Annotated in this window: 50 protein-coding genes and 3 pseudogenes; 18 read left to right on the top strand and 35 right to left on the bottom strand. The window is 66.6% G+C overall.

The window, feature by feature from the left end; genetic code table 11:
- The 5 genes and pseudogenes from ACFE7D_RS04530 to ACFE7D_RS04510 form a co-directional block, all read right to left on the bottom strand.
- Positions 1-224: pseudogene (locus ACFE7D_RS04530) on the bottom strand (peptidase S41); the annotation flags it as partial.
- A 118-nt stretch (positions 225-342) separates the two neighbouring features.
- Positions 343-1,497 carry a murein hydrolase activator EnvC family protein gene (locus ACFE7D_RS04525; protein WP_375394236.1) on the bottom strand — a complete coding sequence of 385 codons (1,155 nt, stop codon included), beginning with the start codon at positions 1,495-1,497 and terminating at the stop codon, positions 343-345.
- A gap of 3 nt (positions 1,498-1,500) precedes the next feature.
- On the bottom strand, positions 1,501-1,923 hold the full coding sequence (locus ACFE7D_RS04520; RefSeq protein ID WP_375394238.1) for a 23S rRNA (pseudouridine(1915)-N(3))-methyltransferase RlmH: 423 nt from the start codon (positions 1,921-1,923) through the stop codon (positions 1,501-1,503).
- Positions 1,923-2,339, bottom strand: a complete 417-nt coding sequence (gene rsfS / locus ACFE7D_RS04515) for a ribosome silencing factor (protein ID WP_375394235.1) — start codon at positions 2,337-2,339, stop codon at positions 1,923-1,925. The genes ACFE7D_RS04520 and rsfS overlap by 1 nt, the downstream gene beginning before the upstream one ends.
- Positions 2,336-2,947: a nicotinate-nucleotide adenylyltransferase gene (locus tag ACFE7D_RS04510; protein ID WP_375394234.1), complete on the bottom strand. Its 612-nt coding sequence runs from the start codon at positions 2,945-2,947 to the stop codon at positions 2,336-2,338. The genes rsfS and ACFE7D_RS04510 overlap by 4 nt, the downstream gene beginning before the upstream one ends.
- 106 nt (positions 2,948-3,053) lie before the next feature.
- On the opposite strand from ACFE7D_RS04510, the gene ACFE7D_RS04505 reads away from it, so the two are divergent.
- Entirely contained in the window at positions 3,054-3,347 is a 294-nt protein-coding gene (locus tag ACFE7D_RS04505) for a hypothetical protein (protein WP_375394233.1), read from the top strand.
- A 16-nt stretch (positions 3,348-3,363) separates the two neighbouring features.
- Here the strand turns inward: ACFE7D_RS04505 and ACFE7D_RS04500 are convergent, their stop codons facing one another.
- From ACFE7D_RS04500 to ACFE7D_RS04420, 17 genes and pseudogenes are all read right to left on the bottom strand, one after another.
- Positions 3,364-4,647 (bottom strand): glutamate-5-semialdehyde dehydrogenase, encoded by a 1,284-nt coding sequence (locus ACFE7D_RS04500; RefSeq protein ID WP_375394232.1) that lies wholly within the window; start codon positions 4,645-4,647, stop codon positions 3,364-3,366.
- A 93-nt stretch (positions 4,648-4,740) separates the two neighbouring features.
- On the bottom strand, positions 4,741-5,121 hold the full coding sequence (locus tag ACFE7D_RS04495; protein ID WP_375394231.1) for a hypothetical protein: 381 nt from the start codon (positions 5,119-5,121) through the stop codon (positions 4,741-4,743).
- 79 nt (positions 5,122-5,200) lie between these two features.
- Positions 5,201-7,165, bottom strand: a complete 1,965-nt coding sequence (gene ftsH / locus ACFE7D_RS04490) for an ATP-dependent zinc metalloprotease FtsH (RefSeq protein WP_375394230.1) — start codon at positions 7,163-7,165, stop codon at positions 5,201-5,203.
- 80 nt (positions 7,166-7,245) lie between these two features.
- On the bottom strand, positions 7,246-8,220 hold the full coding sequence (tilS, locus tag ACFE7D_RS04485; protein ID WP_375394229.1) for a tRNA lysidine(34) synthetase TilS: 975 nt from the start codon (positions 8,218-8,220) through the stop codon (positions 7,246-7,248).
- Positions 8,211-9,191 (bottom strand): tol-pal system YbgF family protein, encoded by a 981-nt coding sequence (locus tag ACFE7D_RS04480; protein ID WP_375394228.1) that lies wholly within the window; start codon positions 9,189-9,191, stop codon positions 8,211-8,213. The genes tilS and ACFE7D_RS04480 overlap by 10 nt, the downstream gene beginning before the upstream one ends.
- Positions 9,192-9,282: 91 nt before the next feature.
- Positions 9,283-10,242, bottom strand: coding sequence for a helix-turn-helix domain-containing protein (locus ACFE7D_RS04475; RefSeq protein WP_375394227.1), 960 nt, complete (start codon positions 10,240-10,242; stop codon positions 9,283-9,285).
- A 98-nt stretch (positions 10,243-10,340) separates the two neighbouring features.
- Positions 10,341-12,614, bottom strand: a complete 2,274-nt coding sequence (gene ptsP, locus ACFE7D_RS04470) for a phosphoenolpyruvate--protein phosphotransferase (protein WP_375394226.1) — start codon at positions 12,612-12,614, stop codon at positions 10,341-10,343.
- Positions 12,615-12,689: 75 nt separating this feature from the next.
- Positions 12,690-13,712 carry a Holliday junction branch migration DNA helicase RuvB gene (gene ruvB / locus ACFE7D_RS04465; protein ID WP_375394225.1) on the bottom strand — a complete coding sequence of 341 codons (1,023 nt, stop codon included), beginning with the start codon at positions 13,710-13,712 and terminating at the stop codon, positions 12,690-12,692.
- On the bottom strand, positions 13,709-13,999 hold the full coding sequence (locus tag ACFE7D_RS04460; protein WP_375394224.1) for a type II toxin-antitoxin system RelE/ParE family toxin: 291 nt from the start codon (positions 13,997-13,999) through the stop codon (positions 13,709-13,711). The genes ruvB and ACFE7D_RS04460 overlap by 4 nt, the downstream gene beginning before the upstream one ends.
- Positions 13,986-14,243 carry a type II toxin-antitoxin system ParD family antitoxin gene (locus ACFE7D_RS04455; RefSeq protein WP_375394223.1) on the bottom strand — a complete coding sequence of 86 codons (258 nt, stop codon included), beginning with the start codon at positions 14,241-14,243 and terminating at the stop codon, positions 13,986-13,988. Before ACFE7D_RS04455 ends, ACFE7D_RS04460 begins: the two co-directional genes overlap by 14 nt.
- A gap of 47 nt (positions 14,244-14,290) precedes the next feature.
- Positions 14,291-14,887 carry a Holliday junction branch migration protein RuvA gene (gene ruvA / locus ACFE7D_RS04450; RefSeq protein WP_375394222.1) on the bottom strand — a complete coding sequence of 199 codons (597 nt, stop codon included), beginning with the start codon at positions 14,885-14,887 and terminating at the stop codon, positions 14,291-14,293.
- 155 nt (positions 14,888-15,042) lie between these two features.
- Positions 15,043-15,531 (bottom strand): crossover junction endodeoxyribonuclease RuvC, encoded by a 489-nt coding sequence (ruvC, locus tag ACFE7D_RS04445; RefSeq protein ID WP_375394221.1) that lies wholly within the window; start codon positions 15,529-15,531, stop codon positions 15,043-15,045.
- Positions 15,528-15,929 (bottom strand): endonuclease domain-containing protein, encoded by a 402-nt coding sequence (locus tag ACFE7D_RS04440; protein WP_375394220.1) that lies wholly within the window; start codon positions 15,927-15,929, stop codon positions 15,528-15,530. Before ACFE7D_RS04440 ends, ruvC begins: the two co-directional genes overlap by 4 nt.
- A 47-nt stretch (positions 15,930-15,976) precedes the next feature.
- Entirely contained in the window at positions 15,977-16,720 is a 744-nt protein-coding gene (locus tag ACFE7D_RS04435) for a YebC/PmpR family DNA-binding transcriptional regulator (protein WP_375394219.1), read from the bottom strand.
- A 55-nt stretch (positions 16,721-16,775) separates the two neighbouring features.
- Positions 16,776-17,303: pseudogene (locus tag ACFE7D_RS04430) on the bottom strand (DUF1003 domain-containing protein).
- Positions 17,304-17,473: 170 nt separating this feature from the next.
- Positions 17,474-17,716, bottom strand: coding sequence for a DUF2312 domain-containing protein (locus ACFE7D_RS04425; RefSeq protein ID WP_217430748.1), 243 nt, complete (start codon positions 17,714-17,716; stop codon positions 17,474-17,476).
- A 118-nt stretch (positions 17,717-17,834) separates the two neighbouring features.
- The gene (locus ACFE7D_RS04420) at positions 17,835-18,125 is read right to left on the bottom strand and encodes a DUF1244 domain-containing protein (RefSeq protein ID WP_375394218.1); all 291 of its coding nucleotides are present in this window, start codon (positions 18,123-18,125) and stop codon (positions 17,835-17,837) included.
- Between the two features lie 49 nt (positions 18,126-18,174).
- Here ACFE7D_RS04420 and pyk point away from each other — a divergent pair, with 49 nt between their 5' ends.
- The gene (gene pyk, locus ACFE7D_RS04415) at positions 18,175-19,653 is read left to right on the top strand and encodes a pyruvate kinase (RefSeq protein WP_375394217.1); all 1,479 of its coding nucleotides are present in this window, start codon (positions 18,175-18,177) and stop codon (positions 19,651-19,653) included.
- Between the two features lie 20 nt (positions 19,654-19,673).
- Here the strand turns inward: pyk and ACFE7D_RS04410 are convergent, their stop codons facing one another.
- Both ACFE7D_RS04410 and ykgO read right to left on the bottom strand, forming a co-directional pair.
- Entirely contained in the window at positions 19,674-20,285 is a 612-nt protein-coding gene (locus ACFE7D_RS04410; protein WP_375394216.1) for an HAD family hydrolase, read from the bottom strand.
- A gap of 70 nt (positions 20,286-20,355) precedes the next feature.
- Positions 20,356-20,481: a type B 50S ribosomal protein L36 gene (gene ykgO, locus ACFE7D_RS04405; protein ID WP_003046794.1), complete on the bottom strand. Its 126-nt coding sequence runs from the start codon at positions 20,479-20,481 to the stop codon at positions 20,356-20,358.
- 173 nt (positions 20,482-20,654) lie between these two features.
- Here ykgO and ACFE7D_RS04400 point away from each other — a divergent pair, with 173 nt between their 5' ends.
- The 5 genes and pseudogenes from ACFE7D_RS04400 to ACFE7D_RS04380 all read left to right on the top strand — a co-directional run bounded on the left by ACFE7D_RS04400 (position 20,655) and on the right by ACFE7D_RS04380 (position 24,038).
- The gene (locus ACFE7D_RS04400; protein ID WP_375394215.1) at positions 20,655-21,266 is read left to right on the top strand and encodes a DUF4136 domain-containing protein; all 612 of its coding nucleotides are present in this window, start codon (positions 20,655-20,657) and stop codon (positions 21,264-21,266) included.
- On the top strand, positions 21,263-22,372 hold the full coding sequence (locus ACFE7D_RS04395; protein WP_375394214.1) for a M14-type cytosolic carboxypeptidase: 1,110 nt from the start codon (positions 21,263-21,265) through the stop codon (positions 22,370-22,372). The genes ACFE7D_RS04400 and ACFE7D_RS04395 overlap by 4 nt, the downstream gene beginning before the upstream one ends.
- Positions 22,373-22,548: 176 nt before the next feature.
- Complete coding sequence (locus ACFE7D_RS04390) at positions 22,549-22,923, top strand: GNAT family N-acetyltransferase (protein ID WP_375394237.1); 375 nt, start codon at positions 22,549-22,551, stop codon at positions 22,921-22,923.
- Positions 22,839-23,525, top strand: a complete 687-nt coding sequence (gene gpmA / locus ACFE7D_RS04385; RefSeq protein ID WP_375394213.1) for a 2,3-diphosphoglycerate-dependent phosphoglycerate mutase — start codon at positions 22,839-22,841, stop codon at positions 23,523-23,525. The genes ACFE7D_RS04390 and gpmA overlap by 85 nt, the downstream gene beginning before the upstream one ends.
- Before the next feature lie 40 nt (positions 23,526-23,565).
- Positions 23,566-24,038, top strand: a pseudogene (locus ACFE7D_RS04380) (DUF3224 domain-containing protein).
- 35 nt (positions 24,039-24,073) lie between these two features.
- Here ACFE7D_RS04380 and ACFE7D_RS04375 read toward each other — a convergent pair.
- Complete coding sequence (locus ACFE7D_RS04375) at positions 24,074-25,426, bottom strand: FAD/NAD(P)-binding protein (protein WP_375394212.1); 1,353 nt, start codon at positions 25,424-25,426, stop codon at positions 24,074-24,076.
- An 81-nt stretch (positions 25,427-25,507) separates the two neighbouring features.
- On the opposite strand from ACFE7D_RS04375, the gene purE reads away from it, so the two are divergent.
- Both purE and ACFE7D_RS04365 read left to right on the top strand, forming a co-directional pair.
- Complete coding sequence (gene purE, locus ACFE7D_RS04370; RefSeq protein WP_375394211.1) at positions 25,508-26,005, top strand: 5-(carboxyamino)imidazole ribonucleotide mutase; 498 nt, start codon at positions 25,508-25,510, stop codon at positions 26,003-26,005.
- A 1-nt stretch (position 26,006) separates the two neighbouring features.
- The gene (locus ACFE7D_RS04365; RefSeq protein ID WP_375394210.1) at positions 26,007-27,074 is read left to right on the top strand and encodes a 5-(carboxyamino)imidazole ribonucleotide synthase; all 1,068 of its coding nucleotides are present in this window, start codon (positions 26,007-26,009) and stop codon (positions 27,072-27,074) included.
- Positions 27,075-27,448: 374 nt separating this feature from the next.
- Here ACFE7D_RS04365 and ACFE7D_RS04360 read toward each other — a convergent pair whose 3' ends face one another.
- Entirely contained in the window at positions 27,449-27,976 is a 528-nt protein-coding gene (locus ACFE7D_RS04360) for a hypothetical protein (protein ID WP_375394209.1), read from the bottom strand.
- A 120-nt stretch (positions 27,977-28,096) separates the two neighbouring features.
- Here ACFE7D_RS04360 and ACFE7D_RS04355 point away from each other — a divergent pair, with 120 nt between their 5' ends.
- Positions 28,097-28,468, top strand: coding sequence for a PRC-barrel domain-containing protein (locus ACFE7D_RS04355; RefSeq protein ID WP_375394208.1), 372 nt, complete (start codon positions 28,097-28,099; stop codon positions 28,466-28,468).
- Here ACFE7D_RS04355 and ACFE7D_RS04350 read toward each other — a convergent pair.
- The 4 genes from ACFE7D_RS04350 to uvrB form a co-directional block, all read right to left on the bottom strand.
- A complete protein-coding gene (locus ACFE7D_RS04350) occupies positions 28,465-28,785 on the bottom strand; it encodes a HigA family addiction module antitoxin (RefSeq protein ID WP_375394207.1) in 321 nt (106 codons plus the stop codon). The genes ACFE7D_RS04355 and ACFE7D_RS04350 overlap by 4 nt on opposite strands.
- Positions 28,754-29,041, bottom strand: a complete 288-nt coding sequence (locus tag ACFE7D_RS04345; protein ID WP_375394206.1) for a type II toxin-antitoxin system RelE/ParE family toxin — start codon at positions 29,039-29,041, stop codon at positions 28,754-28,756. The genes ACFE7D_RS04350 and ACFE7D_RS04345 overlap by 32 nt, the downstream gene beginning before the upstream one ends.
- Entirely contained in the window at positions 29,038-29,472 is a 435-nt protein-coding gene (locus tag ACFE7D_RS04340) for a hypothetical protein (RefSeq protein ID WP_375394205.1), read from the bottom strand. Before ACFE7D_RS04340 ends, ACFE7D_RS04345 begins: the two co-directional genes overlap by 4 nt.
- 110 nt (positions 29,473-29,582) lie before the next feature.
- A complete protein-coding gene (gene uvrB, locus ACFE7D_RS04335; protein ID WP_375394204.1) occupies positions 29,583-31,778 on the bottom strand; it encodes an excinuclease ABC subunit UvrB in 2,196 nt (731 codons plus the stop codon).
- Between the two features lie 85 nt (positions 31,779-31,863).
- Between uvrB and ACFE7D_RS04330 the strand changes: the two genes are divergently transcribed.
- The 3 genes from ACFE7D_RS04330 (at position 31,864) to ACFE7D_RS04320 (ending at position 33,773) form a co-directional block, all read left to right on the top strand.
- On the top strand, positions 31,864-32,169 hold the full coding sequence (locus ACFE7D_RS04330; protein ID WP_375394203.1) for a hypothetical protein: 306 nt from the start codon (positions 31,864-31,866) through the stop codon (positions 32,167-32,169).
- 75 nt (positions 32,170-32,244) lie between these two features.
- On the top strand, positions 32,245-32,634 hold the full coding sequence (locus tag ACFE7D_RS04325; protein ID WP_375394202.1) for a hypothetical protein: 390 nt from the start codon (positions 32,245-32,247) through the stop codon (positions 32,632-32,634).
- Positions 32,631-33,773: a glutathionylspermidine synthase family protein gene (locus ACFE7D_RS04320; RefSeq protein WP_375394201.1), complete on the top strand. Its 1,143-nt coding sequence runs from the start codon at positions 32,631-32,633 to the stop codon at positions 33,771-33,773. The genes ACFE7D_RS04325 and ACFE7D_RS04320 overlap by 4 nt, the downstream gene beginning before the upstream one ends.
- A gap of 36 nt (positions 33,774-33,809) precedes the next feature.
- Here ACFE7D_RS04320 and ACFE7D_RS04315 read toward each other — a convergent pair whose 3' ends face one another.
- The gene (locus tag ACFE7D_RS04315; protein ID WP_375394200.1) at positions 33,810-34,751 is read right to left on the bottom strand and encodes a Gfo/Idh/MocA family protein; all 942 of its coding nucleotides are present in this window, start codon (positions 34,749-34,751) and stop codon (positions 33,810-33,812) included.
- 19 nt (positions 34,752-34,770) lie between these two features.
- Positions 34,771-35,595, bottom strand: a complete 825-nt coding sequence (locus ACFE7D_RS04310) for a VOC family protein (RefSeq protein WP_375394199.1) — start codon at positions 35,593-35,595, stop codon at positions 34,771-34,773.
- Between the two features lie 77 nt (positions 35,596-35,672).
- Here ACFE7D_RS04310 and ACFE7D_RS04305 point away from each other — a divergent pair, with 77 nt between their 5' ends.
- A complete protein-coding gene (locus ACFE7D_RS04305) occupies positions 35,673-36,839 on the top strand; it encodes an MFS transporter (protein WP_375394198.1) in 1,167 nt (388 codons plus the stop codon).
- Here ACFE7D_RS04305 and ACFE7D_RS04300 read toward each other — a convergent pair.
- A complete protein-coding gene (locus ACFE7D_RS04300; protein ID WP_375394197.1) occupies positions 36,815-38,380 on the bottom strand; it encodes a GMC oxidoreductase in 1,566 nt (521 codons plus the stop codon). The genes ACFE7D_RS04305 and ACFE7D_RS04300 overlap by 25 nt on opposite strands.
- A 77-nt stretch (positions 38,381-38,457) precedes the next feature.
- Between ACFE7D_RS04300 and ACFE7D_RS04295 the strand changes: the two genes are divergently transcribed.
- The gene (locus ACFE7D_RS04295; RefSeq protein WP_375394196.1) at positions 38,458-38,922 is read left to right on the top strand and encodes a DoxX family protein; all 465 of its coding nucleotides are present in this window, start codon (positions 38,458-38,460) and stop codon (positions 38,920-38,922) included.
- A gap of 8 nt (positions 38,923-38,930) precedes the next feature.
- On the opposite strand, the gene ACFE7D_RS04290 is transcribed toward ACFE7D_RS04295, so the two are convergent.
- Entirely contained in the window at positions 38,931-39,152 is a 222-nt protein-coding gene (locus tag ACFE7D_RS04290; RefSeq protein ID WP_375394195.1) for a winged helix-turn-helix transcriptional regulator, read from the bottom strand.
- 214 nt (positions 39,153-39,366) lie between these two features.
- Here ACFE7D_RS04290 and ACFE7D_RS04285 point away from each other — a divergent pair, with 214 nt between their 5' ends.
- Entirely contained in the window at positions 39,367-39,708 is a 342-nt protein-coding gene (locus ACFE7D_RS04285; protein WP_375394194.1) for a hypothetical protein, read from the top strand.
- An 88-nt stretch (positions 39,709-39,796) separates the two neighbouring features.
- Here the strand turns inward: ACFE7D_RS04285 and ACFE7D_RS04280 are convergent, their stop codons facing one another.
- Entirely contained in the window at positions 39,797-40,930 is a 1,134-nt protein-coding gene (locus tag ACFE7D_RS04280) for a M42 family metallopeptidase (RefSeq protein WP_375394193.1), read from the bottom strand.
- A gap of 239 nt (positions 40,931-41,169) precedes the next feature.
- Between ACFE7D_RS04280 and ACFE7D_RS04275 the strand changes: the two genes are divergently transcribed.
- Together ACFE7D_RS04275 and ACFE7D_RS04270 are read left to right on the top strand one after the other, a co-directional pair.
- Complete coding sequence (locus ACFE7D_RS04275; protein ID WP_375394192.1) at positions 41,170-41,790, top strand: OmpA family protein; 621 nt, start codon at positions 41,170-41,172, stop codon at positions 41,788-41,790.
- A gap of 22 nt (positions 41,791-41,812) precedes the next feature.
- On the top strand, positions 41,813-42,286 hold the full coding sequence (locus ACFE7D_RS04270) for a hypothetical protein (RefSeq protein WP_375394191.1): 474 nt from the start codon (positions 41,813-41,815) through the stop codon (positions 42,284-42,286).
- Positions 42,287-42,754: the final 468 nt, after the last annotated feature.

The following is a 42,754-nucleotide window of genomic DNA, read 5'->3' as shown; positions in this document are numbered from 1 at the left end:
GAATGCGGATCGAGCGCCGCCAGCATTCCCTGGATCGCGCCCTTGATCAACGTCTTGTCATCGACCTTGTCGACATAATCCGCCTTCACCCGGTTGAAGACGTCGATGAACTGGTCGAACTCGCGGTACGTATCGGTATCCACCGCGGCCATCGCGGCGGTCGCAACCGGGAGGGCGGTCAGCGCGGCGACGATGGCGGTCGCGGTAAGCAGGGGACGAGGCATCTTCATTCCTGGAAAAACGGCCCGACGATCGGTCGATGCAAACCTTAGCCGCTTTAAGAGTGTCGAGCAAAGCACCGCGGCGCTGAACATTGCATGACCAGACGTTGGGAGCGGGGGTTCATCCGATCAGCGCGGCGATATCGACCGGGCGACCGCGACGGCGCAGTTCGACCGCGATCCGCGGCTCCTCGCCCGTCGCCGCGCGGCCGATCGGCGCGCCTACCGCGACCCGCATCCCGGGCGCGACATCGACGCTGCCGAGCCCGGTGACCAGGCTGGTCCAGCCATCGCCATGATCGATGATGACGATCGTCCCGTAATCACGGAAGCGCCGCGCATAGCGGATCGTCCCGGCCGCCGGTACGCGGACCATGGCCGCCGAAGCGACCGCAAAGGTCAGCCCGCGCGACCGCACGCCGTTGTTCGAGATCTCGGCCAGGCCCGTGACCAGCCGGCCCGCGACCGGCAGGCGATAGGCGTCGGTCACCGACGTCGTCGACGTCGCAGGCGTGCCCGGTCGCGGCCGGGGGCCGTCGAGCCGCATCAGCTGGGCAGCGGTCGCGACGGCGGTATCGCTTTCCTGCATCCGGTCGACCAGGTCGCGCGCCTGTTCGCCGAGCGCCAGCGCACGGTCCGATTCGCCGATCGCGGTCCGGCCGAGTGCGGTCGCGCGCTGGCGATGCTGCGCGCCCAATACCGCGAGCGCGGTGCGGTCGCGCTCCAGAGCTGCGCGGCTGTCCTGCGACGCCTGCGCCGCGAGCAGCGCACTCGCCTGCAATGCCCGCGTCGTCGCCACTTCCGTACGCATATCGGCGGTACGCGCCTGCACATTGGGCAGTGCCGTTCCCAGGACCGCACGGACGTGGATGAGGTCGTCGACCGATCCCGGTTGCGCGATCGCGACGACGGTCGGTCCACCGGCGAGCGATTCGAGTGCCGCCAGCAGCCGTGCGATCGGCATCTGCGCAACGCCAAGCCGCGCGCGCTGCGCCTCCAGCAGCCGATCGACCAAGGCCGCGCGCGCCTGCGCCGCCGCCAGCCCCGCCTCGGCGGCCCGCACACGCGCGCCGAGCACCGCCTCCTGCGCCCGCGCGCTATCCGCTGCGCTGCGTTCGCCGGATGCCGCCTGTTCGAGCTGCGTCGCCCGCGCCTGCGCGACGGCCGCCTGCTGCTTGGCGAGGATCAGGCGCCGGCGATCGTCACCGGCCGTCTGCTGCGCGCCGCTACCGGCCGCCAGCAACCCCGCCGCCACGATGATGATCCGCCCCCGCATCGGCTAACCCTCGCGGTGATAGGGATGATTGGCAAGGATGCTGGTCACGCGAAACAATTGCTCGGCCAGCATCGCGCGGGCGAGCAGATGCGGCCAGGTCGCGCGGCCGAACGACAGCAACAGGTCCGCATCCGCCCGGGCGGCGGCGTCGAACCCGTCCGCCGCGCCGATCTCGAACCGCGCCTCGCGAACACCCTCGTCGCGCCACCGTCCAAGCCGCTCCGCGAACGCGACCGAGCCGAGCATCTCGCCCTTCTCGTCGAGCAGCACGCGCTTCGTGGCCATTGCCAGCGGCGGCGCTTTACCCCCCTGGTCGGGCAATTCGGTCAGCTTCGTCGGCCACGCGATCCGCTTCATATAGCGATCGACCAACTCCGCCTCGGGCAAACGCCCGATCCGGCCGCGCGCGACGATATGCAGCTGGATCAGGCCTGGCCCATCTGCGGCGCAGGTGCCTGACCGATTGCCTGCGAGGCAGGCGGCGCGTCGCCGAACGACCACATCCGTTCCAGATTGTAGAAGCTGCGCACCTCGGGCCGGAACAGGTGGATGATGACGTCGCCCGCATCGATCAGCACCCAATCGGCGGTCGGCAGGCCCTCGATCCGGCAATGCCGACCGAACTCGCCCTTGATCCGCTCGGCCAGCTTCGCCGCCATCGATGCGACCTGGCGGGTCGAGCGGCCGCTCGCGATGACCATATGGTCCGCGATCGACGATTTGCCGGCCAGCGGGATCGAGATCGGCTCGACCGCCTGATCGTCGTCGAGACTGGCGAGGACGAGGTCGTGGATCGCCTGGCTTTCGGCGGAATCGGCGGGACGTAGGGTGGACGAGGTCAAGACAACTCCTGGGACGGCGGATCGACAAAGACGCTGATCCAGCCGGGATTGGCCGCACGGATTCGCGTCGCGGAGGTCGGGTCGGGGCGGAAGCGCAACAGCACGATCGCCGGCAATCTCCACGTCGTCCAGGTCTCAGCACTGTCTGCGGGCTGTCGAAACCGCCGCAACCAGGCCATCGCGGGGGCCGCGAGGACGCCGTCATCATACCCCGGACGCGCGATCACCGCAATCGGGATCGTCCGTGCGATCCGACGCCAGCCGCGCCAGCGGTGGAACTGCGCCAGATTGTCCGCGCCCATCAGCCATATGAACCGCCGCCTGGGGTAGCGACGTTTCAACGCGCGGATCGTGTCGAGCGTGTAGCGCGTGCCAAGCCGCGCCTCGATATCGGTCGCCCGGATCGGCGCGCGCCTGGCCATCGCCTTGGCCGATGCCAGGCGTGCTGCCAGCGGTGCCATACCCGCGGCAGGCTTCAGCGGATTGCCGGGCGACACCAGCCACCATGCCTCGTCTAGCGCCAACGCATCGATCGCGGCGAGCGTGATCCGACGGTGGCCGCAGTGCGCGGGGTTGAACGATCCGCCGAGCAGGCCGGTGCGGGTCAAGATTCGAGCTGCCAGTCCTCACGCTCGTGATAGACACGCGACATCGCGAAATCCGGACCCGTTTCCTGCGTTGACCACCCATCAATTCGCCGAAGATCACCAAGCGATGGCGCAGTCCACCGGACGTGCGTCATCGTGCGCGGTGTTTCGCGATCATTGCATCGAGTTCGGCCGTCACCTCGGCATGATCGATCAATTCGCCGCGATCTGCCGCATCTATTCCCACCTGGATGAAGGCGTCGAAATCAGCCTCGGTTCCTGCAACGCGCCGGATCGCTTCCGCTGCGAATTGCGCACCGGAGATGCCTCTCGAAAGCGCAGGACGATCGACCGGTGCCGATGTCCCGGCATCCAGCGAGGCGGTGATTTTGGCGGGCGCGTTCACGAGCGGAGTGTATAACCAAGCCGATACCGCATCAACCCCGAACCTGCCCCGTACCGCGCCCGACCCATTTATACGTCGTCAGCCCCTCCAGCGCAACCGGCCCGCGGGCGTGCAGTCGGCCCGTCGCGATGCCGATCTCCCCGCCCAGCCCGAACTCGCCGCCATCCGCGAACTGGGTCGAGGCGTTCCACAGCACGATCGCGGAATCGACCGCGGCCAGGAACCGATCCGCGACGATCGCGTCCGCCGCGACGATCGCATCGGTATGGTGCGATCCGTGGCGCGCGATATGGGCGATGGCCCCCTCGACACCGTCCACCACCGCGACCGAGGCGATCGCGTCGAGATATTCGGTGTCCCAATCCGCGTCGTCCGCCAGCGTGACTCCGGATACCTTGGCGCGAGCGGTCGCATCGCCCCGAACCGCGCATCCCGCCGCCAACAGGCGCTCGACCAGCGCCACCGTGTCAGGGTAATCGCGGTCGATCAGCAATGTCTCCATCGCGCCGCATACGCCGGTGCGCCGCATCTTCGCGTTCACCACGATCGCCTCCGCCATCGCCGGGTCGGCGGACGCATCGACATAGACATGGTTGATCCCGTCCAGATGCGCCAGCACCGGCACGCGCGCCTCGGCCTGGACGCGCGCGACCAGGCTCTTGCCGCCGCGCGGGATGACGAGGTCGATCGCACCCTCCGCCGTCAGCATCGCCCCGACCGCCGCACGGTCGGCGATCGGTACCAGTTGCACCGAATCCGCCGGGACGCCGACGCTGACCAACCCGCGAACGAATGCGGCGTGGATCGCACGGTTGCTCGCCAAAGCTTCGCTACCGCCGCGCAGGAGGACCGCATTGCCGGCCATCACGCACAGCGCCGCTGCATCCGCAGTGACGTTGGGGCGGCTTTCGTAGATGATGCCGATGACGCCGATCGGCACGCGCACCCGTTCAAGCCGCAAGCCGTTGGGCCGATCGCGCGAATCGATCACCTGGCCGACGGGATCGGCAAGCGCGGCTACGGCCTCGATCCCGTCGGCGGCGGCGGATAGCCGTGCAGGGTCGAGCCGCAGGCGGTCGAGCATCGCAACCGATAGTCCTTGTGCTTCCGCGCTCGCCATATCGTCGGCATTGGCCGCGCAGATTTCATCCGTCGCGATGCGGATCTCCGCGGCGGCACGGTGCAACGCGTCAGCCTTTCGCTCGCACGACGTCGCCGCCAGCGATCGGGCGGCAGTCCGCGCCCGGCCGGTCATTCCGGCGATCAGCATATCCGGCGTCGGGGCCGGCATCGTGGAGGGGTCGTCGCGTGCCATGGCGGACACGCCCTACCACGCCCCACCCTTTCAAGCCATCCGAACGCTTGCTATCCGGTCACAATGCGTCGGGTATCGTCGATAATCGGCGCGTCAATGGCAGGGATATGTCCTGGCCAGCACATGCGCATAGCCGTCCTTGAGCGGCAGGCGTTTTTCCGCAGGCGACAGCGCAGCCAGGCCGTCGAGCATTTCCATGATTCCGATCGACTGCCCCTCCGGAATACAGACGACCGGGGTCTTGCCGGCGACACGGCGGGCCTCGCCCTCGGCACGCAACTGATGCGTCGCGGTGGCCGCCTCGGCTTTCAGCACGGGATAGTCGGGCGACGTGAGCGCCATCAGCGGATTGGCACGAAGCGGCTCCGCCCTGGCGAGGAATGTCGCCACGCTCATCGCAGCCATCGCCGGTGTCGCGATCGCCATCGCAGCCGCAGCGGACAGGACAAGGACGATCGGAAATCTGGACGACATCGACGGCACTCCGAAAGGGGATGCCGCCGACTACCGTCCTGTCCCTGTCGCGCGGCTGAACCGGTCGCGGCGGGGCTGGTTATGCGCCCAGCGGGGTTGGCGAGCCGAACGGGCCGCTCGGGCGACGCGTCTTCGGGATCGACGTCCCGGCACGCGGCACCGACCGAGTTGGCCCTTGATCGACACGACCGATATCGTCGCCGGCGATCAGCTTCTTGATCTCGTCGCCCGACAGCGTCTCATATTCCAGCAACGCACCCGCCAGCAGATGGAGCTGATCGACATGATCGGTCAGCAACTGCTTGGCACGGTTCAGGCCACCTTCGACGATCGTCTTGATCTCATCATCGATCAGCTGCGCGGTCTGGTTCGACATACGGACAGGCTGCGACGACGAATAGCCAAGGAAGCTCTCGCCCTCGGGTTGCGCGTATTCCACAGGTCCAACCTTGTCCGACATGCCCCATTTGGTGACCATGTCGCGTGCGAGACCCGTCGCATATTGAATATCCGACGACGCGCCCGACGACACCTTGTCGTAGCCGAAGATCACTTCTTCCGCGACGCGACCACCCATCGCAACCGCCAGATTTGCGTACATCTTGTCGCGGTGATAGCTGTACGAATCGCGCTCCGGCAGCCGCATAACCATGCCCAGCGCCCGGCCGCGCGGGATGATTGTCGCCTTATGGATCGGATCCGACGCCAGTTCATGGATCGACACGATCGCGTGCCCCGCCTCATGATAGGCGGTCATGCGCTTCTCGTCGTCGGTCATGACCATCGAACGCCGTTCGGCGCCCATCATGACCTTGTCCTTGGCCTCTTCGAACTCCGCCATCGCGACCAGGCGCTTGCCCTTGCGTGCTGCGGTCAGCGCGGCCTCGTTGACCAGGTTGGCCAGGTCGGCGCCCGAGAAACCCGGCGTGCCGCGCGCGATGGTGCGTGAATCGACGTCGGGCGCCAGCGGCACCTTCTTCATATGCACTTCGAGGATCTTCACGCGGCCCTCGATATCCGGCCGCGGCACGACCACCTGGCGATCGAACCGGCCCGGCCGCAACAACGCAGGGTCGAGTACGTCGGGACGGTTGGTCGCGGCGATGATGATGATGCCTTCGTTCGCCTCGAAACCGTCCATCTCGACCAGCAACTGGTTCAGCGTCTGTTCGCGCTCGTCATTGCCATTGCCCAGGCCTGCGCCACGGTGACGGCCGACCGCATCGATTTCGTCGATGAACACGATGCACGGCGCGCTCTTCTTCGCCTGCTCGAACATGTCGCGTACCCGGCTCGCACCGACGCCGACGAACATCTCGACGAAATCCGAACCCGATATGGTGAAGAACGGCACACCCGCCTCACCGGCGATCGCGCGGGCGAGCAGCGTCTTGCCGGTACCTGGCGAGCCGACCAGCAACGCGCCCTTGGGGATCTTGCCACCGAGCCGCGCGAATTTGGTCGGGTCCTTCAGGAACTCGACGATCTCCTCGAGTTCCTCGCGCGCTTCGTCGATGCCGGCGACGTCTTCGAAGGTCACACGACCCTCCTTTTGCGTCAACATCTTCGCGCGGCTCTTGCCGAAGCCCATCGCGCCCGACCCGGAACCCTTCTGCATCTGGCGAAGCACGAAGAAGCCGACGCCGAACATCAGCAGGATCGGCAGCGACTGGTACAGCAGCACCATCCAGATCGATGTGCCTTCGTCTGCCCTGATGCTGAACGTGACGTTCTTCTTGCGAAGCGTCGGCACCAGCGCGCCGTCGCCCTGCGGCATCGCCTGCGTCTTGAACTTCTCGCCCGACGTCAGCGTACCGCTGATGACGTCGCGACTGATCGCCACGTCCTTCACGGTGCCTTCGTCGATCTTGTCGAGGAACGCCGAATAGGCGATCGCATTGCCGCTGCCCGCCGCGGTGTGCCCGCCGTCGAACAGCGTCACGAACATCGCAAGCGCGAGCAGCACGCCGACCCAGATCAGCAGGCTTTTCATCCAGGGATTGCCGCCATTGCCGCCATCGGGCTGCTTGTCGTTCTCGTTCATGCGCGCATGTACCTTTCGGTCTTCAAGATAAGCGCGCAGCGGTTAATGGCAATGGAACAAAGGATACCGCGTCCGCCAAATCAACCCGTTCGCCGCGCGGGGGCGAGACGGAACCGCCAATGCGGCCCACGCGCGCTCGCCAGGACACCGCCGCGTGTCGTCTGGCGACCATCGCTTAGCATCGCCAGCACGGATTCGACGTCCGCCGACTCGGGCCATTCGGGCGCGTCGATCCCCGCCGCGATCCGCACCGCGGCGACGGCGCGCCGGACGAGACGGCGACGCCATTCGCGGGGCAGGTCGTCGATGGCAAGCGTCACCTCGGTATCGCCCTGCGTCGCCCGTTCCCGCCACAGCCAGTCGGTCATCGTCCGCACGTCGCTGTCCGCCTCGGCCAATGCGCTTGCGGTGTGAGCGAGGCGCAGCGGGTCGAGCCATTCGTTCTCCTCGAGCAACCGGCGATAGCGAGTCCGGTCGTGGCGCGGATCGGCGTTCGCGGGATCGTCGACGAAGCGCAACCCGGCGCGGCGAACGACGCCGCGCAGTTCAGCGCGCCGCCAGTCGAGGAGCGGTCGAATGACCGGCATGCCCTCGATTACCACGCGCGACCGGATGCCCGCCATCCCCGAAAGCCCCGCCCCGCGGCCAGCGCGCATCAACAGTGTCTCCGCCTGGTCGTCGACATGATGCGCGGTGACGATGGCGGCAGCACCGACCGACCGCGCGTGACCGGCCAGCAGCACGTAACGGGCCTGGCGCGCGCGCGCCTGCAGGCTGGCGCCCCCGATCGATCCGGCGGGCCGAAGCGTCGCATGCGAAAGGCCGTGATCGGCGCAGATTGCCGCCACCATCGCCGCCTCCACCGCGGCATCCGCACGGAGTCCGTGATCGACGGTCGCGACCATGACGCCGGCGCGCATACCCATGGCAAGGGCCAGCATCGCCATGCTGTCCGACCCGCCCGACACCGCCAGCAGGACGGGGCCTTCGCCGCACAACCGCGTCAGATCGGCGGCGAAACGGCCGATTTCGGGCGCGTCCGGCGCTATTGGCACTTGGCGGCGGCGCGTCCCTTTGCGACATCCGCCTTCATGCCGGCCGATATCTTGCCGCCATAGACATCGGTCAGCTCGGAATAGACCTTGCACGCATCGGCCGGCTTATCGAGCTTCGTCAACGACTGGCCCAGATAGAGCAGGCTTTCCGGTGCCCGCTCGCCATCGGGCATCTTCTTGTAATTGTCGTAGAACGCCATCGACGCGAGGCTCGGCTTGCCCTCGTCGAGATAGGACCGGCCGAGCAGGTTCTGTGCATAGCTTGCGCGGCGGCTCCTGGGATAATCCGCCACGACCTTTTTCAGCTGGGTCTCGGCTTCCGGATACAGCTTCGCCTGCCAAAGCCGATAACCGTAGAGATAGGCGTCCTCGGTCGCATCGCCGGTCGCCGGCTTCTCCACCGCGGCGACCGCATCGGCATGCTCGGGATCGCGCGTGGCCTTGGCCGGTCCGCTGTCCCTGGCCGCGCCCGACCTGGTCGAGCCACCGGTATTGCCGCCGCCGCGCGTCGCTTTGGCAGGCGGCATGCGCGTCGGCAGCGCGTCGTCGCCGCCACCCGCCGTCGCCGCCGGCGCGCCCGTCGGTGCCCCGGTCGCCAGCGTCGCGAACCGTGCATCGGTCGTTCGCTTGTACGCATCGAACTGCTCCTGCATCAGGCGCAGTTTATACTGGTTCTGTTCGGCCTGGCCGGTGACGGTGGCCATCTGCTGTTCAAGCGAACCGACGCGCGCGGTCAGATCGGCCACCGGGCTCGACGCCGGCGTGCCGATCGACGGATCGCCGGTTGCGGACGGCGGGGCGATGTCCGGCTGCACGGTCTGGTTCGCACCGCCGGGAAACACCTTGCGCTGGACCGCGTGCATCTCGCTTTCGAGTTTGCCGACGCGCCCGTCCAGGCTGGCCTGCGCGGTCGCCGCCCCCGGCAGCAGCGTCGCCGAAGCGGCAAGGACCGCCAATGAATATCTACGCATAGGTCACACCCCCCGGTTTGGTCCCGATATCGCAACGCAGCGTCCCATATCGTCGAAGCGCCGCCGTGTCGTCGGTCATTGTCCGCGTTCCTCACGGCGCCGATATATTTCCCGTCGCGGCGGGCGGGTGCGCGGCGGAGTCGATGTTGGCCCGCTGCGTCTCGGTCAGCGGTGCCTTGTGCGACTTGCCCGCCTTGCCGTCGCGGTGCGTCTCACCCGAACGGTGCACCGACGACTGCGGCGTGGAGGACGCGTCCGGTGCCGGCGTCGTCGCCCCGCCGGCAAGACGCGCGGCGATCGCGGTACCGCCGACCTTCACGTCCTTGATCGCGCGCTCTCCCCTGCCAAGCGAGGGAACGGGCTTGCCGTCGAGCGTGACGGCCAGCTTGTCCGGGCGGCCGACATTGATCATCGGATCCTTCGCCGCCGCCGGCACCTTGAAGGCCTCCCCCGGCTTCATCGTGCCGAGGTACAGCGTCTTGTTGTCGGCATCGTAGACACGCATCCAGACATCGTCGCTGGCGGTCAGCACGACCTGGCCGCCGGTAGGTGCCGCCGGAACGGGCCTGGCGGCGGGCGCGGTCGGCGCGGCGGCGGGCGCGGACGCGACGCCATCGTCGCCACCGCCGCGAAAGATACTCGTACCGTACCAAAGACTGCCGAGGATCAGGATCGCCAGCGCCAGGCCCAGCCCGACGATCGCGATGCCGCGCGAGGGGACGCGCGCAGGATCGGGGGCTTCATAGGGAACATATTCGGGCACGCGGGGGCCGGCGCGATCGACCTCGACACGGACCGCCTGCGCGACCGCCACTTCGTCGGCCCCGACCGCTCGGGCATAGCCCTTGGCGAAACCCACAGCATAGGTCGGCGACGGCAGCGCGCTATAATCGCCTTGCTCGACGGCGACCAGGTGACGCAGCGGGATCCGCGTCTGCGCGGCGACATCCGCCAGCGACAAGCCCTTCCCCTCGCGCGCGCGGCGCAGCGAGGCGCCGACCGTCGCAAGCGGCTGTGCCGTTTCGGGCTGGCGAACTTCGCCGTCGTCCATTCGCGTCTCCGGTAGCGGCGCGTCCCGGCGGCACCGCACAGCTTGTCTTTCAGAGCGCCCCTGGCGTGTCAACGCGCCGCGGACCGCCCGTCGCCCAATCAGGCCAGTTCGACTCCGTTCGCGATCGCCCAAGCCGTCAGCGCGCCGCGCATGTCGCGCGGGGGATCGGCCAGCAGCGCCTTCAGATGGATCGACAAGGTGCCGCGATCGAGCGACCGGACCATCGCCTTCACCGGACCGATCGCCGCGGGCGTGATCGACAGTCGTTCGATACCCAAACCGATCAGCGCCATCGCCTCCAGCGGACGCCCGCCCATCTCGCCGCAGACCGCCAGATCGACGCCAGCATCGCGGCACGGCCCGACGACGCGCGCGAGGAATCGAAGGATGGTCGGCGACAGCCAGTCGTATCGATCCGCAAGCTTGGGATTGGCGCGGTCCGCGGCGAACAGGAACTGCGTCAGGTCGTTCGTCCCGACCGACAGGAACTGCAGCCTGGGAAGCAGGATGTCGAGTTGCTCCGCAAGCCCCGGCACTTCGAGCATCGCGCCGTAGCGGATCGCGGCCGGCGGTCGCTTGCCGCGCTTCGTCATCCATTCCCGCTGCGCCTCGAACAGCGCCTTTGCGGTGTCGAATTCCCATGGTTCGCTGACCATCGGGAACATCACGTTCAACGTCCGCCCCGCCGCCGCCTCGAGCAATGCGCGCGCCTGCGCTTTCATCAGCCCGCCGCGTTCCAGCGCGAGCCGAAGCGCGCGCCAGCCCATCGCCGGGTTCTCCTCGTCGGCGTCGCCCTCCTTCAGATAGGGCAGCGCCTTGTCGCCGCCGATATCGACGGTGCGGAATACCACGGGACGGTCCCCCGCCGCGTCCAGCACTTCCTTGTAAAGCCGCTGCTGGCGTTCGCGCTGGGGCAGGGTGGCGGACACCAGGAACTGGAATTCGGTGCGGAACAGCCCGATCCCGTCAGCACCCATGATGTCCAGCGCCGCGACATCGTCGCGCAGCCCCGCGTTGATCATCAAGGTCAGGCGATGCCCGTCCTTCGTCACCGGCGGCACGTCGCGAAGCGCCGCATAGGCCGCGCGCCGTTTCTGCCGGACCGCGAGACGCCCCTCGAACGACTCCTCCATCGCCGTGGAAGGGCGGACGAACACCGTACCCTCGGTCACGTCGAGCATCAGCAGGTCGCCCTCCGCGATCTCCCGGCGGATATCGCGCACCCGGCCGAGCACCGGCACGCCCATGGCGCGCGCGACGATGGTGACGTGCGCGGTCAGCGACCCCTCCTCCAGAATCACGCCCTTCAACCGGCGCTTGTCATATTCCAGCAGCTCGGCGGGACCCAGGTTGCGCGCGATCAGGATCGTGTCCTGGCGCAGCCCCAATTGAGCGGCGGTGCCCATCTGGCCCGACACGATCCGAAGCAGCCGGTTGGACAGATCCTCCAGATCGTGCATCCGGTCGGCGAGCAGGGGATCGTCGATCTGGCGCATCCGTTGCCGGGTGCGCTGCTGCACGCGCTCGATCGCGGCCTCCGCGGTCAGCCCGCTGTCGATCGCCTCATTGATCCGCCGCGTCCAGCCTTCATCATAGGCGAACATCTTGTAGGTCGCTATGACCTCGTCATGCTCGCCCGCCACGCCGAATTCGGCCTCGCGCGTGATCCGGTCGATCTGTTCGCGCATCTTGTCGAACGCGGCGTAGACGCGGCGGCGCTCGGCATCGGTGTCCTCGGCCACCGTATGTTCGATCGTGATCCGCGGCTGATGGAACACCGCGAAGCCGGCTCCCATGCCGTCGACGAGCTTCTGGCCCGACAGCCGCGCGGACGCGGTCGACTGCACCCGGTTATTGCCGGTACCGGCAACGTCGATCAGCCCGGCATTGGCGATCAGTTCGGACAACACCATCGCGACGGTCTGAAGCGCCTCGATCTCGACATCGGCATATTTGCGCGTCTCGAAATGCTGGACCGCCAGCACGCCGACCGAACGTTCGCGGCGGATGATCGGGACGCCGGCAAAGCTGTGATAGCGGTCCTCGCCGGTCTCGGGCTTGTAGGCGAAATCCGGGTGGCTCGCCGCCTCGTCGAGGTTCAGCACCTCGACCTCCGCCGCGATCATGCCGACCAGCCCTTCGCCGAGCGCCAGCTTGGTGACATGCACCGCCGCCTGGTCGAGCCCGCGCGTCGCATAGAGTTCGAGCACGCCCTCGCGCAGCAGATAGATCGAACAGACCTCGCTGTTCATAGCCTCCGCGACGATGCCGACCACGGCGTTCAGCTTCGCCTGCGGTGCGGTGCGCCCCGCCATCACGTCGTGAAGGCGGGTCAGGATCTCGCGAGCGGAGGCGGCGGCGGATACTGGCATGGTTAGCGGCTAACAGATCGACGGCTTGGGTGCCACGCAACAAAGCTATCACGGCCTGCCCGCGACCGGGACGGCCTACACATCGAACAGACCGTCCTGCGACCCCGGCGGCGGGTTCAGTCCCAGATGCCTCCACCCGCCGGCATTCAGGCAGCGTCCCCGCGCGGTGCGGGCGACGAGGCCGAGCTGGATGAGATAGGGCTCGATCACTTCCTCCACCGTATCGCGCGGTTCGCTCAGGCCCGCCGCGAGCGTTTCCACCCCGACCGGGCCGCCGCGATAGATGTCGGCGATCATCGTCAGATACCGCCGGTCCATCGCGTCGAGCCCCAGTCCGTCGACCTCCAGCCGGTTGAGCGCCGAATCCGCTGCCTTCGCATCGACCAGATCGTGCCCCGCGGCATGCGCGAAATCGCGCACCCGGCGCAGCAGCCGCCCGGCGATCCGCGGCGTGCCTCGCGCCCGCCGCGCGACCTCGCTTGCGCCGTCCGCCGAGATCGCCAGCCCGAGCAGCCCGGCGGCGCGGGTGACGACGCGGGTCAGTTCCTCGACGGTGTAGAATTGCAGCCTGACCGGGATGCCGAACCGGTCCCGGAGCGGCGTCGTCAGCAACCCTTGCCGCGTCGTCGCACCGACCAGCGTGAAGCGCGGCAGGTCGATCCGCACCGATCGTGCCGACGGCCCTTCGCCGATCATCAGGTCGAGCGCGCGGTCCTCCATCGCGGGATACAGCACTTCCTCGACCGCCGGCTGGAGCCGGTGGATCTCGTCGATGAACAGCACGTCGCCATCCTCGAGATTGGTGAGCAGCGCCGCGAGATCGCCCGACTTCGCGATGACCGGGCCCGAGGTGGCACGGAACCCCACCCCCATCTCGCGCGCCACGATCTGCGCGAGCGTCGTCTTGCCCAGCCCCGGCGGCCCGAAGAACAACACATGGTCCAGCGCCTCGCCACGCGCCCTTGCCGCCTGGATGAACACCCGCAGGTTCTCCCGCGCCGCGCGCTGCCCGATGAAATCGTCGAGCGATTTCGGGCGCAGCGCGGCGTCGATATCCTCGGATTGGCGCGCGGCGGTGAGGAGGCGGTCGTCGGTCATTGGTTCGCAGGCGATGATTGTGCGTGGTACAGAATGCGTACGATCACGATCAGTTCGTTCTCCACGCGGTACAGGATACGGTGTCTGCGGTAGACATACACGAGCGCGCCTGCGCCGATATCGTGCCGCACGGTGCCGGCAAATGGATGCGCGCGAAGAAGGTCGAACGCTTTGCCGAAACCCCGGAAATAGACATCGGCGACATCGGACCCGAATTCGCGGACGCTGTAGCGGCGGATCGCGGTCAAGTCGGCGCGAGCGGTCGCGCCGATCCTAAGCCGCAACATCCCGGGCAGGAATGTCGGCGATGATTTGTTCGAGGATATCCTCGGGCTCGGCGTCGACGATGCCCGACGCAACGCCTTCCTGCCACAAAGCACGAAGCCGGGGGAGATCTGCCTCATACGCGTCCTGATCCCGCCGGATGAGATCGCGCAGGAAATCGGCGGAGTCGGCATAACCCTCATCCGAAACACGCGCATCGACGTAGCGCTGTAGATCGACCGGCAGGGACAGGTTGAGCTGCGACATGTTCCCGATATAGGCCCCCCTCGCGGGTGCGTCCAGCGACCTCCGGCTCACTTCGCCGCCTTCCTGAGCGCCAGCCGCACCAGCGCGTCGAGCCCGACGCCGGCGCCGAGTTCCTCCTCAGCCGACGCCACCGCGGCGCTCGCCTCCGCAGGGCGGAAGCCCAGATTGAGCAGCGCGGACACCGCGTCCGCGCCCGCGCCGACCGGCGCGATCGATGCGCCGCCGCCGACCGGCAGCGCGATCCCGCCGATCTTGTCCTTCAGTTCGCGCACGATGCGTTCGGCGAGTTTCGGCCCGACGCCGTTCGCCCGCGCGACCATCGCCTTGTCCTGTGCCGCCACCGCACGCGACAGGTCGGCGGGATCGAACGCGGAGAGGATCGCCAGCGCCACGCGCGCGCCCACCCCCTGCACCCCCGTCAGCAGCCGGAACCAGTCGCGCTCGCCTGCATGGGAGAAGCCGACGAGGCGGATCGAATCCTGGGACACCAGCAGCTCGGTATGCAGCATCGCCGCCTCGCCGATCGCGCCGAGCGCGGACAAGGTTCGTGCCGACGCGCCGACCAGATAGCCGACGCCGCCGACATCGATCACCGCATGGTCGATCCCGGTCGCGGCGAGCCGGCCCTTCAAATGCGCGATCATGCCGCGACAAACCCGCGGAAGTGGACGAACCACACGCCAAGCCCGCGTCGGAATCGCGCCCCGCACGAAACCGCACGATCCATCGAGCGAGGGGCAGGATCGGGACGACGAGACATGCGTGGGACATAAACAGAACGCGCGGCGGTAGGAAAGCCCTATCCCGGAACCCGCCGCGCGCTCGCCAGATGATGCGCATGGCAGATCGCGACCGCCAGCGCATCCGCCGCATCCGGCCCGTCGATCTTCACGCCGGGCAACAGCCGCGCGACCATGGCATGGACCTGCGCCTTCTCCGCATTGCCGACGCCGACCACCGCCTTCTTGACCAGCCGCGCGGCATATTCGCCCGGCTCGATCCCCGCGCGCGCGACGCCGAGCAGGATGACGCCCCGCGCCTGCCCCAGCTTCAACGTCGATTGCGGGTTGGCATTAACGAAAACCTCCTCGACCGCGGCGGCGGAAGGGGCATGATCGGCGAGGATCGCCGCGAGCATGGTATCGAGATGCGCCAGCCGGCGCGGGAGCGGCGCGGCGCTGTCGGTCTTCATCCGGCCGTTGGCGACGTGGCTCAGCCGGTTGCCGTCCGCGCGCACGACCCCCCAGCCGCTGGTGCCGAGGCCGGGATCGAGGCCGAGGATGATCACGATGTGAGCCCCTCCCCTTCAGGGGAGGGGTTGGGGTGGGGGACTCGCTGCCAGCGATCGGGACGGCTTTGTAACGCGGTTTGGAGCGTCGCGAATACGCCTTCCAGGTTTTCACGGACTTCGAGATTGGAAAACCTGATCGTCGCAAATCCTTTTGTCGCGAGCCGGGCATCGCGCCGCTTGTCGGAGACCGGATCGTGCGTGTCGCCATCGATCTCGACGACGAGCCCTTTCGAGGGACAGAAGAAGTCGCAGATGTATGGGAAGATCACATGCTGACGGCGAAATTTGTGCCCGGCCTGCGAATTGGAAATGCACCGCCAAATACGGATTTCCCATTCCGTGGGATTGCGCCGCAGTTCGCGAGCGCAGGCAAGGAGTTCAGCTTCCGTAACCATCCGTCCCCCACCCCAACCCCTCCCCTGAAGGGGAGGGGCTTCAATAACTACCCCAACCGCTCCATCACCGCGTCCGACACCTCGTAATTCCCCCACACCGTCTGCACGTCGTCATCGTCGTCGAGCACGTCGATCAGCTTGAACAATGTCGCCGCGTCGCCCTCGTCCACCTCTACCATCGTCTGCGGGCGCCAGGCGAGCTTCGCACCCTCCGCTTCGCCCAGGATCGGCTCCAGCGCCTTCGACACTTCGTGCAGGTCGCCGACCGCGGTCCAGATCTCGTGGCCGTCTTCGCTGGATGCAACATCCTCGGCCCCCGCCTCCAGCGCCGCTTCGAAGACCTTCTCCGCATCGCCCACCTTGGCCGGGTAGGAGATGAGCCCCATCCGGTCGAACGCGTGGCTGACGGACCCCGGCGCGCCGAGGTTGCCGCCGTTCTTGCCGATCGCGGTTCGGACGTTGGTGACGGTACGATTGCGGTTGTCGGTCAGCGTCTCGACGATCAGCGACACGCCGCCCGGGCCGAACGCCTCGTAGCGGATCTCCTCGTAATTCTCCGCGTCGCCCTTCACCGCCTTGTCGATCGATCGCTGGATATTGTCCTTGGGCATCGACTGCGCCTTGGCGGCGTTGATCGCCGCGCGCAGCCGCGGGTTCATGTCGGGATCGGGCAGACCCATTTTTGCCGCCACGGTGATTTCACGGCTGAGCTTGGAGAACATGCCCGAACGCTTCTTGTCCTGCGCGCCCTTGCGGTGCATGATGTTCTTGAACTTGGAATGGCCAGCCACGCGTAACCCCACGAGATGTTGTCGGCAGGAGCCCTAAACCCTGGGATGGCGCGGCTCAACCCGTGGGCAGCGCTGCGCACAGCCGGTCGATCTTCCCCTCCAGCGCCGACAGCCGGTCCGGCACGATATGATCGAGCTCTTCGTGCACGCGCAGGACGTCCAGTTCGGCACGCAGATTGGTCTCGTAATCCAGGCTCGCGGCAAGGCGGTCCTTCGCGGATTGGCGGTTCTGGCTCATCATGATGACGGGAGCCTGGATCGCGGCGACGGTGGAGAGAATCAGATTGAGAAAGATGTAGGGAAAGGGATCGAACGCCCCGCCGAAATGCGTGAGGATATCCGAATTCAGCAGCATCCACCCGAGCAGGACGAAGCTGGAAAGCGATGATGAAGCCCCACGACCCACCGATCGCGGCGACCCGGTCGGACAATCGTTCGCCGAAGGTCGATCGTTCGTCGGCGACGTCGGCCGCGTCGCGACTGACGATGGTGCCCGCCTCGATTCCCGCCAGACGCGGCGCTCCTCGGCACCCAGTTCGCCGGGCTGCTTGCCGAGCAACCGGTGCGCCAGATCGTTCAGCATTGCCGCCGGGTTCTTGGCCGCCGGATCCTTGGTCGTCGCCGAAGCCGCCTTCGTCATGCCGAAATCGTTCATGGTCCGCCCGGCGCTTTCCAGCCGGGCCCGTCCCGGCGTCCAGAGGCAGAAGCGAACCGCTGCTCGATCTGGACCCCGGGACGAGCCCGGGTACTTGTTCAGATCATCCCCAACGCGGCCAGATACGTCTCCAGGATCGCCTCTTCCTCCTGATATTCTTCCTTCTTCTTCTTGCGGATCGACAGGATCTTGCGGATCGCCTTGGGATCGTAGCCGCGGCCCTTGGCCTCCGCCATCACGTCCTTGATGTCGTCCGCGATGCCCTTCTTCTCCTCCTCCAGCCGTTCCGCGCGCTCGATCAGAAGGCGCAGTTCGTCCGCGGCGACCGTGCCGCCGCCCATGCCGTGTTGCCGTTCTTCCGCCATCATATGTCCCCGTTCGCCGACGCGTTTCGCTGCGCCCCAAATATCCGTTTTCCCGCTGGGCAGGTGGCGCGTGTAGGCGGTTAACCCGGACGGCTCAACCGGCGTTCTTCGCCACGCTCGTTGCCATTCGTGCAAGCTGTTCCGGGGTGGCGTCGGACCGGTGCGCCGCCTTCCACTGCGCATAGGGCATGCCGTAGACCGCCTCGCGCGCGGCATCCTTGTCGATGGCACCCGCCTCCGCCACCCAGTCCGACAGACAGTTGCGGCAGAAGCCCGCAAGCCCCATCAGGTCGATATTCTCCGCGTCGCTCCGGTGGCGCAGGTGCAGCACCAGCCGGCGGAAGGCCGCCGCCGCGGTCGCATCGTCGATCTGTTCCAATGTCATCGTCACGCATCCTCGGTTGATCGCGCCGCGATAGAGGCTAGAGGCGACGATGGACAAGCCGAAGGACGTTACGCCGATGAAGGCCATCAGCCCCCGTTCGCGGCAGGTCCGGATCCTGGCCACGCTCGGTCCGGCCAGCGACACGCCCGAAATGATCGCGACGTTGTTCCGGGCGGGTGCCGACGCGTTCCGGGTGAACATGAGCCACGGCGACCAGCGGTCGAAGATCGCGGTCATCCAGGCGATCCGGTCGCTGGAGAAGAAGTTCGGGCGGCCCTCGACGGTCCTCGCGGACCTTCAGGGGCCCAAGCTTCGCGTCGGCACGTTCCTCGGCGGCCGCGTCGATCTGGTGTCCGGCAGCATCTTCGTGCTCGATCGCGATCCGACCCCCGGCGACGCGACACGCGTGGAATTGCCGCACCGGGAGATCTTCGCCGCGATCGAACCCGGCGCGCGGCTGCTGCTCGATGACGGCAAGCTGGTGCTGCGCGTGACGTATCACGACGCGACCCGGATCGTTACGACGGTCGAAGTCGGCGGCCCGCTGTCGAACAACAAGGGGCTGAACGTCCCCGACGTGGTCGTGCCCGTACCGGCACTGACCGAAAAGGACCGGAGTGACCTGGCGTTCGCGGTCGACCAGGGCGTCGACTGGATCGCGCTCAGCTTCGTGCAGCGGCCCGAGGACCTGTGGGAAGCTCGCAAGCTGATCGGCGGCAAGGCGGCCTTGCTCGCGAAGATCGAGAAGCCGGCCGCGATCGAGCGGCTGGAGGAAATCGTCGAGGCCTGCGACGGCGTCATGGTCGCGCGCGGCGATCTGGGCGTCGAGATGCCGCCCCAGGCGGTGCCGCCCTTGCAGAAACGGATCGTCGAGGTGTCGCGGCGGATGGGTCGGCCGGTGGTGGTAGCGACCCAGATGCTCGAATCGATGATCAAATCGCCCTCGCCGACCCGCGCCGAAGTGTCCGACGTTGCGACCGCGATCTATGACGGGGCGGACGTCATCATGCTGTCGGCGGAGAGCGCGGCGGGCGACTGGCCGGTCGAGGCGGTGGCGATGATGAATGCGATCGGGAAAGAGGTCGAGGCAGATCCCGGCTATGCGCAGCGGATCGGCTTCACGATCACGCGGCCCGATGCGACGACCGCGGACGCGCTGTCCGAAGCGGCGAAGTCGATCGCGGCGACGGTCGGCGCAGCGGCGATCATCTGCTTCACGACATCGGGATCGACCGCCCGCCGCGTCGCACGCGATCGGCCGCCGGTGCCGATCCTGGTGCTGACGCCGCGGATGGAAACCGCACGGCGGCTCGGGCTGCTATGGGGCGCGCACAATGTTCACACGCGCGACGTCGAATCGTTCGAGGCAATGGTCGCCAAGGCCAAGCGGATCGCGCTTCGCCAGGGGCTGGTGAAGGCGGGCGACCGGGTGATCGTGATGGCGGGCGTCCCGTTCCGGACGCCTGGGTCAACCAACGTGCTGCACGTCGTGCAGATCGTGGGGGATGAACTGAAGGGGCGGGATTGAGCGATCCGAAGCGATGCTCGTCAGACCGGGAGCCCCAATTGCCGCAACTGACCGCGCAGCGTCGGTTCGCCGACGAAATGCAGCGCGGTCATCCCGACGTCCCGCGCACCGATCACGTTCACCGTGCTGTCGTCGATGAACACTGCGTCCTCCGCCACGATCCCGAACCGGTCGAGCGCCAGCCGGTAGATCGCGGCATCCGGCTTCACCAGTTTCTCGTCCCCCGAGACGACGATATCGCGGAACCGGTCGAACAAGGCATGTCGTGCGCGGAACGGCCGAAAGAATTCGCCCGAGAAATTGGTGATCGCGAACAAGGGCACGCCGGCCGCATCGAGTTCCTCGACCAGTGCGACCATTCCGGGAATTTCGCCGCGGATCGATTCGGCGAAGCGCGGCCCCCAGGCGGCGATCAGCGCGGCATGTTCGGGATAGCGTGCGGTCAATTCCGCGGATGTCTCCGCGAACGGCCGTCCCTCGTCATGCTGGAAATGCCAGGCGCGCGTGACGACATCGCGCAGGAACGCATCGAGCGCCTCACCCGGCGGGATGAGACGCTCGTACAGGAACCGCGGATCCCAGTCGAACAGCACGTTGCCGATGTCGAATACGACATTCCTGGGCGCGTTCATCAGTGAATTCGCCTGGTCGGACACGGAAGTGAATTCCGTGTCGTCGGCTGACGCTATCGCGCCGCTGGCCTCAGCCTTGCCGCGCCTTGAACCGCCGGTTCGTCTTGTTGATGACATAGGTCCGGCCGCGGCGGCGGATCACGCGATTATCGCGGTGCCGGTCCTTCAGCGACTTCAGGGAATTGCGGATCTTCATGGTCGATCGCTTCTGCTGGTTTGACGGTGTTCGGGAAAGAGCGGTCGCCTAAGGGGCCCCCGCCGCGAAGTCAAGCAACGGACCCCGCCGAAGGACCCCGCTTGCGCGACGCGCGTTGGCGGTGGATGACAGGGTTCGCCGAGCCGGCAACCGGATCGTCAGGGGTGTGCGTGATGAAACTTCGTCTGCTTGGATCGATGATGGTGGCGGGCACCGCGCTCGCGGGTTGCGCGACGACGCCGCACCAGCCGCCGACCGAGGTCGTGCGCTATCATCTCGACCAGCCGATCGAGCACGGCACCGTTGCGGTCATACCCGGCACCCCGGATCGCCAGGCTGGGCTGGAATTCCGCCCCTATGCGGATGCGGTCCAGCGCCAGCTGGCGGCGGCGGGGTTCACGATCGCCGCGCCCGGTACGACGCCGACCTATGAGGTGACCGTCGGCTTCAGCAGCACCGACGGCTTCGGTCCGCCGCGCCGCGCGCCGTTCAGCATCGGGCTTGGCATCGGCGGCGGCAGCTTCGGGCGCGGCGGTGGCGTCGGTGGCGAGGGCGGGGTCGGCTTCCCCGTCGGCGGCAGCGGCCCGCGCCGCGTCCTGCTGACGCAGCTGGACGTCACGATAAAGCGCCGTGCGGACCAGAGCGCGGTGTGGGAAGGCCATGCCCACGGCGCAGCGGATATGAGCACCATGGCTGCGACCACGTCGGCGATGGCGGACAAACTGGCCGGTGCGATGTTCGCCGGGTTCCCGGGACAGTCGGGGCGCACTATCGAGGTCAAATGAGCATCTGTATCAACGCCGCGTTCGACAGCGGCAATATCCGTCTCGTGAAGGTGGACGGCGACATCATCGATCTGGAGATCTTCGCCGACCGCCAGTCCGACTTCTATCAATGGTTCTATTTCCGCGTTGCAGGTGCCGGCGGACGCACGATCACCTGCCGCATCCTGAACGCGGGCGAATCCGCCTATCCCTTCGGCTGGCCTGGCTACAAGACACGTGCCAGCGACGACCGGATCGACTGGCGCATGATCGACACGCGCTACGACGATGGCGTGCTGTCGTTCGATTGCGCGGTCGAGGGTGACCTGATCTGGTTTGCCTATTTCGAACCGTACAGCACCGAACGTCACGCCGACCTGATCGCACGCATCGCCGCACGGCCGGGCGTCACGCACCGCGAACTGGGCCAAAGCCTCGACGGGCGGTCGATCGACTATGTGACGATCGGTGCCGGCAAGAAGCAGGTGTGGCTCTATGCCCGCCAGCACCCCGGCGAATCGATGGCGGAATGGTGGATGGAGGGCGCGCTCGACTGGCTGACCAGTCCCGCGGCCGTGCCGCTGCTGGCGCACGCGACCGTCCATATCGTCCCTAACATGAACCCCGACGGCACGGCGCGGGGGCATCTGCGCACCAACGCCGCGGGGGTGAACCTCAACCGCGAATGGCATTCGCCGAGCGCCGAACGAAGCCCCGAGATATTATGCGTCCGCGCCCGCATGGACGAGACCGGCGTCGATGTCGCGATGGATATTCACGGCGACGAGGCGATCCCGGCGAACTTCATCGCGGGGTATGAGGGCATTCCGTCCTGGACGGACGCGCATGGTGAGAAGCTGTACGCCTATAGGCGCGCGCTTGCCGACCACAGCGCCGATTTCCAGATCGAGAAGGGCTATCCGAAATCGCCGCCCGGCAAGGCGAACCTGTCGATGTCGACCAACCAGCTGGCGGAACGCTTCGGCTCGGTCAGCATGACGCTGGAGATGCCGTTCAAGGATCATGATCCCAACCCCGATCCGGTGCATGGCTGGTCGGGCGAACGGTCGAAACGCCTCGCGGTTGCGATGCTGGAGACGCTTGCGGGGATGATCGACACGCTGTGATCGAATTGCGCGAAGACGATCCGGGGGCGCCCCATGTCGCGGCGCTGATCGCGTTCCACGTCGCCGCCGCTCATGCGGATACACCGGTCGAGAACAGTCACGCGCTCGGTTCCGGTGGACTGTGCTTGCCCACCATCACCTTCTGGACCGCGTGGCGCGGCGGTACGCTTGCGGGGATGGGTGCGCTGAAGGATCTGGTCGACCGGCACGGCGAAGTGAAGTCGATGCGTACGGTACCGGCACACCTCCGCCAAGGCGTCGGTCATGCGATCTTGGCTCGTCTGGTGGAAACGGCGCGCGCCCGTGGTTACCGGCGGGTCAGCCTGGAAAACGGGCACCGCGGCCTCCTTCGCCGCCGCGAATGCGCTGTACGAACGCTTCGGCTTCGTGGACGGGCCGGTCTTCGGTGGCTATCCGCCCAGCCCGCACAACCGCTTCATGACGTTATCACTGTAGGAACCCGTCGATGCCAACCCTCGTCCTGCTCCGCCACGGCCAGTCGGTCTGGAACCTGGAAAACCGCTTCACCGGCTGGTGGGATGTCGATGTGACCGGGCGGGGCGTGGCCGAGGCCAAGGCGGCGGGGGAGCTGATGGCGGCGAAGGGCCTGGATTTCGACCTGACCTTCACCAGCCTCCAGACGCGCGCGATCAAGACGCTCGACCTCGCGCTGGAGGCGATGGGGCGGCTCTGGCTGCCGGTGGAGAAGGACTGGCGGCTGAACGAGCGGCATTATGGCGGGCTGACCGGCCTCGACAAGGCCGAGACCGCGGCGAAGCACGGCGATGCGCAGGTCCATGTCTGGCGCCGCAGCTTCGACATCCCGCCCCCGCCGCTGGAAGCGGACAGTGCCTACGACCTGTCGAAGGACCGCCGCTATGCCGGCATCGCGATCCCGTCGACCGAAAGCCTGAAGGACACCATTGCGCGCGTGCTACCCTATTGGGACGCGACGATCGCGCCTGCGCTGAAGGACGGCCAACGCGTCCTGATCTCCGCCCACGGCAATTCGCTGCGCGCGCTGGTCAAGCATTTGTCGGGGATCGCCGACGATGAAATCACGAGCCTGGAGATCCCGACCGGGCAGCCGATCGTGTACGAACTGGCGGACGATCTGACGGCGATCGACCGCTATTATTTGAAGGACCGGTGAAGGCTTGTCAGGCCGCCGCCTTCGCGGCACCTTCCGTACTATGATGATTCGCCACGCGGTCCTGATGACCATCGTCCTCGCGCAGACGACATCGGCGACCGAACCAGGAAAAAGAGCCATGAGCCAGCATGTCGCGACGGGCACATTCGACGTCAGCCTGACGCCGGTCGGCACACCCGATGCGGCGGTTGGCAGCATGATGATCGCCAAGACCTTTCACGGCGATCTTGAGGGAACCAGCGCGGGCCAGATGCTGGCGATCCGCACCCCACGTCCGGTTCGGCGGGCTACGTCGCGATGGAGCGGGTGACGGGTACGGTCGCAGGCCATCGCGGCAGCTTCGCGCTCCAGCATAGTGGCACGATGAATCGCGGCGCGTCTTCGCTGAGCGTCGGCGTCGTGCCGGACTCTGGCACCGACGGCCTGTTGGGGATCGGTGGAACGATGGAGATCGAGGTTTCGCCAGGCAAGCACGCCTATCGGTTTAGTTACGTGTTGCCGACGGAGCGGTAAGTTTCTTCTCCCCTCCCGCAAGCGGGAGGGAGCGACTATAACCCCTCCCACCCGACCCACTGCGCATGCGACAGCCGCCGCGCCAGCGTCCAGGTCTGCACGCGCAGGTCGGGAACCGCGACGATTTCCCAGAACGCGCCGCGCGTCATCGGGCCGAGCGCGTAGAGCCAGTCGTTCGCGCAGCCGTCGCGGCCGATCGTTCGCGCCTGCGGATCGACGTCGATGCCCAGTCGCGCGGCGTCGGGCCGGATCGCGCCCGTCTCCACCAGGCGCGCCACCAGCGGGTCGGTGGTGCGCGACAGGTCGCCCTGCGGCCCGGTGCAATTGACGATGCGGGCGACTCGCATCGTCTCCGGCGTGGCGCACCCGCGCGGTCGCCACGTCACCGCGACCGCGCCGTCGATCGGATCGGCGGCGATCGTCTTGCCCGCAATCAGCGTCAATCGACCGTCGGCGCGCAAGCCCTCGATGCGGTCCGCGACCGCGGGGGCGAGGCGGTGGCGATGGATATCCCACCATGGGCGCAGATGGCGGAGGAAGCGCGCGCGCTGCGCCCCGTCAGCAGCGCGCCACATCGCCTGGTTGAACGGGCGAAGCTCGTCCACCGCCGCGCGCCAGCCGATCGCCGCCCCGCGCGCGCGAACGTCGCGCAGCAGCGCCGACGCGGTCGTGCCCGGGCGGTCGCGGCGTGGATCGGGGTTGGGTGCCGGCGCATGGCGATGCGGCAGCAGCCCGCGCCGCGACAGGGCGACGATCCGGCCGCCGAATCCGCGCGCGTCCAGCATCAGCACGACATCGACCATCGTCAACCCGGTACCCAGCACCAGTACGGTGTCGTCATCCTGCAGCCCTTCGGCGACATCCGCCGCCCAGGGATCGGGCTTGTACCGACCGCGCGGCAACCGGTCGGGATCGAAGCCCGGCGGGGTGTGCGGCGGCAGGTTGCCGATCGCGAGCACCGCGGCGTCGGCATCGATCGTACGGCCGTCCGCCAGCGTCAGGCGCCCGCCCGTGCCATTGCGCCGAAGATCGACGACATCGCCGCGGACCAGTTGCAACCGGTCGCCGGCCCGCGCGCGCGCCTCCGCCAGCAGACCCGCGAGATACGCGCGGTAGGTCAGCCGCGGCACGAACGTCGCGTCCGGATCGGCGATCCCGCGCGCGGTCAGCCAGCGGCAGAAATGATCGGCATCGTCGGGAAACGCGCTCATCCCGGCGGCACGGACGTTCAGCAGATGGTCGGGATGCGCCGCGCCGTACGCGAGCCCCTCGCCCGCCACGTCGCTGCGTTCGATCAACGTCGCGCGCGGGCCATCGTGACGGAGCAGGTTGATCGCGTGCAGCGTCCCTGAAAAGCCCGCACCGACGATGGCGACGTGATCGATCATGGGTGATGGATAACCGCGTGACGGGGTGGCGGATAGTCCGCGGCCATTGCCTCGTCCCGGCGGCAAGGCTAACCGCCGTTCATGACGCAGCCTCCCAGCAACCACCCCGTTGTCGGCATCATCATGGGGTCCACATCCGATTGGGAGACGATGCGCCACGCCGCGCATGTCCTCGACGTGCTGGGTGTCGTGCATGAGACGAAGGTCGTGTCCGCGCATCGTACGCCCAAACGATTGTACGACTATGCGGGGACCGCCGCGGACCGGGGTCTGAAGGTCGTCATCGCCGGCGCGGGCGGTGCGGCACATCTGCCGGGCATGGTCGCCGCGCTGACGCATCTGCCGGTGCTCGGCGTGCCGGTCGAGTCAAAGGCGTTGAAGGGCATGGATAGCCTGTTGTCGATCGTCCAGATGCCGGGCGGCGTCCCCGTGGGGACGCTGGCGATCGGCAAGGCCGGATCGATTAATGCCGGGCTGCTGGCAGCGGCGATCCTGGCGACCGCGGACGATGCGCTGACGGAGCGGCTGAAGACCTGGCGCGCGAGCCAGACCGGCGGCGTCGCGACCGATCCGCGCTGAGATGATCGAGCCCCCGCGCATCCGCCCCGGCGGTACGATCGGCATATTGGGCGGGGGGCAGCTCGGACGGATGCTCGCGGTCGCCGCCGCGCAGCTTGGCTATCGCACCCACGTCCTCGCCCCCGACCGCGAGAGCGTGGCGGCGCAGACCGCGACCAGCCTGACGCGGGCGGATTATCACAACCGGATCGTCCTGGCCGACTTTGCCGCCGCTTGCGATGTCGTGACCTATGAGTTCGAGAATGTCGCGGTCGGCCCGGTCGAATGGCTGGCGGAGCGCGTGCCCGTCCATCCGCACCCCCGTGCGCTCCGCGTCGCGCAGGAACGGATCGCGGAAAAGCGCTTCGTCGAGGGATTGGGCGGACGTCCTGCGTTATGGGCCGCGGTGGATAGCCGCGCGGACCTCGACGCCGCGCTCCAGGTCACCGGTTTCCCTGCGATCCTGAAGACCACGCGCTTCGGCTATGACGGCAAGGGGCAGGCGCGGATCGACGATGGCCCAAGCGCCGACGCGGCCTGGGCGGCGATCGGGCAAGGCGCGGTGCTGGAGGCGTTCGTGCCGTTCGTGCATGAGTTCTCCGTACTGATCGCGCGCGACGCGGGCGGGCGGGTGGCGCGCTACGACCCGCCGCTCAACGTCCACCGCGACGCGATCCTTCGCACGTCGCGGGTGCCCGCCCCCGAGATCGCCGAACAGACCGCGCCCGCGACCGCGCTCACGGAGGCGATCGCGGAGGCGCTCGGCTATGTCGGCGTGCTGACGGTGGAGTTCTTCGCGACGCCGGATGGCCCGGTGTTCAACGAAATGGCACCGCGGGTGCATAATTCGGGACACTGGACGATCGAGGGCGCGGACTGTTCGCAGTTCGAAAACCATATCCGCGCGATCTGCGGCCTGCCGCTCGGATCGACCGCGCTGACCGGGCGCGAGGCCCGGATGGAAAACCTCATCGGCGATGTCGCGGTCGATCCGCTGCTGGCGGAAACCGCGGCGCATCTTCACCTCTACGGCAAGGGCGAGGCCAGACCGGGGCGCAAGATGGGGCATGTGACGCGGGTAACGCGGTAGCCTTCACGCAATCCGGAAATGAAAGAGCCCGAAATGAAAAGAGGTTGCCGGGCGCATCCCTGCGACCCGACAACCTCCTGACATGGTCAGCGGCCGGAGAGCTCCAGCCCGGGAGACCATGCTCCGCTTATCCTATGGACCCTCGATCGTTGACTGGGAGAGGATCCTCCCCGACCGGGCCCGGCGGATCAGCGGCGCGCCTCCCGAACGAACCGAACCGAACTCACTGCTGAACCATGAGACATCGGATCACCTCCTTTCGCTTGTTGATAGCCAATTGCCCCCATCGCTGGCGACGTCCGCAATGTGAGTCATACGAAGCCACGATGCAAGTGTCGTAATGCGGGATCGGTGCAAAATCGACGCATGGCCGATCAACCGCGGCAATCCTCCGTCACTCGCTCGATCTCGGCCCAGGCGGGGACGACCAGCGGCGGCATGCCTGACTGTTCCAGCACGAAATGCCCGCGACTAAACCCCATCGCATCGAGCAGCGGATCGCCGGGCGTAATCGCAACCGCGATGAACGGTTCCTCCGCATTATCGGTCGGGACGGCATTCAGCATTCGGGTAAGGCTGGTGGTTCGAAGCGTCAGCGTTGCCGCATGGTCGCCGGCGCGCGACAGATATAGCATGCGCGCCGCCCGGTCGCAGCGCAGCACCAGCATCGCTTCGCTATACGCCGGCCCGAACAACGCAATCGACCCCCGCGAATCCCGGCGGTAGCTCCACACGCCCGGCGTCGGCGGCCAGTCGCGCCGGTCGGGCCCGACGGCGGCGGGTTTAGGCGGCGGCGGCAGCGCGGGCGTCGCGACGGTAACCGGTGCCGGCGGTGCGACCGGGCGCGGCGCGGTACAGGCGGCCAGCAGGAGGATGGTGGCGAGGGGAAAAATGAAACGCATCGCCTGCACCGTTATGCGCCTGCGTCCCCCCGCTCAAGCCGCATCGCGCCACGCCGACCGCAGCGTGCGGGGAACCGCCGGCGGTCAACGCATGTTTCCCTATCGAACGGAGATCAACATATGACCGACACCGCCGCCCCGACCCAGCAGCTCGTCCAGGCCAATGTCAGCGGCACGATGAAGGTCGAAAGCCGCGACGGCGATGCGGTCGGCACCGTCCATGCCTTCATGGTCCACAAGGGTGCGGGCCGGGTGACGCATGCGGTGCTGTCGCTCGGCGGGTTTCTGGGGATGGGCAGGAGTTTCTATCCGCTGCCTTTTGCGCTGCTGACTTTCGACCCGGTCCGCGACATGTATGTCGTCACGATCGACCGGCGTGTACTGGAAGGCGGCCCAAGCTGGGCGAACAACGCGCCGGTGTTCGACCAGGCCTATGCCGACCGGGTGGCACGCTATTACGAGACGGCCGCCGAGAATCTGGCGGCAAGTTAGGCGGCGCGGGGAACGATGCGGTCGAGCGCAGCGGACTCGTTGCGCTGCACTTCCTCAACATCGTAACTGACCTGAAGCCGCAGAAAGAAGCCGTCAGACATACGGAAATAACGCGTAAGGCGCGCATCGATCGACGGATCGATATCCCGCTCGCTCGCGACGATATCGCGCAACACGATCGGATCGATGCCGGCACCCAGCGCGACCTCCTCAATCGGGATTTCGCTGCCGACGAGGAAATCCTCGCGCAAGATATCGCCCGGATGGACGTTGTCCAACCGATCGTCATCCGCGATGGTAATCCTCGATCCGGACATCGTCCGCGCCTCCTTCCGACCAGCGGAAGGTGATCCGCCACTGGTCGTTGATCCGGACGCTATATCGTAAAGGCATGAAGCCTTTCAACTGTTCCAGCCGATTGCCGCGGGGGATGCGGAGTTCGTCGAGACGTTCGACATTGTCGAGCTGGCGGAGTTTGCGGCGCGCGCTGCGCTGAATGTCGGGCGGAAGCTGGCGGCTGGGTTCGCCGCGCCAGATGCGTTCGGTTTCGGGGTCGGCGAACGAGCGGATCATAACCCAGCCCTAGTCACGGCCATCGACACGCTTTCCGGGAAGCGATAGCGATTGCAGCCCTGATCGTAGCTCCACTCCTGCTCGAACCACCAGCTGCCCTGTCGGTAGCCGGGCGTGCCGGTCACCCGCCTGCCAAATGCCCCGAGCAGTCCGGCTAGCTGCGCGGGCGAATAGCCAGTCGCTTTCTGTAGTTCGATCGCGGAGGTCCAGCGCGGCTGGTTCATTTTGATGGTTTTCAACATGGCGACCTGCTCTTTCGACAGAGGACGTCGCTTAAGCACCTTATATGCTGTGTTTTCGTCCACGTATTTACGCAGGGAGATCGGTCGTCCAGGTTCGGGCAGATTCACTGAGGATTGCATGGAACGAAGCAATTCAGCAATTTCGGCGGGCGTGCCTTCCACCTCTACCTTGCCAAACTGAGCTTTCATCGAATTCCCTTCCAATCGCACCCTCTATAGCCTCAGTATAGCCTCAGGTGTAGCCGATGGCAAGGGACAAGCTATTTATGAAGGGGCTTCGAAGCGGCTTCGCGGCGGCTTCACCGCGACCGCGATCCCCCCATCCGCATCTTGCTTTCTCGCCCGTATCGCCCTTTGCGCGTCCCCGCCTTGCCCTCGTTGCTCCGTCCCATCACGGGCGCCTTTTGTTGATCCACCGACAGGCCCAGTTCGTCGTTTTCCAGCTGTCGGATTTCATCGCGGAGGCGCCCGGCGGTTTCGAATTCGAGGTCGGACGCGGCCTTGCGCATCTGCTTTTCCAGGTCCTCGATATAGGCGCGCAGATTGTGGCCGACCATGTGCGGGCGGTCTTCATCGATGGGAATCGTGACCTGATCGCCGCTCGCGACATGCGCGATGATGTCGCCGATGTTGCGGCGGATCGTCTGCGGAGTGATGCCGTGTTCGCTATTATACGCGACCTGCTTTTCGCGGCGGCGTGCGGTCTCGTTCATCGCGCGCTCCATCGATCCGGTGATCCGGTCGGCATACAGGATCACCCGCCCGTCGACGTTGCGCGCGGCGCGGCCGATGGTCTGGATCAGCGAGGTCTCGCTTCGGAGGAACCCCTCCTTGTCCGCATCCAGGATCGCGACCAGCCCGCATTCGGGGATGTCGAGCCCCTCGCGCAGCAGGTTGATCCCGATCAGCACGTCGTACACGCCCAGCCGCAAATCGCGGATCAGTTCGATCCGCTCCAGCGTCTCGACATCGCTGTGCATGTAGCGGACGCGTATTCCCGCCTCGTGCATATATTCGGTCAGATCCTCCGCCATCCGCTTGGTCAGCGTCGTGACGAGCGTGCGATAGCCGGCCTCCGTCGTCTTGCGGCATTCGACGATCAGGTCCTGCACCTGCTCTTCGACGGGTTTGATCTCGACGGGCGGATCGATCAGCCCGGTGGGGCGAATGACCTGTTCGGCGAAGACGCCGCCGGTGCGCTCCATCTCCCACCCCCCCGGCGTCGCCGAGACATAGGTGGTCTGCGGGCGCATCGCGTCCCATTCGTTGAAGCGCAGCGGACGGTTGTCGATCGCCGAGGGCAGGCGGAAGCCATATTCGGCGAGCGTCAGCTTGCGGCGGTGATCGCCCCTCGACATGCCGTTGATCTGGCCGATCGTCACATGGCTTTCGTCGACGAACAGCAGCGCGTTCTCGGGCAGGTATTCGAACAAGGTCGGCGGCGGTTCGCCGGGCAGGCGACCGGTCAGGAAGCGGCTGTAATTCTCGATCCCGTTGCAGCTGCCGGTCGCGGCGATCATCTCGAGGTCGAAATTCGTCCGCTGCTCCAGCCGCTGCGCCTCCAGCAGCTTGCCCTCGATCACCAGTTCCTTCAGCCGTTCCGACAGCTCGTGCCTGATCGCCTCCCCCGCCTGTTTCAGCGTCGGGCCGGGAGTGACGTAATGGCTGTTGGCATAGACACGGACCGAGTTGAGCGACGCGACCTTCTTGCCGGTCAGCGGATCGAATTCGGTGATCTCCTCGATCTCGTCGCCGAAGAACGCAATCCGCCAGGCGCTGTCCTCGTAATGCGAGGGGAAGAGTTCCAGCGTATCGCCGCGCACCCGGAAAGCGCCGCGCTGGAACGCCGCGTCGTTGCGCTTGTATTGCAGCGCTACCAGCTTGCGGACGATTTCGCGCTGGTCGACGGTCTGGCCCTTCTTCAGGTCGAAGATCATCGCCGAATAGGTCTCGACCGAACCGATGCCGTAGAGACACGACACCGACGCGACGATGATGACGTCGTCCCGCTCCAGCAGCGCACGCGTCGCGGAGTGCCGCATCCGGTCGATCGATTCGTTCACCGAGCTTTCCTTCTCGATGTACGTGTCCGACCGCGGCACGTATGCTTCGGGCTGGTAATAGTCGTAATAGCTGACGAAATATTCGACCGCATTGCCGGGGAAGAACGACTTCATCTCGCCATATAATTGCGCCGCCAGGATCTTGTTGGGTGCGAGGATCAGCGCAGGCCGCTGCAACTGCTCGATAACCTTCGCCATCGTGAAGGTCTTGCCCGAACCGGTCACCCCGAGCAGCACCTGGTCGCGCTCGCCGTCCAGTGCCGCCGCGGCCAGTTCGGCGATCGCGCCCGGCTGATCGCCGCTTGGGCTGTATTCGCTGACGATCCGGAAGGCCTTGCCGCCCTCCACCTTTTGCGGCCGCTGCGGGCGGTGCGGTACGAACGAGCCGTCGGTTTCGGGCTCGGCGAGGCTGGTGCGGATCTGGATGGCCATGCTTCCGAATATGGGTCCGATCGCGGCAACGCGCAACGAACGTGGAAGCCGGCGCGCGCCCCGGCCGGCACATCATGGCGATCGCATGTTCAGACCCAATCAGGGAATGGCGTCCGCGGCGCGGCGCGGGCTGCGTCTACGCGAGAAGTTCGGTCGCGGCGGTACCGATGTCGGCGTCCGGCGTACGAATCGGCTTGCCGAGGGCGCGGACCTCAGCGAGGACGATGTGAAGTCGATGCACGGTTATTTCGCTCGCCATGCGGTCGACAAGGACGGCGGCACGCACAAATGGAACTCGAACGATGATCCGTCCGCCGGCTTCATCGCCTGGCTGTTGTGGGGCGGCGACGCCGGGGAGAAATGGGCGAATGCGAAGGCGAAGACGCTGTGACGGTCAAACCGATCAGACTCATCGAAGCCGATTGCCCGTGCGACCAGGCGCTGCCAATATGACCGGGGGGATGCCATGAAACTCGATCTGAAAATCACCACCGGCGTAGCCGCGGCGCTGCTGGTGTCGGGCTGCGGCCAGCGGGACAATGGGTGGACCGCCACCGATAACACCGCGATCTGCACCGACCGGCAGGGTAATCGCGTGCCCGACGCCGAATGCCAGCGGCATGTCGGGGGCGGGGGCATGGGTACCGCCTTTCTGTGGTATTATCTCGGCCGCAACAGCGTGATCCCCTATTACGGCCAGCATGTCGGCGGCGGATCGTTCAGGCCGGCCGCCGGCGCGGCCTATGCGCGCGCGCCCGCCGGGAGTGCGATGACCCGCTCTGCGGCGATATCGCGCGGCGGGTTCGGGTCGTCGGCGCGCGGCTTCGGGGGTTTCGGCGGCGGTGCCGGCGAGTGAGACGGATCGAGATCGAGCCCAGGCCCGACTGGCATACGAAGGTCGAAGCCGAGGGCCTGATCTGGCACACCAGCGCCGGACAGCCTTATTGGAACGAAAGCGCCTATTACAGCTTCACGGGCACGCAGATCGAGCAGATCGAGGATGCGACGGCCGAACTCTACCGGCTGTTCCTCGCGGCCGGGCAGGCGATCGTCGACGACCAGACACTGCTCGACCGGTTCTGCATTCCGCCGATATTCCATCAGGCCGTCCGCGATGCCTGGGACGCCGAACCGCCCGCATTGAATTTCGGCCGCTTCGATCTCGGTTATGACGGTGCCGGGCCACCCAAGCTGTTCGAATTCAACTGCGACACGCCGACATCGCTGCTCGAGGCGGCCGTGATCCAATGGTCGTGGAAGGAGGAACGGTTCGCGCATCTCGACCAGTTCACCAGCCTCCACGACAAGCTGGTCGGCAAATGGACCGACATCCGCCATCTCCTGCCCCCCGCGGTGCATTTCGCGCATGTCGCCGACGATGCGGCCGAGGACGCGGTGACGACATCGTATCTGCGCGATACCGCGGAAGCGGCGGGCATCGCGACGATCCCGATCCTCATCGACAATATCGGCTGGGACGACGACGGCCGATGCTTCGTGGACGATGCCGAACAGCCGATCGACGCGGTATTCAAGCTCTATCCATGGGAATGGCTGGTAAATGAGGCGTTCGCGCCGCAGCTGCTCGAAAGCCTCGGCGGCATGGTATGGATAGAGCCGATCTGGAAGATGATCTGGTCGAACAAGGCCATTCTCGCGATCTTGTGGCAGCTCTTCCCCGGCCATCGCAATCTGCTCGAGACATCGTTCGACATCCCCGCCGGCGACGCGGTCGCAAAGCCGATGCTGGCCAGGGAGGGCGCGAACGTCTCGATCCGCCGCGCCGGCGCGGTCGTCGCCTCGACCACCGGGGCTTATGGCGACGAGGGGTATGTGTACCAGGCGCTGTACCATCTGCCCGAAGCCGCACCGGGCTGTTTTCCGGTCATCGGCAGCTGGATCGTCGACGGCGAACCTGCCGGGATCGGCATCCGCGAAGACGGGTTGATCACCGGCAACACCGCACGGTTCGTGCCTCACGTCATCGAAGGGTAAGGCCGTTGTCCCATCCGCGGCGCGATCCGGTGCGGATCAGAAGTCGAACGCGGCGACCTCGGTCCTCTTGGCAAGCATGAAGGCATCGGCGACCAGCTGGAACGGCACGGCATCGACCTTCGACCGCCCATCGGCCAGCAGCGCGGCGAATTCCTTGTAGATGTCGGGATATTCGTCGGCCGGTCCGACGAACGGCGGCTCGCCGGCGGTCTGCAGCTGCGCGCCGCCGTCTACCAGGGTCAGCTTCGTCCCGTCCGTCGTCTCGACATCGACCGACCATGTCTGCGGTCCGGTCTGACGCCAGTCGAGTTCGCCGACAAGCTGCCCGTCGGTCGCCAGACCGGTGCCGAAGGTCAGATTGGCGGCGATCGGTGCCTCCCGGTTTGCCGGGAAGAACAATTCCGCCGCGCTGATGAACACCGGCTGCGGCAGGATCCGGGTCAGGATCGACAGCGCGTTGATACCGGGATCGAAGATGCCGAACCCGCCGGCCGCCATGATCCAGTCCTGTCCCGGATGCCAGCGCCGCAGGTCCTCCTTCCAGGTGACCCTCAGCGATTTCAGCGTCTTTCCCGCCAGCATGTCCGCGGCGCGCTTCACCGCGGCGTTGTGCTGTGCGTGGTATGTCGCGAACGCGACCTTGCCGGCGGCGTCGGCGCGGTGCGCGATATCCGCGACTTCGGTTACGGTTCCCGCGGGTGGCTTCTCCAGCAGCACATCCTTGCCCGCCGCGAGACACGCCGCGGCGATCGAGCGACGCGGGCCGGGCGGGGTGCAGATCGACACGACGTCGAGATCGGCGACGCCCTTCAGCATCGCATCATAGCCGTCGAACGACGGCACGCCATCGGGCGGGCTGCCGCCGCCGCTGTTGCACACCGCCGCAAGCTGGAACTCGGGCGTCGCGGCGATCGCAGGGACATGCTGATCCCGCGCGATCTTGCCGAAGCCGATGATGCCGATCTTGTATTTGGCCATTTGGCGGTCCTTTTCGATCTCAGGCGGTAAAGTGAAGCAAATGGCCGTCGGGATCCCGCAGGCACGCGATGGTCGCATCCCCCTGCCCGCATGCCGGCGGTCCGGACGGCGCGAGAAGGGTTTGCGTGGCCGCTATGTCACCCTCCGCGCATTCGCGCACGGCCGGCGGCTCGGGCGACCGGTAGTGGAGCAGCTCGATGTGCGGCCCCGGCCCGGGCGTCAGCAGCGTGACGATGTCGACGACGGCGTCGTCGAGGCCGTCGAGCCGTGCCTGTTCCGGCCCCCGGTTCAGCGACTCGGATCCGACGTGGAAACCAAGCCCGGTGTAGAAGGCGATGCTCGGCGCAAGCGAGCGTACCGCCAACGCGGTGTGATCGATGCCGAGGAACACCGCGCCGTCCGTGTTCGGCAAGCCGGCCCGGTCGCTGACAGGCGCATACGAGAGTTCGAGCGGATGGCCGTCGGGGTCGCGGAACTTGTACGCCGTCACCGATCCCGTGCTTGGCGGCAAAAGCTGAGGCCCGCCCCGGGTGATCGGCTCCGGCAAGACGCGAGCGAGCCGCTCGTACGCGGTCGCCATGTCGGCCACCGCGATCGCGAAATGCTGGAACCACGGATCGTTCGCGGCGCGCGGCTGCGGATAGGGCTCCCCGTCCGGACGCAATATCAATTCGATCCGCTCCGACCCGAGCGCGAGTCGCGCACGGTCCGCCGACCGCGCCTCGATCACGAACGCAAGCGCATCGGTATAGAAGCCGATCGCCCGGTCCAGGTCGTGCACGTTCAACGCGATCCGCGCGATATGCCCGATGCGCGGGGAGGTCCCGATGCGCGGGGAGGTCATGCCGGGGTGTCCACGCACCCGATAACGCGCAAGCGGCGTTTCGGTGCCTGCGTACCGGCGGCTGGAGGGTCTGACGAATGAAAATCAATTGGCCCCTATACGCGCTCGCGGTCGGGGCGTTCGGCATCGGTACGACGGAGTTCGCGCCGATGGGCCTGTTGCCTGTGATCGCGACCGGTCTGCAAGTGTCGATACCGGCGGCGGGCCTGCTCGTCACCGGCTATGCGCTCGGCGTGATGGTCGGCGCGCCGCTATTGACCCTGCCGACGGGCCGCCTCGATCGCAAGCTTCTGCTGGTCGGGTTGATGGGTCTGTTCACGCTCGGCAATTTCCTGGCAGCGGTCGCACCCGGCTATGGCTGGCTGATGGCGGCGCGGATCGTGACGTCGCTGTGTCATGGCTCGTTCTTCGGCGTCGGATCGGTGGTAGCCGCGTCGCTCGTCGCGCCCGAGCGTCGTGCCGGCGCGGTCGCGGCGATGTTCAGCGGGCTGACGATCGCCAATATCGGCGGGGTGCCGCTGGCGGCATGGATCGGGCAGCACATCGGCTGGCGCGCCGCCTTCGCGGGCATCGGCGGGCTCGGCGTGATCGCGATGATCGCACTTGTGTTGGCCTTGCCGCGGATCGCCGGGAATGCGCGGACCGACATCCGCCGCGAACTGAAGGCGATGGGCCGGCCGGCCGTGCTGCTCGCACTGCTGGCGACCGTGCTCGGCTCGGCGGCGATGTTCACCGTCTTCACCTATATCGCCCCCATTCTGCAGCATGTGACCCATGTCTCCCAGAATATGGTAACGGTGACGCTGGTAATCTACGGCATCGGCCTGACCATCGGCAACGCGCTCGGTGGACGTTTCGCCGACAAGGCGCTGACGCCGACACTGATCGTCGTGTTCTCATCGCTCGTGACGTTGCTCGTTCTGTTTGCCTGGACGATGCACAGCGCCGTACCGGCGATCGCGACTGTCTTCGCGTGGGGCGTGGCGACTTTCGCGCTCGTGCCGTCACTGCAGGCGCGGGTGATGAGCGTGGCGAGCGACGCGCCGAATCTTGCCTCGTCGATCAACATCGGGGCGTTCAATCTGGGCAACGCGATCGGCGCGGCGCTTGGCGGCGGGGTGATCGCGGCCGGGCTCAGCTACGCCTGGGTCTCGGTCGCAGGGGCCGCGATGGCGGCGGGCGGACTTGCACTGATCCTGCTGACGCGCGGCCGGGGCGATCAGCGCAGTCGTTCGGCGACGTGATCGGCGACGCGTAGCGCGTTGGCGATGATCGTCAGTGTCGGGTTCACCGCGCCGATCGTCGGGAAGAAGCTCGCGTCGGCGACGTAGAGATTGTCGATCTCATGCGCCCGGCAGTGGAGATCGAGGACGGATGTCGTCGGATCGGTGCCGAAACGCATCGTGCCCGCCTGGTGCGCGGTACCGCCGACCGGGATGTTTTTCCCCAGATACAGCGACCGTTCGAGCAGTTGCGGGTGCGCATCGACCTGCGTCAGCAGCCCCCCCAGCTTGTGCCGCAGGCGGCGGTGCGCTTCGCCGCCGGTCGGGCGCACCGCGAGCGTGACGCGACCGTCCTTGCCGAGCGTGATCCGGTTGCTGGGCAACGGCAGGTCCTCGCTCATCACCCAGAAATCGATCGCGTGCTGCGCCAGCACGTCGAACGGCTTGTCGGGAAACCATTGCAGGAAAGCGGGCAGCGCCTCGCCCTCCACCGCCGCGCCGTGGGACTTGCCGTTGGTCAGGATGGTGCCAAGCGGATATTCCCAGTCGTCCGCCCCGAAATAGAAATCGGTCAGCGCCAGCGTCTTCTGGAACACGGTATCGTTGCGTTCGCGCGACACCGCCATGAAGGCGGCGTTGTTGTGGCGCATATAGTTGCGGCCGACCTGGTCCGAACCGTTGGCGAGGCCGTTCGGATGTCGATCGCTCGCGGAGCGGAACATCAGCAGCGCCGAGGAGAGCGCGCCGCACGCCGCGACGACGATATCGGCGGCATAGACCTCCGCCACGCCGTCGCGCACGACGTGCACCGCAGTGACGGTGCGCCCCGACGCGTCGGTCTCCAGCCGTTCGGCATAGGCCCCGGTCAGGAGCGTGACATTGTCGTGCGCCAGCGCGGGTTCGACGCAGGCGATCTGCGCATCCGCCTTGCCGTTGGTCAGGCAGGGAAAACCGTCGAACGCGTCGCAGCGGATGCAGGCGCTCGTCGGCGACGCCCGCGTTCCGACCTCGTCGAGCAGGATGCCGAGCGGCTGGGGAAACGGGTGGTGGCCGATCTTCTCCAAAGCGTCCGACAGCGCCTGAAGCCGTGGCTCGTGCGCGACCGGCTTGAACGGATAGGGCCCGCTCGACGGCGGCTCGTTCGGATCGAGACCACGCTGCCCGTGGACGTGGTAGATCGCCTCGGCCTGCGCGTAATAGGGTTCGAACACTTCGTACGGCAGCGGCCATGCGGGGGAAACGCCGTCCGAATGGACGATCTCCCCGAAATCGCGCTCGCGCAGGCGGAACAGTGCGGAGCCATAGACCTTGCTGTTGCCGCCGACCATATAGTGCAGACCGGGATGGAAGCTGTGGCCGCGGTCGTCATACCAGGTCTCCTTGACCTGATATTTCCCGTCGACGAACACCGCGCGTGCGTTCCAGTTGTCGCGCTCGCGCGTCAGATAGTCGCCGCGCTCGAGGATCAGGATCCGCTTGCCGGTCGCCGCAAGCCTGAGCGCGAGCGAAGCCCCGCCCGGGCCCGAGCCGATCACGATGACGTCGAAGCGGTCGTTGCTCATCGGCGTGGCTCCTGTTAGCCCGCGCACAGGGCCGTAACCTTGATGCGTCCACACCGATCTCCGTTGGAACCCCCGCCATGACGTGGAACGAGGCAATCTGGATCGCGGCGCGGGTCTGCCTCGTCGCCATGTTCCCGTTCAGCGCGATCGACAAGGTGTGGCACTGGAAAAATTCATTGGCGCAAACCAACGCGGGCCGATCGCCCGGGAGCGGTGGCCTGCCCGGCGCGCCGCTGCTGCTGGTGCTGGCGATCCTGGTCGAGGGGCTGACGCCGATCTGCATCGTGACGGGCTGGCTCGACCGGCCCGCCGCCGTGCTGCTGGCCGGCTTCTGCGTCGTCACCGCGTTTCTGTATCACCCGTTCTGGGCGTATCCGGACTTCTTCAGCGCCGGCGACGACAGCGTGGCGCGCGAGCATTTCTGGCAATTCGTGAAGAATTTCGGTCTCGTCGGTGGTCTCCTGCTGGTCGTGTTCGCGGGAACGCCGGAAAGCCCGTTCGCGGTCCTGCGGCCCGCGACCTGGTCGTCCCATCCGGGTTGAGCGCAACGTCAGGCCGCGGCTCCGCTCATCGAGGCTTGCCCGTGCGATCCCGACGGCGGCGAAGTGATGCACCGTCCGGCGTACAGCGCCTTGAAAGGTCCTTGCAGCGAACGCCCGAGGTCCGTGATCTCGTATTTCACCGCGATCGGCGACACCGGGATGACGCGACGGGACACCAGGCCGTTGCATTCCGGCCGGCGCAGGTGCCGCGTCAACGCCTTCTGGGTCACTCCCATCCATGAGTCGGATCGCGGTCGGCGACCCCCCTCCCCCGCGTCACCCGCCTCTGTCTTGGACGCGGCCTCAGCCGCCGGCGACTGCTTCGCTTTTCCGTGTGCGCTCCCGCGAAACCACATGACCGGCTGAGCCGTTGTTCGCTTACAACGTGCCAGCACATATGCGGGCGACACGCCGACCGCCCAAATTGCCGTAGGAGAGCGAGACATGGACCGTCACGAAGAGGCTCGCCGTCTCAACAGCGACCTTAGCCTGGTCGGATTGCGCGCGCAGGCGACGGCGGTCGGCCTGGTGCAATTATGCGCCGAACTCCTTCAGGCGGGCGTACTGGACGATCAGGCGATCGGTCGAATCAAGACCGCGATCGCCGATCAGATCGTCGTATCGTACAAGCCCAAACGGGGACGCGAAGATTTCGAGGCGGCGCTGCTTCGTCGTCTCGACAAGCTGTTTCCGCTTACCGGGCAAGACGGCCATCCCGCCGCCGCCGTCGGGACATCGCAGGACATGCGGACCGGTTTGAACCTCGAGCCCGACCATGATATCTAGCTGGCACGGGGATACGCGCGGGAGCCAGCCCCAATGACCGCTCGATACACAAAGGCTCGAAGAACAAGAAGGCCCGGTATTTTACGAGCTACGGCGCGAAACTCCGTATCCCTGCGACGGTGCGGGCGTCCAGTCGCTCGATCAGTGCAACGACGAGATCGACGGTACGGTCGAAGTCCGCCCGATCGATGATCCCGTTGTGCGCATGCGTATACCGCGCCGGCACGACCAGATTGATCGTCGGCACACCGCCGGCAGTTGCCTGGATCGCCGCGCTGTCGTCGCCATAGCCCTGCACGAGATCGCGCTGAAGAGGGATGCTCTTCGCGGCTGCCACGTCTCCGACGAGGGTCACGAAGCGGCGGTTGGGAAGCGTACTGCTGTCGTAAAGGAAGAGACCCGGGCCCGCGCCAAGCACTGCCTGCGTTTCCTCCGGGCTCCGTCCGGGGCTATCCCCGGCGATGCCGCCTTCGATGGCGATGCCGATGTCGGGCTTGATGAGATCGGCGGCGGTACGTGCGCCGCGCAGGCCGATCTCTTCCTGGACCGTGGCCGCGACGATGACCTGGTTTGGGTGACCCGACGCGCGCAGACGCCGCAGCGCCTCGATGACGACGGCGCAACCGACGCGGTCATCCCAGGCCTTGCCCAGATAACGTCCCCCCGGCAGCGCCACGAACGGCGAGTCGGGTATGACCGGATCGCCCGGGCCGATGCCGAGCGCCTCGACCTCCGCTGCGGTGCGCGCGCCGATATCGAGATAGAGACTGTCGCGCGGGAATACCCTGGTACGCTCCTCCGCCGGCACGACATGAACATCGCGGATCCCGGTGACCGCGTGCACCGGGCCCTTGCGGCCGATGATGATCCAGCGCTGATCGGGCAGCGCCTGATCGAGCCAACCGCCAAGCATCTGCATCGAAAGGAACCCGGTCGGGGTTATTCGACGAACCATACCGCCGAGTTCGTCCATATGGGCGTCCAGCATGACCTTGGGACCGCCGGTTCCTTGCTGAGCGATCACCGAGCCGACGCCGTCATACGTCACCTTGTCGGCAAGCGGCGTCAGTTCGCGCACCATGACCGCCCGTACCGCCTCCTCGTAGCCCGACGGTCCCGGCGCATCGGCAAGCTCCGCCAGCAATCGCTCGGTCCTGTCGGGCGATACCGCGCTCGCGGGCGCGGCAAGGGTGAGAGCGGCCAATAACGCCAAGCTGCGCATATATGTCTCCTCGATTGCCGAAGGATGCCGGTTGACGGCATGTTCCGCAAGCCGGGTAGCCGACGCACAGCCGCCGGGATGCACTCTTCAGACACCCGTGTTCGCCGCAAGGAGCCATCCCGGCCCGCCAAGCGCGATCGTGTCGAAAAACGGACTAACCAAGCGCAAGTGGCCACGATCCTTCGGGTCTTAATCCGGATTTGGGCGTTGGCGAGACGATCAACAGGAGGAGATCACCGATGGCCGATCCCAATGACAAGCTTACCGATGGCGCGCCGCCCAGCCATATCCATATCGAGAAGAAGAAAACGAACTGGCTTGCCTGGCTGCTGCTCGCGCTCGGCGTGCTTGCGCTGCTGCTGGCCCTTAGCCGCTGCAACCACAACGACGCGGCGCAGACGACCGCGGTCACGAACACGAGTACCGTCGTCGCCGAGACGCCGAATGCGCCCAAGGTCGCCGCGCTTGCCGGCACATCGGCACTGGGCGGGTATCTCGCCAGCAGCCAGCCCACGCCTCAGACGTTCACGTTCGAGAAATTGAATTTCGATACCGCCAGGAGCGACATACGGCCCGACGACCAGTCGGATGTCGACCAGGTCGCAGCGACGTTGAAGCAATATCCAAAGGCGCGGATCCGCATCGCCGGCTACGCCGACACCCGCGGCAACGAGGCGGCGAACGTCGCGCTCGGCAAGGCGCGGGCCGACAGCGTCAAGGCCGCACTCACCGCGAAGGGTATCGACGGGGGCAGAATCGAGACCACCACCGGCGGAACGTCCGATCCGGTCGATACCAATGCCACCGCCGCCGGCCGCGCGGAAAACCGCCGCACCGAGCTGGTCGTCACCCAGCGTTAATCGATCAACAAAGGAAGTTCTCATGTCACGTACCATCACAGCATTGTTCGATACCAAGGCCGACGCCGACGCCGGCGCCGAGCGGCTTCGTCAGGCCGGCGTCGATGCGGGCCATGTCAGCGTACATGACCAAACGACGCACAAGACCGCCGCCGCGTATTCGACGGACAAGGACAAGGGGCTATGGGCCTCGGTCAAGAACGTGTTCGTCCCCAGCGAGGATCGTCACACATATGAGGAAGGCATCCGTCGCGGCGGTTTCCTGCTGACGGCGGACGTCGACGACGACAAGACGCCCGCGGCCGTCAAGGCGCTCGAAGACGCGAATTCGGTCGATCTCGACGCGCGAACGCAGGAATGGCGGCAGTCGGGATGGGACTATGCCGAACCAGCCGATGATCTGAACGATGCCGACGAAGGGGTATTGTACGGCAGCCGCGACCTGGAACAGGGCGGTTCGCGCTACCGCTCCTACCTTCCGCAGGGTCCCCGCTGACCCGACACGGACGTGGGCTGGTGCGCCAAGCGCCAGCCCAGTCTGACATCCCCGTGAGTTGGTTCAGGTTCATAGCGGTCATTGCCAGCCTGTCGAACGAGCTGGTCAAGTTGCGCAATACTTGAGTGGCGGCTCTCATTTTTGCGAAATAGGTTGTTCGGTGATGATGAGCGTGGGAGGGGGCACGGCGCGATGATTAGTTATGGCAGCGGGTCGTATAATGTTACTCCGAACACGACAAGCATTAGCGGAAGCGGATACATCGGCGCTTCGCAAATATGCCTCGATGCTCAACCCAAGTTGGCGCGCGATACGCGCGGAATCCGGCCACCTAAAACCATTTTGCAGCTATCGGCGATCGCTTCATTGATATGCCTTGTTCGCCAAGATCAAGGTTCCCGCGACAGATCGACCGCGTTTAACAGGTTGCTGAAAAAGGCCACGGTTTGGCGATGAAGGAGGTGTCGT

Origin of the sequence: uncultured Sphingomonas sp., assembly GCF_964244235.1 — a bacterium.
GTDB lineage: Bacteria > Pseudomonadota > Alphaproteobacteria > Sphingomonadales > Sphingomonadaceae > Sphingomonas.
Note: the sequence above shows the minus strand (reverse complement) of the source record. Positions and strands in the feature narration are given on the sequence as shown.

Bases quoted from the DNA above. Each gene is read 5' to 3' on its own strand.
- ACFE7D_RS04425 (WP_217430748.1), bottom strand. From the start codon at position 17,716: ATGGGCGGCGGCACGGTCGCCGCGGACGAACTGCGCCTTCTGATCGAG.
- ACFE7D_RS04455 (WP_375394223.1), bottom strand. From the start codon at position 14,243: ATGTCGCAGCTCAACCTGTCCCTGCCGGTCGATCTACAGCGCTACGTC.
- ykgO (WP_003046794.1), bottom strand. From the start codon at position 20,481: ATGAAGATCCGCAATTCCCTGAAGTCGCTGAAGGACCGGCACCGCGAT.
- ACFE7D_RS04480 (WP_375394228.1), bottom strand. From the start codon at position 9,191: ATGCGTAGATATTCATTGGCGGTCCTTGCCGCTTCGGCGACGCTGCTG.
- ACFE7D_RS04500 (WP_375394232.1), bottom strand. From the start codon at position 4,647: ATGGCACGCGACGACCCCTCCACGATGCCGGCCCCGACGCCGGATATG.
- gpmA (WP_375394213.1), top strand. From the start codon at position 22,839: ATGCCAACCCTCGTCCTGCTCCGCCACGGCCAGTCGGTCTGGAACCTG.
- ACFE7D_RS04460 (WP_375394224.1), bottom strand. From the start codon at position 13,999: ATGTTGCGGCTTAGGATCGGCGCGACCGCTCGCGCCGACTTGACCGCG.
- ACFE7D_RS04495 (WP_375394231.1), bottom strand. From the start codon at position 5,121: ATGTCGTCCAGATTTCCGATCGTCCTTGTCCTGTCCGCTGCGGCTGCG.
- ACFE7D_RS04365 (WP_375394210.1), top strand. From the start codon at position 26,007: ATGATCGAGCCCCCGCGCATCCGCCCCGGCGGTACGATCGGCATATTG.
- ACFE7D_RS04340 (WP_375394205.1), bottom strand. From the start codon at position 29,472: ATGAAAGCTCAGTTTGGCAAGGTAGAGGTGGAAGGCACGCCCGCCGAA.
- pyk (WP_375394217.1), top strand. From the start codon at position 18,175: ATGGACAAGCCGAAGGACGTTACGCCGATGAAGGCCATCAGCCCCCGT.
- ACFE7D_RS04305 (WP_375394198.1), top strand. From the start codon at position 35,673: ATGAAAATCAATTGGCCCCTATACGCGCTCGCGGTCGGGGCGTTCGGC.
- ACFE7D_RS04325 (WP_375394202.1), top strand. From the start codon at position 32,245: ATGAAACTCGATCTGAAAATCACCACCGGCGTAGCCGCGGCGCTGCTG.
- ACFE7D_RS04400 (WP_375394215.1), top strand. From the start codon at position 20,655: ATGAAACTTCGTCTGCTTGGATCGATGATGGTGGCGGGCACCGCGCTC.
- purE (WP_375394211.1), top strand. From the start codon at position 25,508: ATGACGCAGCCTCCCAGCAACCACCCCGTTGTCGGCATCATCATGGGG.
- ptsP (WP_375394226.1), bottom strand. From the start codon at position 12,614: ATGCCAGTATCCGCCGCCGCCTCCGCTCGCGAGATCCTGACCCGCCTT.
- ftsH (WP_375394230.1), bottom strand. From the start codon at position 7,165: ATGAACGAGAACGACAAGCAGCCCGATGGCGGCAATGGCGGCAATCCC.
- ACFE7D_RS04275 (WP_375394192.1), top strand. From the start codon at position 41,170: ATGGCCGATCCCAATGACAAGCTTACCGATGGCGCGCCGCCCAGCCAT.
- ACFE7D_RS04285 (WP_375394194.1), top strand. From the start codon at position 39,367: ATGGACCGTCACGAAGAGGCTCGCCGTCTCAACAGCGACCTTAGCCTG.
- ACFE7D_RS04420 (WP_375394218.1), bottom strand. From the start codon at position 18,125: ATGACATTGGAACAGATCGACGATGCGACCGCGGCGGCGGCCTTCCGC.
- ACFE7D_RS04410 (WP_375394216.1), bottom strand. From the start codon at position 20,285: ATGAACGCGCCCAGGAATGTCGTATTCGACATCGGCAACGTGCTGTTC.
- ACFE7D_RS04295 (WP_375394196.1), top strand. From the start codon at position 38,458: ATGACGTGGAACGAGGCAATCTGGATCGCGGCGCGGGTCTGCCTCGTC.
- ACFE7D_RS04440 (WP_375394220.1), bottom strand. From the start codon at position 15,929: ATGGTTACGGAAGCTGAACTCCTTGCCTGCGCTCGCGAACTGCGGCGC.
- ACFE7D_RS04505 (WP_375394233.1), top strand. From the start codon at position 3,054: ATGGCGCAGTCCACCGGACGTGCGTCATCGTGCGCGGTGTTTCGCGAT.
- ACFE7D_RS04525 (WP_375394236.1), bottom strand. From the start codon at position 1,497: ATGCGGGGGCGGATCATCATCGTGGCGGCGGGGTTGCTGGCGGCCGGT.
- ACFE7D_RS04330 (WP_375394203.1), top strand. From the start codon at position 31,864: ATGTTCAGACCCAATCAGGGAATGGCGTCCGCGGCGCGGCGCGGGCTG.
- ACFE7D_RS04270 (WP_375394191.1), top strand. From the start codon at position 41,813: ATGTCACGTACCATCACAGCATTGTTCGATACCAAGGCCGACGCCGAC.
- ACFE7D_RS04280 (WP_375394193.1), bottom strand. From the start codon at position 40,930: ATGCGCAGCTTGGCGTTATTGGCCGCTCTCACCCTTGCCGCGCCCGCG.
- ACFE7D_RS04395 (WP_375394214.1), top strand. From the start codon at position 21,263: ATGAGCATCTGTATCAACGCCGCGTTCGACAGCGGCAATATCCGTCTC.
- ACFE7D_RS04310 (WP_375394199.1), bottom strand. From the start codon at position 35,595: ATGACCTCCCCGCGCATCGGGACCTCCCCGCGCATCGGGCATATCGCG.
- uvrB (WP_375394204.1), bottom strand. From the start codon at position 31,778: ATGGCCATCCAGATCCGCACCAGCCTCGCCGAGCCCGAAACCGACGGC.
- ACFE7D_RS04360 (WP_375394209.1), bottom strand. From the start codon at position 27,976: ATGCGTTTCATTTTTCCCCTCGCCACCATCCTCCTGCTGGCCGCCTGT.
- ACFE7D_RS04390 (WP_375394237.1), top strand. From the start codon at position 22,549: ATGGGTGCGCTGAAGGATCTGGTCGACCGGCACGGCGAAGTGAAGTCG.
- ACFE7D_RS04355 (WP_375394208.1), top strand. From the start codon at position 28,097: ATGACCGACACCGCCGCCCCGACCCAGCAGCTCGTCCAGGCCAATGTC.
- ACFE7D_RS04350 (WP_375394207.1), bottom strand. From the start codon at position 28,785: ATGTCCGGATCGAGGATTACCATCGCGGATGACGATCGGTTGGACAAC.
- ruvB (WP_375394225.1), bottom strand. From the start codon at position 13,712: ATGACCGACGACCGCCTCCTCACCGCCGCGCGCCAATCCGAGGATATC.
- ACFE7D_RS04345 (WP_375394206.1), bottom strand. From the start codon at position 29,041: ATGATCCGCTCGTTCGCCGACCCCGAAACCGAACGCATCTGGCGCGGC.
- ACFE7D_RS04300 (WP_375394197.1), bottom strand. From the start codon at position 38,380: ATGAGCAACGACCGCTTCGACGTCATCGTGATCGGCTCGGGCCCGGGC.
- ACFE7D_RS04315 (WP_375394200.1), bottom strand. From the start codon at position 34,751: ATGGCCAAATACAAGATCGGCATCATCGGCTTCGGCAAGATCGCGCGG.
- ruvA (WP_375394222.1), bottom strand. From the start codon at position 14,887: ATGATCGCGCATTTGAAGGGCCGGCTCGCCGCGACCGGGATCGACCAT.
- ACFE7D_RS04475 (WP_375394227.1), bottom strand. From the start codon at position 10,242: ATGGACGACGGCGAAGTTCGCCAGCCCGAAACGGCACAGCCGCTTGCG.
- ACFE7D_RS04375 (WP_375394212.1), bottom strand. From the start codon at position 25,426: ATGATCGATCACGTCGCCATCGTCGGTGCGGGCTTTTCAGGGACGCTG.